Here is a 57671-nt window from a genome sequence, read left to right on the forward strand (position 1 = left end):
TCATCCCAAGTTCGATTTATGTGTGGAAAACGGCTGAGATATCGGCTTATGAAAACGATACTATTGATGATTTATTTTCTAAAATATCCAACTTATTAAAATCGTTTTCTGAATACTCTGAAAAGTACTTATTAACGCTAACGATAGATGATGCTCAAAACCTGGATGAGAATGTAATCAAGGCAATCGATCGAGATGAAATTTTGCAACATTTTTCAAACAAAGATCCCAATGCATTTTTGTACAAGGTTTATACGAAGTTCAATCAGGATTCGCAACTTAAACAAATGGATCGATCGTATTGGGATGACAGTGAACAGGAGATTTTTAATTTAGATGACATCAAAGATCTTGATAATAGATTGTTTACAGAAGCTGTCATTCGTAATCACATGGATAGCCCGGAATTTATCGAGCACATCAAAGAATTAACTGTAAATCAAATCAATAAAAAAAATATCGGAGACTGATCGTGAAATTAGTAAAAGTTAAGATATATGGCTTCGGTAAATGGACCGACGTCGAATGGAATTTTAAAAAAGATTATCAAGTCATCTATGGACAAAATGAGGCTGGTAAAACTACATTGCTGACTTTTATCAAGAGTGTCTTGTTCGGTTTCGCTAATGCTCGCGGTGATGAGAAATATCAGCAATACAAACCCAAGTTAAGCAGTAGTTATGGTGGAGAATTACAATTTGTCGATACAGATGCTACTTTGTGGACGGTCAGACGGCTCGAAGGTAAGAGTGGTGGGGACTTGACGCTATATCGTGGTGATCAGCAGGTTCCAGATCCACTATTGGACAAGATAACTGGCGGTTTTACTAAGAATGATTTTGAAAGTAGTCACGTTCTGAATGACACTAGTATTATGTCGATTTATAGGTTGGACGAGGAACAGCTGGAAACAGAAATAATGGCAGTTGGAGCCGTGGGTAGCAAGGAATGGCTGCAGCATGCTGATGAGCTTGAAAAGGCTAGTGAAGGTATTTACAAGGCACGTGGAAGAAAACAACCACTGATTGAACGGATCGATGAACACGATAAGTTGATAAAGCGTAAATCGGCTCTTGAAAATCAGCAAGTTGCTTATAAACAAACGGAGCAGGAACTCTCTGAAATAGAAATAAAATATCAAACAAACAATCAAGAATTACAAAAAGTCACACAGCAGCGAGATAAATTAGCAAGGTTAGAAAAAAAATGGTCGAGATTTGCTACATATCGAGATTTGAAGCAAGTTGATGTTGATTTGGATCGGATTATTACCCAAGCTGACTGGGATCGAAGCTTGATGTTAAATCAAGAATTGGAAATATTAAAAAAGAATTTGAAACCTACCAACACTAGTCACTTGGAAGCTGATGAAGCAGATTTTTTGGATCATTATCATGCTAATAAAGACGACTTGGATTATTTGAACGCCCAAGAAGACACCATTCGTGATTTACAATTTCAGCAAAAAAATATCAATCAACAGTTGAATGATAATGATGTCAAAATCGATAGTCTCTATGCTTCTCATCCTAGTTTCAATGACAACATGGAACCACTGACAGCGAACGAGTTGATGAATTTGGATTCGAAACAAACTAACACTCCGCGTAATATTAATTGGCCAGTGGTGGGAGTTTCGGTCATATTCTTAGTCTTAGCATCGTTTTTATCAGGAGGCTTGCGTATTGGGGCTGGGTTATTGTTTGTGGCAGGGATTACTTATGTTTGGTATGGACAACAGAAAAATACCGTTTCTAGTCCAGAGAATAATGTTCTACAACAAAAAGGCTATGCTGATATATCAACATCGGAAGTGAGAGCGTTGCAAAATGTAATTGCCCAACTACACGATTTACGGGCCGAACAAGATAATTTAGAAAAAATGTTACAGACTAATCAAAACAATTTGGACAAATGGAAAGAACAACTTAAAAATTATCAGTTGTTAGACAATTCCGTAGATTTAGCTGAGAACATCAAACAGTATTTTTCACGGTTAGAGTCAATCAATCTAAAGTCAGATTTAATCCAAAAAAGTAATTTGGAAACTAAACAGATGCAACAAAGTGACTATGTTAAAGTCGCTCAATTACAAGAACAGCTTAAACAGATTTTGGCGAAGTATTCGTTGGATTCTATGGAACCATTCATGCGAATGCACAGTGAGCAAATGCAGAAACAAGGTGTCATCAATAAATTAGAACAAGATCAAGCAGTGCTTGGCGATGACATTGAGGCGCTGAATAATATTAACAGCGAAACACAGTTACAAGAACAATTGCAAATTATCAGTGGTGAATTAGCCTCTTTATCTCGACAAAGCAAAGAATTGAATCGTCAAATTGGCTCACTAAAAGCACGCAAGGAACAAATTTTTGATGATAGTGAGTATCAAAAACTAATTGATGATATTACTCAGAATGAATCTGATATGATAGAGTTATATGACGAGTGGTTGGCGGACAAATTAGCAAGTAAGTGGATCCATACGATGTTAAATTTAGCGACTGAGAAACGTTATCCGAAGATGTTGAAACGTGCGACACAGTATTTTTCTCTGCTGACAAATGGAAATTATATTGATATTTTATTTAATAATAATAATTTAAAATTAACTCGGAATGATAAAATTAAATTTGACGTTCATGAATTGTCAAAGGCTACAACGGTTCAGTTATATATTTCATTGCGATTGGCATTTATTATTGAGATTTCAGATTTGATCGATCTACCAATACTGATCGATGACTCATTCGTCGATTTTGATCAGACTAGAAAAAATAGTATTTTTAGATTGATTAAGGAAATATCACATAAAAATCAAATTATTTATGTTACCGCTGACTTAAACATAGATTTACCAAAAGATCATATTATTAACTTAGAGGAGGTAAGTGATGAGTAAAAAAATCATTGAGTATAAAAATGGCGAGCCAATGAGTTTGGAAGCTGTTATCAAGAAGTCAGATTTTAGATTAGCTAAGAATGGTAAGAACTTCCTTTCCTTGGTCTTCGAAGACAAGTCAGGACAGATTCCCGGCAAGTATTGGGATGCCAAAGAACTCGACGCCGAAACGTATAAAGTTGGAACAGTAGTACAACTAGACGGTAAGAGGGACGTGTACCAAGGCAAGCCACAAGTCATTATCAATCGTCTGGGAGTATTAGATCCAGCAACAGTTAATATGGCTCAATTCGTTCAGACAGCTCCAATCAAGCGAGTAGATATGGAGAATGAATTTGAAGATATTTTTCTTGAGATAACCAACGGTTCATGGAATAGAATCGTTAGATATTTATTTAAAAAGTATCATGATAGATTTTTTACCAGTGCTGCTGCCAAGAGTAATCATCATGATTTTCAAGGGGGATTAGCTTATCATACTTTGAGCATGATTCACTTAGCTCAAAAAATCTCCGATCAATATCCAGCGATAAATCGTCCACTGTTGATTGCTGGGGCGTGTCTTCATGATTTAGGTAAAACAATCGAGCTATCCGGTGGATTAGATATCGAATATACTTTTGAGGGGAACATGCTAGGTCATATCACGATCGTAGACGAGGAGATCGTCAAAGCGGCAGAAGATATGGATATTAGCTTAGAGTCAGAAGATATGATTTTGCTTAGACACATGGTATTGTCACATCACGGTTTATTAGAATATGGTTCGCCAGAGCGTCCTAAGATTCTAGAAGCCGAAATATTACATGATATCGACGAGATGGATGCGAGCATCAATATGATTACCAAAGCCTTGGATAAGACTGAGAATGGTAAGTTTTCAGAACGTATTTTTGGATTAGATAATCGCTCGTTCTACAAACACAATTAAATTTGGACAAAAAAAGTACCTCGATTATTTAAAAATCGAAGTACTTTTTATTTGGTGCTATTTATTTTTATTTACTTGAAGAACTTGATGATGAAACATATCCTGAAAGGACATCCTTCAAATCGCTATCCTTGATAGATACATCAGCCTTCTTCAATACCTTAGAGATAACCTTTTGCATTACAGTTGAGTCTTGCATCCAGCTAGCGTAAATCTTAGATTTAAGTTCAGCTGTATGATCGCTCATCTTACCCTTAGCAGGTTTCTTATCAAGCTTGATGATACTGTAACCATAGCTAGTCTTAACTGGTTCTGATGTGTAGTCGCCAACTTTTTCAAGTTTGTATGCGGCTGTCTTGAAGTCTGAGTCAACACTTGTACTGTCGTTGTCAAAGGCGTCCATCTTACCACCATTACTCTTTGTAGCAGTATCAGTTGAATACTTCTTAGCAAGTTTGGCAAAATCTTCACCATTTTGAAGTTTTCCAATAACTTCTGTAGCAGTGTCTTTCTTTGCAACTAAGATTTGAGAAACAGTGATCTTAGGTTGATATGATTTCCATTCTTTCTTGAGTTGAGCATCTGTAACTGTCTTGTTCTTCTTCAAAGCAACTTCTGTAAGAAGGTTGGTACGAATATTTTCTTTGAATTGAGCAGTTGTCATACCGTTTTGTGAAAGAATTGAACTGAATGAAGAACCGTATTGGCTCTTGTATTTGTTGTATTCTTTGTTAACTTTCTTCTCAGAAACATCTTTACCATATTGATTATCTAGAGCTTTGGTAATGATCATAGTTTGAAGTGTTTGTTTACCTGATGAAGATTCTTTCATTTTCTTGTAGTATTCTTCTTCGGTAATTCTTCCACCCTTAAGTGTAGCAACTGTCTTGTTACCAGAACAACCAGCAACAACTGTTACCATCAATAGGCCAGCCAAAGCTAGGACCCATTTTGTCAAACGTTTGTTCATCCTTTACACATCCTTATTTAATATGTCTTCAATTGACAAGATTACCATAAATCAAATGAAATAGTTAATTTATTGATGAAAAAATCACAAAAAATTCATAATTTAGTTACTTATGTCTTTAAATTTATCTATGTTTTCTTGCATTTCTGAAATTGAAGATTTTAGATTTTCAACGTCAGGAGTAATATCCTCTGTATAATTTTTCACATCAGATTGAAGACCAGACATTACTCCCGGCACTACGGAGGCATTATCTTTCAGTTCGATTAATGTATCCTTTAAATCTTTTATATTGTTGAATAAGTTGGTACTATTAACTGTAGATGCATTTTTTTGTGATTGGAACAATTCCAAGGCTACACCAGAGACTGCACCAATAATGAATCCGCCAAAAAATTTCATCTTAGTCCTCCAAGTTTTGTTTGATCTTGTCAGCACGTTCTTGCAATTCTTCGTTAGAAGCCTTGCCAGTATTGTCTGCCCAAGTCATTGAGAAGCCATCGTTACTTGAATAACGAGGCACTAGGTGAAAATGTGAGTGCATAACACTTTGGTATGCAATTTCACCGTTATTTTGGCAAATATTCATGCCAATGATGTCAGAATTAGAATCTTTGATCGCACGAGCAATCATCGGAATTTTCTTGAAGACCTTTTGAGCTAGTTCTTCGTCGTATTCAAAAATATTTTGGACATGTTTCTTAGGTACCACTAGAGTGTGACCAGGAGTTACTTGAGAAATATCAAAAAAAGCTTTGATATCGTCGTCCTCGTAAATAGTAGTGTTAGGAATCTCATTTTTGATTATTTTACAAAAAATGCAATCATCCATATAAAAATCTCCTTTCAAAAAACATTAATATTAATTAACATGCTATCATATTCAGGATAGTAAAAACAGAATAATAGGTGGTTTATCCATGACTTTAGAAATAAAAGAATTGACCGGAGGATACGGTCAAGTTTCAGTATTAAAAAAAGAAACCTTCACAGTTAAGGACGGTGAAGTAGTTGGTTTAATCGGCTTAAACGGTGCGGGTAAATCAACAACTATCAAGCATATCATCGGCTTGTTGACACCACGAGGTGGTCAAATATTGATCGATGGAATGAGCCTTCAGGATAACGTTGAAGCGTATCGCAAAAAAATCGCTTATGTTCCTGAAATGCCAATTTTATATCCAGAATTAACTTTGAGAGAACATATAGAGATAACGATCATGGCTTATGGTCTTGACCATGACAAAACCTGGGAACAAGCAAACGCACTGTTAAAGACGTTTAGACTCGATAACAAGTTAGATTGGTTCCCACAAAATTTCTCAAAAGGTATGAAACAAAAAGTAATGATCGTCTGCGCTTTTATGACTGATGCGAGATTATTTATCATTGATGAACCATTTACCGGACTAGACCCATTAGCGGTGAATGATTTACTTAATATCGTTGAGGCGAAGAAACAGTCAGGATGTTCAGTTTTGATGTCTACTCACATTTTGGCAACCGTCCAAGATCATGCTGACAAGTTCGTGCTGTTAAATCATGGACAAGTTCGTGCTGATGGTACCTTAGCTCAGTTGAAAGATAAGTTCGATATGAAAGATGCTAATCTTGATGATATCTACATTAAGATGTCAAATGAGGACTTATAATGAAAGAACTTTGGAAAGAACGATTAAGAAGACATCAACTTAATCAATTTAAATATTTAAGATTAATTTTTAACGATAATTTTGTGTTAGCGTTTATCGTACTAATCGGTGCATTAGGATTTTGGTATTCCAATTTTTTGGGAACAATCAAACACGAGTTGTTGCTGGGTAAACCAGCAGTAATTTTGATATTGTTGCTAGTAACACAAGTTGGTAAGATCGCTACGTTATTGGAAGAACCGGACAGTACCTTTTTATTAGTAAAAGAAAAAGAATTTTATCAATATTTCAAGTCGGCATTGAGTTACAGTATTGCTCTGCCGGTTGTGACGATTGTTATCGTTAATTTCTTATTATCACCATTCGCATTTACTGGTGCCGATATGAGTATTATTGATATTTGTCTGATAGCAGCGGGATTGGTATTGTTCAAGTTAGCGTTCTTGAATGCAGAATTATTCAAGCTCTATGGTCATAATAAAATTTTTGGTATCGATTTCAAATTAGCATTAAATATATTTTTACTGATTTCTTTGATAATTTCTGTATACTGGTTTAGTTCGGTAACTTTGGTATTTGGTCTAATCGCCTTTGTCGGAACGCAAATGAACACAAAAAAAGTGTCTGATGCTGGACAATTACAATGGCAAAACGCAATTGCTGATGAGAATCAAAGAATGTTCAGAGTCAAAAGATTTTATAATTTATTTACAGACGTTCCGGGAGTTAATAGCAAGATCAAACGTCGTAAATGGCTTGATTTTGTATTCAACGGTATTAAACCCATTCAAAAAAATACCTATTTGTACTTATTTGCTCGCGGGTTTGTCAGAAATAACGAATACATTGGACTATTCCTACGTTTGACGATCATTCAGGCAATCATGCTCGCTTTAATTGACAATTTTTATATCTCTTTGATAGTAGAAATGCTATTTATTTATTTAGTCGGTTTCCAATTGAAGCCGTATTTCAAAGAGGTAATGCTCAATATGATGCAGAGACTTTATCCAGTCAGCGTCAAAGATAAAATTAACGACTTTACAAAATTGAGCGTATTTGTATTAGTGATCCAGTGGATCATCAGTGCAATTGCAATTTTTTATAAATTTGGTTTTAATACTAATAGTTTGATTATTATCGTAGCGGGATTTGCGGTATTAGTATTTGTCGGTTATTTTTATATGCCAAGACAATTGAAAAAATATTTTAGATAATGGAGCGTATTAAATTTTATGAGACTTAGAAACAAACCTTGGGCAAAAGACATGATCAATGACAATTTGGATTTGATCGCTGTTCAACCTGAGAACATGGCTGGCAAGTGGCAAGATAGATTTGAAAAAAATCAGCCATTATTTCTAGAATTAGGTTCTGGAAAGGGTGGATTCATTACTGAATTAGCCAAGCAAAATCCTCAAAATAATTATATTGCGATGGAAGTTCAAGAGGGCGCTATTGCCTTGCTATTAAAAAAGCAAGTTGAGAATAAACTTCCCAACTTGCAATTATTGTTAGCTAATGGTGCCAATTTGACTGACTTGTTCGCAGATAGTGAAGTCAGTGGCATGTATTTGAACTTTTCTGATCCATGGCCTAAGACTCGTCACGAGAAGCGTCGCTTAACTTACAAGTCATTCTTAGATCAATATCGGTCTGTTTTAAAGGACGATGGGTATCTTCAGTTCAAGACAGATAATCAAGGATTATTTGAATACTCACTCTTGAGTATGAATAATTTTGGGATGAAATTCGACGAGATCTCACTGGATTTACATAATAATGAAGTCTTGAACGAGAGTAATATCGAAACAGAGTACGAAAAAAAGTTTTCAAAAAAAGGCTTCAGGATTAATTACCTGAGAGCCCATTTTGATTAATTTTGCTGTTATTGTACTTTTTTGATGTTTAGTAGTTCGCCAGTAACTGCATCAGCGATAAAGTGATATTGAGCTACATCGAAGTCGTCCATTGTTGTTACACCACCAACGATGCCCCATGAAGCTTGGCCGTTAACGTTTACGCGTTGATAAAATGGTTCAACCCATGAGCCGATGACTTTGCTGTCTTCGCCAAGAACGGATTTAACTTTGGCAATGATCTTTTCGCTATCTAGGTGATGCTTTACCAAAACTGTAGCAGCTACTCCTGCAGTAATTGCTGTACAAGCAACTAGTACTGAACCGATACCTTTTTTACTCATAATAAAATCACTCCTTGATGTTTGTTTTAATCATATATTAACACTATTATATATTAATTCCCTAACCAAGAACATTTAAATTGACCAGTTGAGTGATAAAAAGTATCTTAATACTGAGAGGGGATATGAATAATGAAAAATTTTGAAGATTATGAAACAAAAGATTGGCATGAAGTTACAAAAGAAGGTAAATTTATCTTGTTTTTCCACGCCGACTGGTGTCCAGATTGCAAGTTTATTGAACCTAAGTTACCTGAATTAGAAAAAGAATACCCAGATTTTGACTGGATCAGCTTTAATCGTGACAATAACATGGAAGTAGCACAAGAATTAGACATTATGGGCATTCCTAGCTTTGTTATTGTTGAAAATGGAAAAGAAATTGGTAGACTAGTAAATAAAGATCGCAAAACTAAAGAAGAAGTTGAGACCTTTGTTAATTCTGTAATAAATAAATAATCGAGTGAGGAAATAATGCTATTAAGTTTTTATAACCCAGATGTCTTAGGTGATGTCTTAATCGTTGAACTAGCAGATGATGCTGGTATTACACAAGCAGTAGACAAAAAAGATAAAGTTGTAAGAATCTATAATGATGAAACTAATGAAGCCATTGGTTTCAATTTTTTTGGACTAGCAAATGAATTAGGATTAGACTCAGTTGGACAAGTTGTACTTGATTCTGATCAAGTTTCATTGTTGAATCAAAAAATTTCTGCAGCCGGTTTTTCTGACAAACTTGAAGTTGATGACAAGCCAAAATTTGTTATCGGTCACGTTGAAGAAATGACAGAACATCCAGACTCAGATCACTTGCACATCACGCAAACAAATGTTGGCTTAGATAAGCCAGTACAAATTGTATGTGGTGCACCTAATATTGATCAAGGACAACTAGTTGTAGTAGCATTACCGGGTGCGGTTATGCCAACAGGTAGTGAGATTTGGCCAGGAGAATTGCGTGGAGTTGACAGTTATGGGATGATTTGCTCAGCTAAAGAGTTGGGAATCCCTAACGCACCTCAAAAACGTGGTATCTTGGTTCTTGATGAAGGTGCAGCTGGACAAGCATTTGATTTTGAAAAAGCAGAAAAAATGTTCAATTAGGAGTAATTATGGAAAAGACAGTTTATCATTTTGTTGGTATAAAAGGTACAGGGATGAGTGCTCTGGCACTTATCTTGAAAGATCTAGGATATGAAGTTCAAGGTTCTGATATTGATAAATATACATTTACTCAAAGAGGACTGGAACAAGCAGGCATTAAGATCATGCCATTCGACGAAAACAATGTTCATGAAGGTTTAACTATCATCAAGGGTAACGCTTTTGATGATGATCAAGTTGAAATCAAAAAAGCTAATGATTTACATTTACCAATTGTCACTTATCCGCAAATGGTCGGTAAACTAGTATCACAATATACTTCGATCGGTATAGCCGGTTCTCATGGTAAGACGAGTACAACAGGACTCTTGGCACATACTTTAAGTGGAATTGCTAAGACATCTTACTTGATCGGTGACGGTACTGGTAAAGGTGAAAAAGATGCAAAATTCTTTGTTTTTGAAGCTGACGAATACCGTCGTCACTTCTTGGACTATTCACCTGATTACTTGATCATTACTAATATTGACTTTGATCATCCAGATTATTTCTTCGGCGGTATCAACGATGTTGTTGATGCTTTTGAGTCAGAATCACGTAAGACTAAGAAGGGTATCTTTATCTGGGGTGAAGACAAGCACGCTAAGTCTATCAAAGCTGACGTTCCAATTTACTATTACGGATTAAATGAGTCTGATGATATTCGTGCGACAAATATCAAGAGAACGGTAAAAGGTTCTTCGTTTGATGTTTCTATCAAAGGCGAAAATATTGGTAATTTTGAAATCCCATTGTATGGTGAACACAACGTCTTGAATTCACTAGCCGTCATCGGTGTAGGTCATATGGAACATCTTGATCACGCATTGATCAATCGTGAACTACAAACTTTCGGTGGTGTTAAGAGACGTTTCAGTGAGAAAACTGTTGCTGATATGGTTATCATCGATGACTATGCTCACCATCCACAAGAAATCAAAGCTACGATTGATGCAGCTAGACAAAAGTATCCTGATCGTGAAGTTGTGGCAGTTTTCCAACCACATACATACACTAGAACATTGGCTCTAATGGATGACTTCGCTAAGTCACTTGATTTGGCTGATGAAGTTTACCTAACTAATATCTTCGGTTCAATTCGTGAAAAACACGGAGATATTACAAGTAAAGACTTAGGTGATAAGATTCATAAGGGTGGACAAGTTCTTACACTTGAGGATATGTCACCATTATTGGACTATCACAATGCTGTTATCATCTTTATGGGTGCTGGAGACGTTCAAAAGTATGAGACTGCTTATGAACAAGTTTTGAGCACTTTAAATCCTAACCAACAATAAGGTTCTTGAATTAGACTTTATAATTGATTTGAGATAAAATTATTAGATAAACTGTAACGGAGATATCGTTGAAATGACGATGTCTCTTTTTTTTGACTTTATAGAAGTGAGGAATTGACGTGGAAAAAGAAGTAAGTACACGTGTAAAATTATCAATATTAGCAGTTGGATTATTATCGTTCGTGAGTGTATTAGTGGAAACATCAATGAACGTTACCTTTCCAACTTTGACTAAAGATTTAAATGTTAACTTAGGAACAGTACAGTGGTTGACGACTGGATACTTGTTACTAACGACAATTATTATGAGTACGACAGCTTATGTATTAAAAAGATTTGACCCTTTAAAAATATTCACTTTTGCCGCTACATTCTGTTTTATCGGATCAATTACCTGTTTATTCGCACCAACCTTTCCGATTTTACTGACAGGTAGATTATTGCAAGCAGTATCAGCTGGATTATCTACACCGTTGATGTTCAATTTGATTTTTGAGGAAGTTCCCGGCTCAAAGATCGGTCTTTACACTGGATTCGCCAGTATCATAATTTCGCTAGCACCGGCACTTGGACCAACATATGGCGGGTTAGTCAGTGGGATTTGGTCATGGCGTGCAATTTTTATGGGAATAATACCCCTGATAATTATCGTCGCCGTTCTCGGATTATTTACTGTTAGGGGATCGGCACGAGGCGTTAAGGGGATAAATTTTGACTACCTGAGTGTACTAGGATTGGCAGTTATTTTTTCAATGATCTTATTCACCTTTGATCAAGCAGGTACACACGGATGGCTGTCCAGTAAATTTTTAATTTGGATCGTAGATACGTTAGTTCTGTTTGCAATGTTTTGTTGGTATAATTCCAAGACTACACGTCAACTGATTGATTTCTCGATTTTAAAAAATTCTGTGCTGAGTTTTAGATTATTTCATTATTTTGGTTTGCAGTTTATTAATATCGGTTTATCGTTCTTGCTTCCGATTTTTGCTCAAACCGTTTTGAAATTAGATTCAAGTCATGCTGGAATCATGCTTTTGCCAGGTTCTTTGTTAGGTGCTGTGGTTGGACCCATTGCGGGATCGTTATATGACAAAAGAGGTTCGACGATTCCAATGATCACAAGTGGAGTATTAGTTACTCTTGGTGCAGGAATGCTTTATGTATTTAGTGATAATTTATCGTTCATATTAATTATTTTATTATATTCATTATTGAGAATGGGCTTCAATTTCGGCTTTGGAACGGCACTGTCTGATGGTAGTATGCAAGTTCATGGTCGTAAAAAATCCGATCAAAATTCATTATTTAGTATGATGCAACAATATGCTGGTTCCTTGGGTACCAATGTGTTGTCTGTGATCATCTCAGCAGTGGCAATTACTAGCGGAACTAATAGTAATGTTGCGAATACCTTGGCAGGTGCCAAAATTGACTTTGCAGTATTGACAATTTTGGCGTCAGCAATATTAATTACAATTATTTATGTAGCAGTTAAACATCCTGATAATAAAAGTCTAGATTGATTCTAGGCTTTTTTGTTGCCACAAACTCAACAACTGTTACAGACGCAGTTAATTTGTTAAAATAATAGTGGTTAACTTCGTTTCAAATGGGAGAAAAAATGACGGAAAATAAAAAGTTACTTTTAATTGATGGAAATAGTGTTTCATTTAGAGCATTCTTTGCCATGCATAATGTTTTAGATAAATTTGTTTCGGGTGATGGTATCCATACTAACGCGCTGTATGCATTCAACAATATGCTGGATATTATTTTGAAGGATGAGAAACCGACTCATGCTCTCGTAGCCTTTGATGCTGGTAAAACTACTTTTAGAACTGAAATGTTTTCAGAGTATAAAGGTACACGTGCTAAAACTCCACCAGAATTGATGGAGCAACTGCCGCTTATTCAGGAACTATTAAATTTACGTGGCATCAAAACTTACGAACTCAAAAATTATGAAGCTGATGACATAATCGGGACGATGTCACGTAACGGACAATCTGAGGGCATGGATGTCACGGTTATCACAGGCGATCGAGATTTGACACAGTTGACGACTGACAAGGTGACTGTTCGAGTTAACGTCAAGGGTGTTACTGAAACGGAAGCCTATACGCCCGAACACGTTAAAGAAAAACTCGGTATTGACCCACAACAGATCATCGACATGAAGGGATTGATGGGAGATACTTCTGATCATTATCCAGGTGTTGAAAAAGTCGGTGAAAAAACAGCTATCAAATTATTAAATGAATATGGATCAATCGAGAACTTATATGACCACGTTGATGAAATGAAAAAAAGCAAACTTAAAGAGCATTTGATCAATGATAAGGATCAGGCATTTTTGAGTAAAAAACTAGCTACTATCAATTGCGAAGCACCAGTTGAGTTAGCTTTAGGAGATCTGGAATACCACGGTGACAATCAAGAACAATTGATCAAATTCTATCAGCGTATGGATTTTAATTCGTTCCTTGAGAGAATGAACGTTGATACTGGTGAATCTAAAGAAGAACTGGCAGACATTAAGTTCTCTGAGTTAAATTCCGAAGCAATTGAGATGATTACTTCAAGCAATAAACCACAAACAGTCATAGTTGAGAGCTTTGGGGATAATTATCATATTTCACCTATTATTGGACTGGCAGTTGCAAGTGAGGGCAGTTACTACGCTACGACTGATGTTTCTATTTTAGAAAATGATAAATTTAAAAATTGGTTAGCAAACCCTGATCAGGAAAAATATGTTTTTGATAACAAAAAAACCATAGCGTTATTGCATCGTTATGGTTGTGATTTCGTAGGCGTAAGCTTTGATATGTTGCTAGTTTCTTATTTGTTAGATACTAACGATAATAAGACTGACATAGGTATAGTCGCACAAAACTACGGACATAATTTACCAACTGAAGAAGAATTCTATGGCAAGGGTGTCAAAAAAGCCGTCCCTGATGATGATCAAATACTACTTAATTTCTTATGCCAAAAGGCAAATGTCATTGGTGAGCTACGCGATAAAATGCTAGTTGAGTTGAAGCAGAATGATCAAGATAGTCTGTACGACGAGATCGAACTGCCATTGTCAAATGTGTTGGCAAGCATGGAAATAAAAGGTGTCAAGGTTGATGCCAGCCGTTTACAGGAGATGCAAAATGATTTTGCCAAACGATTGGGCGATATTGAGCAGCAAATATATCAAGAGGCTGGTGAAGAGTTTAATATTAATTCACCAAAACAATTAGGTGTTATCTTATTTGAAAAACTAAAATTACCTGTTATCAAAAAAACAAAGACGGGCTATTCAACTGCGGTCGATGTCCTTGAAAAATTGAAGAGCGAATCACCAGTAGTACAAAAGATATTGGACTATCGTCAAATATCAAAGATAAACTCTACTTATGCAGTTGGTCTTCAAAAGTTCATTCAACCAGATAATCGAATCCATACGATTTACCAACAGACCTTAACTCAGACTGGTCGCTTGTCATCAATCGAACCTAATTTACAAAACATACCGATCAGAATCGATGAAGGTCGTCAGATCAGAAAAGCCTTTGTACCTCAAGATGACGATTGGGAAATGTTCTCGGCTGATTATTCACAAGTTGAATTGCGGGTCTTGGCACATATTTCTGGCGATGAAAATATGCAGGAAGCATTTAAAGAAGACTATGACATCCATGCTCATACTGCTATGAGAATCTTTGGATTGGATAGTACTGATGAAGTCACACCTGATATGCGACGTAAAGCTAAGGCGACGAATTTCGGTATCGTCTACGGTATTAGTGACTATGGTCTATCACAAAATATCGGTATTACTCGTAAAGAGGCCGCTAGATTTATTGATTCATATTTTGAACAATATCCCGGAGTTAAGAAGTACATGAGTGACATCGTTAAATTTGCTCGTGAAAATGGCTACGTTGAGACGATCATGCACCGCCGTAGATATCTGCCAGATATCCATTCTAAGAACTTTAATATTAGAAACTTCGCCCAACGAACGGCTATGAACACACCGATTCAAGGTAGTGCCGCCGATATTATCAAAGTTGCGATGATCAATATGCAAAAGATGATTGAAAAAGAAAACCTTCAGACTAACTTGTTACTACAAGTACATGATGAGATGATTTTTGAAGCTCCAAAATCAGAAATTCCTATTTTGGAAAAATTAGTTCCTAGCGTCATGGATTCAGCTGTCAAACTTGATGTTCCATTAAAAGTTGGTTCAGCCCATGGTGAAAGTTGGTATGAAGCTAAATAATAAAAATAAATAGAAATGAGTGAATAGTATGCCTGAAATGCCAGAAGTGGAAACTGTTAGACGTGGTTTGATCTCTCAGATCAAAGGCAAAGAGATTGTTAATGTAGAAATCAGATATCAAAATTTAATTACGGGGGATGTTCAACAATTCATTGATATGGTTACTGGTACTAGAATCTCAGATATCGGTCGCCGAGCAAAGTTTTTGTTGATCCATCTTGATAGTGGATTTACGATCATTAGTCACTTGCGTATGGAAGGTAAGTATCGAGTATCAGCCGATCCAGCCATGATTGACAAACATTCTCACGCTATCTTCACCCTAGATGATGGTCAAAAACTTATTTACAATGATGTGCGTAAATTTGGACGCATGCAAATTTGGCGGACAGCCGATCTTTCCACAAATAAATCAATTTCTAAATTAGGTCCAGAACCGTTATCAGCTGATTTTACATTTGACAACGTAAAACCTAGGATTATGCGACATCGTAAGGATATTAAAACGGTTTTGTTAGATCAGTCGGTAATGAGCGGGTTAGGGAATATTTATGTTGATGAAGTTTTGTGGAATGCTAAGATTCATCCCGAAACCCCTGCTAATCACATGAGTGATGAAGACATTGATAATATTATTAAATACTCTAACGAAGAAATGAAAATGGGTATTGAATCCGGCGGTTCGACTGTCAGATCATATCTCGATTCAACTGGCCATGCCGGGCACATGCAAGACTTCTTACACGCGTATGGCAAAGAAGGAACTCCATGCGATCGTTGTGGTACGACAATCGAAAAAATTAAAGTTGGTGGTCGTGGCACGCATTTCTGTCCAACTTGTCAGGTACTCAAATGAGCAAAATCTATGGATTAACAGGTGGCATCGCTGCTGGAAAATCAACGGTTCGGGATTTATTAAGAAAAAATGGATGTATAGTGTACGATGCTGATCAAGTCGCAAGAGATGTCGTTCAGCCAGGGACAGAGGGTTTGGCTAGTATCGTGCGGACATTCGGTGAAGATATTTTGGAGTCAGATGGTACGTTAAATCGAAAAAAATTGGGTTCGATTGTTTTCAGTGATAAAAATCAACTTAAAAAGCTAACTAATATCACTGGACCATTGATTCGCGAGCGTATTATTCATACAATGGAACAAGCTCGTAAATCAAGTGATAAAAAAATTGTTATATTTGAAATTCAATTATTATTCGAATCAAATTATCAAGGTTTTTTTGATGGCGTTATCTGTATATATTTGCCACAAGAAATTCAATTAAAGCGCTTGATGGAACGTGATAGAATTAGTGAAGAAGCTGCTATGAAGAAAATAAAATCACAAATGTCGATGGATGATAAGCGGCAGCAGGCAGATTATGTGATTGATAATTCAGGTAGCATTAATATTTTACAAACGGAAATTTATAACTTGATAAAAAAATTGTAATACGGAAAAGAGGCTGATGATATGATTTGTCCACATTGTCATCATGATTCGTCAAAAGTCGTCGACAGTCGCCCTAGTGATGAAGGTCGTGCTATTAGACGTAGAAGAGAATGCGAGTACTGCGGGACACGTTTTACGACATTTGAAAGAATTGAAAAATCACCATTGTTAGTGATCAAAAAGAATGGCAACCGTGAAGAGTTCAGTCGTGAAAAGCTGTTACGCGGTTTAGTTCGTGCAGCAGAAAAACGTCCAGTGACCATTGACCAAATGAACGAAATCGTCGATAAGGTCGAAAATCAAATTCGTGCGACTGGCGAAAACGAAGTGGGATCACAGACTATTGGCGAGTATGTTATGAAGATACTTGCTGATGTTGATGATGTCAGCTATATTCGTTTTGCCAGTGTTTATCGAGAATTCAAAGATATGAATGGCTTCATGAAGGAAGTTCAAGAGATGATGGCCAATGATGGATCAGAAGATAAATCTGAGAAAGATTAGGGAGTGCTCAATTGGCAAAAGAATTTAATTATGATCCGACAAAATTTACACCTTTGACGGGTTATTGGTGTTTGCCACACGGGCAAATAAATGATTATGATCGTCACGTTTTGACTGATCTTTATTTGCCGTTACTTGGCACACGTGCTTATAGCATTTATTTGTTACTATGGGAAAAAATCCCTAATAAGGAATTGATCAGTGAGCGTCAAAGTCACGCGGAACTCATGAGTTTGTTGGATATTGACCTCAAAACTTTTTACAATGAACGTATCAAGGCAGAAGCACTGGGATTGATCAGAGCCTACGAAAAACATGACGACATTGGTGATTACTGTGTATATCAGTTATTCGAACCTCTGTCGCCGCATGAGTTTTTTAATGATGACTTGATGAGCATTTTTTTATACGAACAAATTGGTGAAAATAACTATCACAAAATGGTACAAAAATATTCTCAATCAAATGATATTTTGAATGATGCTAAGGAAGTCAGCAAAGATTTCTTAGAAGTATTCCAACTCAGCAATGATGACTTGATAAATACGCCGTCTGAAGTTAAATCAGCACAGTCTGAATTTGATGATGTCGAGGAGCAACAACCGACTGTCAAAATATCCGCTAATGAGCAATTGGATTGGGAGTTGATTGTTGAAAGAATTGAACAGTTATTTAAAATTTCGAGAAACGACTTATTAGAGAATCAGGATTTGATCATCAGTTTGCATGCCTTCTATGGCATCGATGAAATGGCAATCATTAATTTGATTGGGCAAACCTGCGATATTGTCAATAACAAAATCGATCCCGTACGCCTAAAAAAAGTCGTCCAAGATAGATTTGAAAAAAATGCTAACATTGCGGTAAAGACTGCGAATAATCAAACTACAACCGATAACAATCAGTCTCCAATCGTGACTAGATTTAATCGTGCTGATGACTTGCTTTTACAACAAGCGAAGTCACTAGCACCGGCTGATTTTTTGGCAGCTGAGAAGAAGAAGAGTGGTGGATTCACAGGTACGGTGGAATCCAGAGCTCTACGTGATATGGCTATGAAAACCTACTTGTCACCGGCGGTATTGAACATCATGGTGGACTATATCTTACAAAACTCACCAACGTTGACGCTACCGTTGATGGAAACCATGGCTAATGATTGGCAGCAAAATAACGTTGAAACTCCAGAACAAGCTTTGCAGAGGTTACATGATTTCAAAACTAAATCTCGCAATCCTAAGCGGAGATATTCGAATAATCGAACTCCACGTAAAACAGAACAAGGTACTGATTGGAGCAAGGTTACCTCCAAGCCGATCAATGATAAGGATGCGCAACAAAAGCAGCAAGAATTACAAGAGAGACTCAGAAAATTGAGAAATAAGGATAATTAATCATGGAAAATTTAGGATCAAAACTAGCTGAATATTTAAATTCAAAAAATCTAACTGATGATTATCGTCGTTTGATGAGTCAAGCCATGAATGATCCTGACGTGCAAAAGTTTCTAAAGGAAAATACTGAACGCATTAGCTCAGAAGCAATAGATGTCAGTGCGGCTAGTATTTATGAGTTTTATAATCATAAAACACATCAAAATGAATTGTCGAAGGGATACTATCCACGACTAGTTGTCAGCAACCACAATATCGAGGTCGTCTACGTTCCTAATGTGAGAACTCAAGATGAGGAACGTAAGTCAAATTATGAATCCAAATTCGTGTTGCTTAATATGCCTAGTGATATTCGTAAGGCAACACTGGATGATTATGATGGTGCTGGTAGGACTCAAGCCTTGTCTGAAGCAATCAATTTCATCGAAAACTATTCTAATGACAAAATATTTACACCGGGATTGTACTTAGCAGGTGATTTTGGAGTAGGTAAAACTTATTTACTTGGGGCAATTGCAAATGAGTTGTTCAAGCAAGATGTCAGAACGACTATTATGCATTTTCCAACGTTTGCTATTGATATGAAAAATGCTATCGGACAAAATAATGTTTTGGAACGAGTTAACAAGATCAAAGGTTCTGAAATCTTGATGTTGGATGATATCGGGGCTGACTCAATGTCCAGTTGGATCAGGGATGAGGTATTGGGAGTTATCTTGCAGTATCGAATGCAGGAAAACATGCCAACATTTTTCTCGTCGAATTTTTCAATGTCTGAGTTGGAAGAACACTTGTCTACAAATCAGCGTGGAGAAGAAGAGCCTGTAAAGGCAAAGCGAATCATGGAGCGGGTAAAATACCTTTCCAAAGAGGTCATAGTAAGCGGACCAAATCGCCGCTTTTCAAAATAGATTTCCTATTTCGCTTGCAAAATCAATTCATAAATGTTTCAATAAGTGCATGAAAGACAACACTTCGGTTCTATTCAGGGAGGGTACGTATACTGAAAGCTTACCCATTACTGGAGCTACCACTTTCACTAACAACTGTATAATTGTCGGTTACTTTATAACCAAAAGAGTGAAAACTGTTTTTGTGCAGTTTTAAAGTGGGTGGAACCGCGTAGAAATGCGTCCCTGAAGTATGTATACATTTTAGTGTGTATATACTTCAGGGACGCATTTTTGTTGCCCAAAAATTAGGAGGAAACCACATGTCAAAAATCAAATTAACATTTCCAGATGATTCTGTTAGAGAGTTTGATGAAGGCACAACTGTCTTAGATGTTGCAAAATCAATTAGTACTTCATTAGGTAAAAAAGCTGTCGCTGGTAAGCTTAATGACACATTAATTGATGTAGAACGTCCAATAAGCCAAGATGGCAAAATTGAAATTATTGCTGGTGAAGATGATGAAGATTCACTTAAGGTTTTGAGAAACACCGCAAGTTTGGTATTCGGTGCTGCTGCCAGTGAATTCAAGAAGGATATTCACTTTGGCGAAAAAGAATCAAATGATGATGGTTTCTTTGTTGATACAGATGACAAAAATGGTCAAATCAGCGTTGATGAACTAGAAGATATCGTTGCTATTATGCACAAAATCGTTAAGAACAATGACAAAGTTGAACGTGTCTTGATGGATAAGTCAGAACTTGTTGAAATGTTCAAAGATGATCCATTCAAGTCATCATTGATCAGTGCAATCGACTCAGTTCAAATCCCAGTATATAAATTAGATGATTTCGTTGACTTCGGTTACGATGCTATTCTACCAAGTATGAAAGATTTGAAACACTTTAATTTGCTATCAGTTGCCGGTGCATATTGGCAAGGTAAGTCAAGTAATCCAATGCTACAAAGAATCTATGGTACAGCCTTCTATAACGAAGCAGACCTTGAAAAAGATGCAAAACGCCGTGCTGAAATCAAAGAGCGTGATCACAGAACAATTGGTCGTGATTTAGATCTATTCTTCGTTGATCCCGAAGTTGGTGCAGGACTACCATACTGGATGCCAAATGGTGCAACAATCCGTCGTGTCATCGAAAGATATATTATTGACAAGGAAGTTGCATGGGGTTACCAACACGTGTATACACCAGTTCTAATGAACTTGAATGCTTATAAGACTTCAGGTCACTGGGAACACTACCGTGAAGACATGTTCCCACCAATGGATATGGGTGATGGCGAAATGCTTGAACTTCGTCCAATGAACTGTCCTTCACATATTCAAATTTATAACCATCACAAACGTTCATATCGTGAATTACCAGTTCGTATCGCTGAATTAGGTATGATGCATAGATATGAAAAATCAGGTGCCTTGAGTGGTTTGCAACGTGTTCGTGAAATGACACTTAACGATGGTCATACATTCGTTGCACTAGATCAAATCCAAGCTGAATTTAAGCGTACACTTCAATTGATGGTTGAAGTATATAAGGACTTTGATATTACTGACTACTCATTCCGTCTAAGTTACAGAGATCCTGCTAATACAGAAAAATACTTCGATGATAATGAAATGTGGGACAAGTCACAATCAATGCTTAAGGGTGCCATGGACGAACTAGGTCTTGACTACTATGAAGCAGAGGGTGAAGCTGCATTCTATGGTCCAAAGTTAGATGTTCAAACCAAGACAGCTTTGGGTAACGAAGAGACATTGTCAACTATCCAATTAGACTTCATGCAACCAGAGAAATTCCAACTAACATATGTTGGTTCAGATGGTGAAGACCACAGACCAGTTATGATTCACCGTGGAATCGTTTCAACAATGGAAAGATTTATTGCATATCTAATTGAAATGTACAAGGGTGCATTCCCAACATGGTTGGCTCCAACACAAGTACGTATTATTCCAGTTAACCAAAAACTTCATGGTTCTTATGCAGAAAATCTACTTAAAGAACTACGTTCTAAAAATATTCGTGCAGAAATAGATACACGTGATGAGAAGATGGGTTACAAGATCCGTGATTCTCAAACAATGAAGATCCCATATACAGCCGTTGTTGGTGACCAAGAAATGGCCGACGCTACTGTTTCAGTTAGAAAATATGGAGAAGAACATTCAGAGTCAGAAAACTTACCAATGTTTGTTGGTGCAGTTGTTGCAGATAACAATAACTTTAGTCGTAGAAACGGCTAATTATAAAAATAGTATTTAAACGTGTTGACAGTTCACGAGTTATCATGTATTATATTTAACTGTTGAGATTAAGCAGAAGCGCCCGCTTCTCACCTAAGCTTTATGGCCTCTAGGTTAATACGATTATGTAGATAATAGTGGGCGTGCGTATGCGCCCACTTTTTTTGTGGGATCAGATTTTTCGGAGGTGACTACTCATAGCAAGAGATCTATTAATAAACGATCAAATCCGTGCTAAAGAAGTACGATTAATTTCAGAAAATGGAGATCAAGTTGGTGTTAAACCAACAGCAGAAGCCCAACGTTTGGCTGATGCAGCTAATATGGACCTTGTCCTAATGTCCCCAGGCGCAAAACCCCCAGTGGCAAGAATCATGGACTATGGTAAATATAAGTTTGAACTTCAAAAGAAGAATCGTGAAGCACGTAAGAAACAAAAAACCGTTAGTTTGAAAGAAGTTCGACTAAGTCCTACCATTGAGGCCAATGACTTCAATACGAAGGTGAACAACGCTCGTAAGTTCTTGGCTAAAGGTGATAAGGTCAAAGTATCTCTTCGTTTTAAGGGTAGAGCAATTACTCATAAAGAGATAGGTAAAGAAGTTTTAGATCGTGTAGCTGAAGAGACTAAGGATGTTGCAACAGTGACAACTAAGCCTAAGATGGACGGTCGTAACATGTTCTTGATGCTTGATCCAATTAGTTCTAAAGACAATAAGAAAAAATAGTGGAGGGGTTTCTAATGCCTAAACAAAAAACACACCGTGCATCAGCAAAGAGATTCAAGAAAACTGCTAATGGTGGTTGGAAGAGAAGCCATGCTTATACAAGTCACCGTTTCCACGGTAAGACAAAGAAGCAACGTCGTCAATTGGCTAAACCAGGAATGGTTAACGCAAGTGATATGAAACGTATCAAACAAATGCTAGCTACATACTAATTATTTATTTGTAATTTAAAGGAGGAGTCATTATGCCACGTGTAAAAGGTGGAACAGTAACTCGTAAACGTCGTAAGAAAATATTAAAATTAGCTAAGGGATATCGTGGTTCAAAACATATCACTTTCAAGGCAGCACATACGCAAGTAATGGTTTCATACCGTTATGCATTCCGTGATCGCCGTCAAAGAAAACGTGATTTCCGTAAGCTATGGATTGCTAGAATTAATGCTGCTGCAAGAATGAACGAAATCAGCTACAGCAAATTAATGCATGGTTTGAAGTTAGCAAACGTTGATATCAACCGTAAGATGTTGGCTCAATTAGCTATTGAAGATCCAAAAGCATTTACAAGTTTAGTAGATACAGCTAAAAAAGCTTTAGCTTAATGATGAAAACGTAATTTGGATATTCCAAATTACGTTTTTTTACTAAGTATAAAAGAGGACTAAAAATGTTTAAACCATATGTTATGCTCAATAGAATTACTGACTTAGACGTTAGTAGTTTGAAAGAAATGAATATTACCACCATAATGACAGATTTGGACAATACACTTTTACCGTGGAATAGCAATAAGTATGAACTAACGTTGCGCAAATGGCTAAACCAAATGAATAGAGCTAATATTGAAGTTTTGATAGTATCAAATAACAGTTACGAGCGTGTTGAGAAGGCAGTGACTGATTTGCCGGTATCAATAGTTGCTCGTGCTGCAAAACCACTACCATTCGCAATTATTCACCATTTAAGGGAAGAAAACATCGCTCCCAAAAATGTGTTATTTGTGGGTGACCAAGTGATGACAGATGTTCTAGCAGGTAACATGGCTGGATTAAAAACGGTGCTTGTAAAGCCAATTGTAAAAACAGATGCTAAGAAAACCCGTGTGAATAGATTTTTTGAGCGTCCTATTTTAAAATTTATACAGAAACATGATTCAAATATGAATTGGAAGGACTCATTAAATGACAGAGATTAATGAAAAGTTGTATTGTATTGGTTGTGGGGCTGAACTTCAAACAGAAGATTCAACCAAACCGGGATTCATCCAAAACTCTACATTGAATAAGTATCTGGAATCAGACGATGACTCCAGAGAACTTCTATGTAAGAGATGCTTCCGTCTACGTAATTATAATGAGATTACCGATGTGAATGTTGATGATGATGACTTCTTAAAATTACTAGATTCAATTGCCCAAAAAGACGGTTTGATCGTAAATGTTATTGATATCTTTGACTATGAGGGTAGTGTTATCCCCGGACTACAAAGATTCGTCGGCGACAAAGATATATTAGTCGTGGGTAATAAAGTTGATCTATTACCAAAATCAGTAAATCAAAATCGATTGTTGAATTGGTTACAACAGAAGAGTAAAGAAAATGGTATCAAATCTGTTGATCAATTAATGGTTTCTGCAGAAAAAGGAACTAATATCGATGCATTGATGAAGATGATCGATAAATATCGTAAGGGTCAAGATGTATACGTAGTAGGTACAACTAATACAGGTAAATCAACTTTGATTAATCGTATCATTGCTCAAAGTTCTGATGTCAAAAACTTAATAACTACTTCTCGTTTTCCCGGTACTACACTTGATAGAATTGATATCCCATTGGACGATGGGCATAATTTAGTAGATACACCAGGTATTATTCATAAATACCAATTAGCACATGTTCTGAATGATAAAGATTTGAAGACTATTACACCTAAGAAACCATTGCGACCTGCCACATTCCAATTGCGCGATGGTCAATCGATTTTTGTTTCAGGATTAGCAAGATTCGACTTCTTGGATGAAAAAACTAATGTTGTTTTTTATGTAAATCAAAATCTATTATTGCATCGTACTAAGACTGTCAATGCCGAAGAATTCTATGAGAAACATGTTGGTAAGGACTTGACTCCACCAACTGAGATCGAAAGTTTCCCAGAATTACAAAAGCACGAATTTACATCGCACAGCAAGTCCGATATCGTCGTTTATGGATTAGGTTGGGTAACTATCCCTGAAAACTGTAAAGTACGTGTATATGTACCAGAAGGCGTCAGTGTTTCAATTCGCGATGCTATTATTTAAGGAGAATATATGATAATTAAAGGAAAAAAGAATAGTTTTTTAAGAGGTAAAGCTCAAACTATCAAACCATTGATTCAAATTGGTAGAGAAGGCCTGAGTGATAATCTTCTTGATCAAATAGAATTACAGGTTAATAAGAATGAATTGATCAAGATATCATTATTACAAAACACGATGGTTGAAGCTCATGACTTGATCGAGGCCCTTGCAGAGTTCGATGATCAAATCGTACCGATTCAAACTATCGGTTCAAAGATCATTATTTACAAGAAAGCCCCAAAAATTAAAAATCGTAAAATTTCTTTGGAATTAGAAAAAATTTAGTATTAGTGAACGTAGTGAAAAATAATGAATACAAAAAGTCAATTATTAACTAAAGTGAAACCACAATTTAATACCAATCGGACTAGAAGACATGTAGGGATTTTGGGTGGCACCTTTAACCCGATCCATATGGGTCATTTGGTGATTGCTGAACAAGTATATGAGCAACTGTGTTTAAATAAAATTTTATTTCTACCGGACAAGATTCCGCCACACAAAAATGTGAAAAAGGAAAAACCTTCAATAAGTAGTGAAGATCGTATCGAGATGCTCAAAATGGCCATTCGTGATAATATGCATTTTGATCTTGATTTAACAGATATCAATCGTGGTGGTGTCAGTTATACATACGAAACTATCAAGTTATTGAAGCAGTATAACCCTGATACTGAGTATTATTTCATCATTGGTGGCGACATGGTCAAAAATCTGCCTGATTGGGATCATATTGATGAGTTGATCAATATGGTACATTTTGTAGGTGTTTGTCGTAAAGGCTTTGAGAAAAAGTCAAAATATCCTATACTTTGGGTAAATACTCCGGAACTGGAAATTAGTTCAAGTATGATTCGTGACCGTATCAAAAAAGGTCAATCGATCAAATATTTGGTTCCAGATGAAGTAGAAGAATATATTAAAGACAAGGGGCTATATCATGACTAATTTTAACTATGATGAAGTAAAATATGGTTTTGATCGTGAATCATTAGTCAATCGAATGCAAGCGCAAATGAGTGACTTTCGGTTCACACATTGTTTACGAGTTGAGCGTGTATCGCGCGGGTTAGCTGCAGAATACGGTGCCGACGTACAAAAGGCTGGCCTAGGTGGATTATTGCATGATTATACTAAGGAGAGACCTGATGAGGAATTTATTCAAGTAATAAAATCCAAAAATTTGGATCCTGATTTATTAAATTATAATAACGCTATCTGGCATGGTATCGTTGGTGCCGAGATCATCAAAGATGAATTAGGTATTTATGATGAGGACGTACTAAATTCTGTCAGACGTCATACAGTTGGTTCTACTAATATGACACAGGTAGATAAGTGTGTCTTTGTTGGTGATTTTATCGAACCTAAACGTGATTTTCCCGGTATTGAGATAGCGCGTGAGTACGCAAAAGAATCATTGGATGCGGCGGTCGCCTACGAACTTAAACATTCAGTAGCACATTTAGTTGATAAGAATAGAAAAATTTATCCAGCTACATTTGATAGCTATAATTATTGGATGGCAAAAGGAGAACTGTAATTGAATTCAAAGGAAATTATGGAAACAGCAGTAAAAGCAGCAGATAGCAAACATGCAAATGATATTCAAGTTTTAAATATTAGTGAAGTAAGCATCATGGCGGATTATTTCGTCATCATGGATGCTAGTTCACAACGTCAAGTTGACGCTATCGTGCAAGAAGTTTTGGACCAAATGGGTAAGAATGGTGTCGATGTAGGACATGTGGAAGGTAAACGTGACTCTAAGTGGATCCTTATCGACTTACATGATGTAGTTGTTCATGTGTTCGTATCTGAAGAACGTGACTTCTATAACCTTGAAAAACTATGGTCAGATGCACCAGAAGTTGATATTTCAGATTTGGTAACTGAATAATGATCTACAATTCTTTTGCACGGGTCTACAATGAATTGATGGATGATGACCTATATAATGATTGGGCTAATTATGTCAAGTTACGTGCAGGTGGTGCCGAGACGCTACTAGATGTAGCGTGTGGTGCTGGTGATTTAACAGTCTTGTTAGCCAATGAATATCAAGTCACTGGTACGGATTTGTCTGAGGAAATGTTAAAAATTGCTCAAGAAAAAGCCGATGATGCTCATGTATCGATTCCATTCGTACAGAGTAATATGATGGATCTATTTGAGCTTGGCAACTATGACCTGATTACTTGTTTTGATGATTCGATCTGCTATCTTAAGGATGAAGATGAATTAGCTATTGCCTTCAATCAGGCATACCAACATTTGAACAGAGGCGGCAAGTATTTATTTGATGCGCACTCACTGTATCAGATGGATGAAGTCTTTCCAGGATATATGTTCAATCATAAAGAAGAAGATTCAGCATTCATGTGGAGTAGCTTTGAAGGCGAATATCCACACAGTATCGAGCATGAATTGACATTTTTTAACTGGGATGACAGTATCAATGGCTATAATGCTAGTACTGAGCTCCATTATGAGAGAACCTATCCGATTACAACATTTGTTGAAATCCTAGAAGATATTGGATTCAAGCATATTAAAGTAAGTGCTGATTTTGGTCGCTCTGAGCCTAAGCAAGATTCTAATCGTTGGTTCTTTGAGGCTGAGAAATAGAGGTTTCTATGGCGAAAATTTATGGATTTGTAGCAGAATTTAATCCATTTCACGATGGTCATAGTCTTTTTATTGAAGAAATCAAAAAAAAATATCACCCTGACGTCTTGATTGCTGTAGTATCTGGCAATTTTGTACAGCGGGGTGATTTTGCCATTGTTGATAAGTGGAATCGCGCTCAAGTAGCAATTAATAGTGGGGTCGATCTAGTCGTTGAATTACCTTTTGCCTACGCTGTTGAGCCAGCGAGTTTGTTTGCCCAAGGGAGTATCGGACTTTTAAATGGACTAGGCGTGAATAATTTGGTATTCGGAACAGAGACGGATTTAGATTTTAAATCCCTTTCAAGAAAATTATTACAATTAGATACTAACTTTGAACAAAACTACAGTAGTAGTTTTGCTCAAAATTTGAATCAAGTATATAAAAATGCTGGTCTGGATGTTATGAATCATCCAAACCAGTTGTTAGGCTTGAACTATGTTCAAGAAATTTTGAAGAATTCATACGATATGCAGGTTCAAGCGATCCTGCGTGAAAGCCATGGGATCAGTGCAACTAAGATTCGTAAGATGATAATCAATAGTGAAAATATAACGACACTAGTACCTGAAAAAATGCAAAAATATATCGCAAACTCTGAAAACGTTCATTGGGATGATTATTTTGGACTATTAAAATATCGGATCCAAAGTAGCTCAATTGATGAACTGCATGAAATCTATCAGATGGTTGAAGGTTTAGAATATAAATTTATAAAAGAAATCGATCACAGCAATACGTTTGATGAATTTTTGATGAATGTAAAATCTAAACGTTATACATTAGCAAGATTGAGAAGATTGGCTCTGTACACATTGTTTAATGTGAAAAAATCCGAAGTAGAAGCAGTGTTTCAAAATCCCTATTTAAGGATTCTAGGCTTTAATACTAATGGTAAACAGTATCTCAATGAATTGAAAAAAAATGCCAGTATGCCGCTGATAACTCGTATCGGTAAAAAAGAGCGAGATATTTTGTCACTTGAGTTAAAAGTTGATAAAATTAGAGGGTTAATTGCGAATGAAGAGCAAAATTTTGGAAGAATACCGATCATAGAGGGGGAAAATTAATGTTAAACTGGGATGTTCAAGACGTACGTAAGTACAAAGACAAACCCTTTGCTTTTAATGAAAAATTAGATTTAGAAAAAGAATTAATGGAACGTTCAACTGATATTATCAAAGTTGAGTCTGTAAACGTTGATGGTCAACTATTCAACGATAATGGTTTGGTTATTTCAGACGTTAAGGTAGAAACAAGTATTACCTTACCATCTACTAGAAGTTTAGAACCAGTTGAAGTACCAATGAAAATTAGAATTAATGAGGCCTACAATATCGACAATATTGATACCGAAGAGATCGATGAGAATACAATTATCATACCAATTGATGAAGAACATCCAACGATTGATGTTTATGAATCCATTTTAGACAATATTTTGTTGAATATTCCGAGTCAAATCCTGACTGCTGATGAAGAGAACGGTGAAAATATGCCATCAGGAAAAAATTGGGAAGTCATCTCTGAAGAGGATTACCAAAGGCAAAAAGAAGAGGATAAGCAGATTAATCCTGAATTTGCAAAATTAAAAAATTTATTTAAAGATAACGATGAAAAGAAGTGATTTTATACACTTCTTTTTTATTTTTTTGTTATGATATTTATGTTATGTAATAAAAGTTGGAGGTAAAAGTATGGCAAAACCACAAATTGGTGTTATTGGTATGGCTGTTATGGGTAAGAACTTAGCCCTAAATATTGAAAGCCGTGGTTATGATGTTGCAATTTTTAACAGAACTGGTTCAAAGACTGAAGCTGTTGTTAAGGAACATCCTGATAAAAAATTATATCCAAGTTATACAATTGAGGATTTCGTAGATTCACTTGAAAAACCTCGTCGTATTCTTATGATGGTGAAGGCCGGAGCTGGTACAGATGCTGTTATCAACGAACTGATTCCTTTGCTTGATAAAGGAGACGTCCTGATTGATGGTGGTAATACATTCTTTGAAGATACTATTGCAAGAAACAAACGTCTTGATGAATCAGGTATTAACTTCATCGGAATGGGTGTATCTGGTGGTGAATTAGGTGCTTTGCAAGGACCTTCATTGATGCCAGGCGGTCAAAAAGAAGCTTATGACTTAGTTGCTCCAATTTTGGAACAAATTTCTGCAAAAGCAGATGAAGATGGTGCCCCATGTGTATCATATATTGGACCCAATGGTGCTGGTCACTATGTAAAGATGGTTCATAATGGTATTGAATATGGTGATATGGAATTGATTTCTGAAAGTTTCAACTTGTTGAAGCATTTGTACAACAATGATTTGAACAAAGTTGCTGACGTATTCAATGACTGGAACAAGGGTGAACTTTCAAGTTATTTAATTGAGATCACTGCTGAAATTTTGACAAGAAAAGACGACGAAGGTACCGATGACTTTATTGTAAATAAAATCATGGATAAAGCTGGTAACAAAGGTACTGGTAAGTGGAGTTCACAAAGTGCGCTTGAGCTTGGTGTTCCTCAATCACTTATCACTGAAGCTGTTTATTCACGTTATATTTCTGCATATAAAGATGAACGTGTTAAGGCAAGCAAGGTCTTGTCAGGTCCTGTATCTAAACCAGATGTAAATGTTGATGAATTAGTTGAAAAGATCCGTAAGGCTTTGTACTTCAGTAAAATCATGAGTTATGCTCAAGGATTTGCCCAAATGAAAGCTGCATCAGATCACTATGACTGGGACTTACAATACGGTGAAATTGCACAAATCTGGCGTGCTGGTTGTATCATCCGTGCTCAATTCCTACAAAAGATCACAGACGCATATGATAAGGATGATAAACTTGATAACTTATTGTTAGATGATTACTTTAAGAATATCGTTGGTCAATATCAAGCTGCTGTTCGTGACGTTGTAAGTTATGCTGTACAAGCAGGAATTCCTATTGCTGGCTTCATGTCAGCTGTAACGTATTACGATCAATATCGTTCAGAAGTATTACCAGCCAACTTAGTACAAGCTCAAAGAGATTACTTCGGAGCACATACGTACGAAAGAACTGATAAGCCAGGAATTTTCCACTATTCTTGGTACGAAGAACAATAATTTTTAAATAAATATAAAAAATTATTTGTATCGTAAGTGTCACAAAAAATAATAAGAGTCCAGTTGTCGATTTTTTTGTTCGATAGCAGGGCTCTTTTTATTTTGGGAAAATGTATTAAAAAACCTGTAATTTCACAGGTATTTTAACAATTAAAGAAAGATTCACTTCGTAAAATATTCTCTAATTTAACAAAGAAATTAGAGAATATCGTATAATTTTTCATATCAAAATAAAAAACTTGTCTTCTTTTAATTTTTGCTATATGTTAAAATCATTAGTGCATTGCCTATAGAGGGCACAATCCACTTAATGTATTAAGTGATAATTAAAAAAATTTAATATACGGGAGAATGGTATGGCTAAGATACTGGTTATTGAAGATGAAGAAAACATGGCCAAATTTGTTCAACTAGAACTTCAGCATGAAAACTATGATGTTAGTGTTGAACGAGATGGTCGAACTGGCCTTGATGCTGCATTGAATGAGGAATGGGATTTGATTTTGCTTGATCTAATGCTTCCAGAGTTGAACGGAATCGAAGTTTGTCGTCGTATTCGTCAAGAGAAGAATACGCCAATTATTATGATGACTGCACGAGATTCAATTATCGATCGTGTATCTGGATTAGATCACGGTGCTGATGATTATATCGTCAAGCCTTTTGCGATTGAGGAATTATTAGCGCGAATTCGGGCATTGTTAAGACGTATCGACTTGGATATCGATGTTACTCGTAACAACGATCAAGTTTTGAAATACAAGAATCTAGTGATCGATAAGACTACTCAAACATTAAAACGTAATGGTGAAGTGATTGACTTGACTAGACGTGAATATGATCTATTGAGTGCTTTGATGGAAAATGTTGGCACAGTCTTGAGTCGTGATGACTTGTTAGAGCGTGTCTGGGGGACCGGCAGCAGCACTGAAACAAATGTTGTCGATGTTTATATCAAGTACTTGAGAAACAAGATCGACCGTGGTGGAGCACCAAGCTATATCTCAACTGTTCGTGGTAAAGGATACGTGATGAGACGATGAGAACCTCGATCAGATTTAAATGGACCGCAATGATTTCTATTATCATCTTGTTAGCATATATTGCGGTTGCTGCGATAGCTATGAATACAGTTGATAGTATTGCTACACCGAGTGTAATCCACGCGTTTAAAGTACGACTCATAATTGCTGGGATCATTGTATTTGTTATAGGGGTGGTAGTCAGTTATTTTGCAGTCACACAAGTGTTAAAGAACATTAAGGTCATCAACAAGACGATCGATGATCTTAACAAGAAGCCTGATTCGGACTCTCGTATCAAGATTCGTAAACGTAATGATGAAATCTATGATCTGACTGTTAATATCAATAAAATGCTCGATCGCATGCAGGCATATACTAATCAACAAAAAGAGTTTGTTGAGGATGTGTCACATGAGTTGAGAACTCCCGTTGCAGTACTTGAAGGACATTTGAGCATGTTACAGCGTTGGGGTAAGGATGATCCTGAGGTCTTGAATGACTCGATCAATTCTTCATTACAAGAATTGAAACGTATGCAATCATTGATTCAGGAAATGCTTGATTTAACTAGAGTTGAACAGATCGACAGTGACTATCTAGATCAGACAACGGAAGTAAAGCCATTGTTTACACAAGTTTACAATGATTTTAAGATGTTACATTCTGATTTTGTCATCAACTTTGATGATGATATTCGTGATGGTAGCGTTGTTAAGATTTACCGGAATCATTTAGAGCAAGTTCTAGTTATTTTATTAGACAATGCTTTCAAATATTCAACAGATCGAAAAGAAATCAGTTTATCTGCATCGACTAATTCGACCTTGCTAGAGATTGCCGTTCAAGATTATGGCTTAGGAATCTCTAAAAATGACCTCAAACGAATTTTCAATCGTTTCTACAGAGTTGACAAGGCACGCTCCAGAAAACGTGGAGGGAACGGTTTAGGACTGTCTATTGCCAAAAGATTGATTGAGATATATCACGGTACGTTAGAAGTTGAAAGTGTCGTTGGATCTGGAACTGTTTTTAGGATCGAATTGCCATTAGCTCAAGCACATAATGACGCTAGTGATGATAGTAAGACTAACTCCAAAAAAAATAAAAATGATGACAAATAAAAAGTACTCCGAATTTCAAAATCGGAGTACTTTTTATTATTTCTTATGTATATTTTGTTTACCCTTATTTAGTTCACGGATATTCTTGTGCAAGTTCTTTGAATCATCATCGTCATCTTCATTGTTGTTAGATGCCGCGCTATTATTAGAACTATTTGAAGAGCTTTGTGAACCTAGAATCTTATTCAGAGATTCTTCAGTTACAACAACAGTAACTGGGTTTTTCTTCAGACGTTCATCTGCTTCACGTTTTATCTTAGGCATGATAATGTAATTTGTAATTACTTGTTGAATTACGATTACGACACCACCAACCAAGAAGTACAATGCTAGAGCTGCTGACGAAACTACTGAAATGAAGAATGTCATCAATGGACTCATCCACAGCATAGTTTGCATTTGCTTTCGTTGTTCTTGAGGGACTATTTGAAGTGACATGAAGCCTTGGACAACGTAGAACAATGTGGCAACAATCGTAATGACCATACTTGAATGACCAAGTGGAATCGACCAGAAAGTAGCACTACCAATTTCTTTTGAATATTGCACGGCTTGATAAATACCGATCAAGACAGGCATTTGAAGAAGTAGTGGTAAACAGCCTAAACCACCTGTTAAACTCAAGTTGTTCTTTTTGTAGACTTCCATCATTAAGGCACTGATTCTTTGTTGTGTTTCAGGATCCTTAGCTTTTTTTTGCTTTTCTTGGATTAATTTCAACTGTGGCTGAACGGCACGCATTTTTTCTTGTTGAGCTGTTGATTTGTATTGTTGATTCAAGGAAAGCGGTAATAGTAGCAATCTAACTACGAAGGAGATGATGACGATACCCCAAGCGTAACCGTTAGTACCACCGATGATTTTAGCAGTAGCTAAAATCATATTTTGGAACGGAGTACCGATCCACTTGTAGATTACACTGTATGGTCCACTAGTCGGTGCATGTAAATTAGCACCGGTTTGTTGAGCACAACCAGTAACTACTAAGGCCAGCACTATCGCAAGTGATAGCACTGAAATATATTTGACAATTTTTTTATTCACTTATAAACCACCCTTTTAGTCATATAAAAGTAATATACGTTAAGTTAATTGACGTTTCAACCAATGACAGTGAATTTTCTATAAGATTTCACGTCATCGGAAAAAGTATAGTCCATTTTATCAACTCTGCCAAAGGGTGAAGGCGAAGCTTTTACTTTACTTAAAAAAATATATAAAATACGTTCATCAGCTTCAGCTTCGATCGATACTGATCCGTCTATTTCGTTTCTGACTGTACCAACGATATCTAATTCGTTAGCGAGTTGAACAACCGAGTAACGAAAACCGACACCTTGAACCAATCCTGAAACATTAATAGAAAGATGTTTCATACATATCACCTCAATCTTTGAATATGTTAACATTATATAATAGAAAATAAGAGGGATGAATTTAATGAAATATATTGAATCGAAAAAAAATGACGAAATCAAACAATTAGCTAAACTATCTTCTACAAAATACATTAAAAAAACTGGCACTTACTTGATTGAGGGCTTTCATTTAGTTCGTGAAGCTGATGCCAATGACCAGAGAATCGTTAAACTACTAGTTACTGAAAAAAATGAAAATGATCGTCTAGTTAAAAAATATCATGATGTTGCAACAGGTATTTCTGAAGATGTTGCTCAATCATTGTCAGATACCAAAACTCCACAAGGAATTTTTGCAGTCATCAAGATTCAAGCTAACGATGAATTAACTGAGATGAAGGGTCAATGGATTATTTTAGATGATGTACAAGATCCCGGTAACGTTGGTACAATAGTACGTACAGCTGATGCAGCTGGTTATGCTGGTGTAGTTACTAGCTTGAATTCTGCAGATTTTTATCAACCTAAGGTACAGAGATCTATGCAAGGAAGCCAATTCCACTTGCCGATCTATCGGATGGATCTAAATAAATCAATCGAGATTGCCAAAAAATCTGGATTGAAAGTTTATGGTTCAGAAGTGAATCATAATGCTATGCCATACAATAAATTAACCAAAACAGATGACTTCGTACTTATCATGGGAAATGAGGCACATGGATTGGATGAGGATGTTTTGTCCGTTACTGACCAAAATATTTATATACCTATTCTTGGAAAAGCCGAATCACTTAATGTTGCAGTTGCAGCCGGAGTTTTGATGTATGGCTTAAAAACTATTTAAGGCTTGCTAAACTTTTCAATTTTTGTATAATCGAAAGTATAAATAAATGTAAAACTTTGACGAAAAATAGTAATTATCGAATTTGTTTCAGAAAAGGTCGTTTGCTGAGAAGGCCTAACAAATAAAATAATGAATTCACTTTCTGAGTTTTAAATGCTTGGTTTACTATATAAAACCCTTGAGTGCATGCTTTTTTAGCGTGAACTAGGGTGGTACCGCGAGTCCTCGTCCCTTTTTTGGAACGAGGACTTTTTTTGTTTAAGAGTTATTTTAGGAGGAACTAGCAGATGTCATTGAATGATAAATTAAAAGATTTGCGTGCGAGTGGTATTGCTGATGCCAAACGTGCTGAAAGAATGCAAGAATTAAATGATCTAAGGGTCAATTTATTAGGTAAGAAGGGACCAATTACTAAAGCACTCCGTGGAATGAAAGATGTTCCAGTTGAAGAACGTCCTGAAATCGGTACGCTGGCAAATAATGTAAAAAAGGATATTCAAATCGCCATTGAAGAAAAAATGGAAGAATTGAATAAAAAAATGGTCGCCAAACAACTAGAGGAAGAAACGATCGATGTTACTTTACCTGCGCAACCCCACAAGTATGGGACTGAGCATATCTTGAATCAAACGATCGAAGACATCGAAGAGTTCTTCATTGGCCTTGGTTATCGAGTGGATTCAGGTCATGAAGTCGAAGAAGATCATTACAATTTTGAGCGTTTAAATATCCCACAAAATCACCCTGCACGTGATATGCAAGATACTTTTTATTTGACAGATGAATTATTGATGCGTACTCAAACATCAGCTCAAGAGGGTCGGGATATGGAGTCACATGACTTTTCTAAGGGACCTTTGAAGGTTATCTCACCCGGCGTCGTATATCGTCGTGATGATGATGATGCAACGCACTCACATCAATTCCATCAAATTGAAGGATTGGTCGTAGATAAGAATATTTCGATGGCAGACTTAAAGGGAACGCTGGAAGCACTATGTCGCCACGTCTTTGGTCCAGAACGTGAAATTCGTTTCCGCCCTAGTTACTTCCCATTTACCGAACCAAGTGTTGAAGTTGACGTGTCATGTTTCAACTGTGGCGGTAAAGGATGCCGAATCTGTAAATATACTGGCTGGATCGAAGTTTTAGGTGCTGGATTAAGTCATCCTAATGTTCTAGAAATGTCAGGTATTGATTCAACCGTTTATAGTGGTTTTGCTTTTGGTCTTGGACCTGAAAGATTCGCTATGTTGAAGTATGGAATCAATGATATTCGTGATTTCTACTTAAATGACGTAAGATTCCTAGAACAATTCAAAGGAGTAAATTAAAATAATGAAAATTTCCGTTAATTGGTTAAAAGAGTTCATCCCCGTTACACATAGTGTTGATGAGATGGCAAATAAAGTCTCATTGACAGGTATTGAATCAAGCCCAGTTCACAATGGTGAGGGATTAGACAAGTTAGTTGTAGGTCATATTACTAGCATTAAGTCGCATCCAGATTCAGACCATTTGAATGTAACTACTGTCGATATTGGTCAAGATGAGGATGTACAGATTGTTTGTGGTGCTCCTAATGTTGCCAATGACCAGTATGTTATCGTTGCTTTGCACAATGCGCGCTTACCTGAAGGCAAGCGTATCAAACGTGGAAAGATACGTGGTCAAGAATCAAATGGGATGATCTGTGGATTAGATGAAATTGGTGTTCCTTCAAAATATGTACCTGCAGCTTACCAGAATGGTATTTATGTATTTTCTGAACCGATCACTCCCGGTACAGACGCACTTGAAGTCCTCGGTTTGAATGATGATATGGTTGATCTTGATATCACACCCAATCGTGCCGATACTCTCGGTATGCGTGGTGCCGCTTGGGAAATCGGTGCAACTTACGATGAAAAGCCTAAGTTCACTGCTCCTAAGATCGATGAAACAAAAGTGGTCGATTCGAATGATTTGACAATTGACGTCGAGAATAAAGAGTTAGTGCCTGACTTTTTAGTTAGAACTATCAAGGATGTCACTGTCGGAGAAAGTCCACTCTGGATGCAACGTCGTTTATGGAATCAAAATATTCAACCGGTGAACAATATTATTGATGCCGCAAATTATGTCATGATCGAATATGGTCAACCTATCCAAGCCTATGACCTTGATAAATTACAAGAAAAAAATATTACGGTTCGTAACGCTCGATCAGGTGAGAAGTTCTCAACTGAGTTGAACAACGAAGATGACGATAAAAATACTAATACTATCTTAAATAAAAATGACCTCGTTGTGGCAGCAGGAGATCAAATCTTAGGATTAGCAGGTGTTGCGGGAAGTATCAGTGCACGTGTTACCAGTGAAACTAAAAATATCGTCCTTGAAAGTGCCGTTTATGATGGTTCTACTGTTCGTAAAGCCGCTCAAAGACATGACTTACGTGGTGATGCCTCGAATAGATTTGAAAAGGGTATTGATAACGGAGCCGTTTCAGAAGCCCTATTACGAGTAACACAACTGGTCGATGAAAATGCACATGCAAGTGAAATTTCTGACGAATTAATTGGAACTGAAACTAAAGCCAAACCTACGATTATTAAGGGAAGAATTTCTCATATTAACCACTTGATGGGTCTTGAACTTTCGGCTGATGAAATTTTGAATATCTTTGATCGACTTGGTTTTGAAACTGAGTTGGATGGTGATGACGTTACGGTCACTATTCCTACAAGACGTTGGGATATGAGTATCGAGGCTGACCTTGTCGAAGAAGTAATTCGTATTTATGGTTACGAAAATCTCAAAGGTACGTTACCATCAGGAATGGAAACATCTGGTGGATATTCTCCAAAACGTGAATTCAGTAATAAGTTACGCAATGTTTTGTTAGGTCAAGGAATGGACGAAGTAACTAACTTCTCATTGATGAACAAGAAAGAGTCTGAAGACTTCAACGTAATCGACACCAATTACACTAAACTATTGCATCCTATGACGGAAGATCATGAATATTTGAGAACCAGTTTGATTCCTGGATTGGTCAATAATGTTGCCTATAACCAAGCCAGAAATAATAATGATCTCAGTATCTTTGAACAAGCTAGAATTTTTGATCGTGCAAATGGCGTCGATCGTCCAGAAGAAATCGAATATATTTCAGGCGCAGTTAGTGGCAATATTCGGATGGATACTTGGAATACTGATTCTAAAAAAGTTGATTTTTATGACGTAAAAGGTATTGTTGAAGAGTTGTTATCATTGACTAATGTTGATACGAACTTTGAATACAAGGCAACGGATAAAATATCGAATTTGCATCCTGGCCAGACAGCTGAAATAATAGCAGATGGACAATCTATTGGTTTTATTGGTAAACTACATCCAGACTACCAAAAAGAACACAATATTGATGAAACATTTGTCTTTGAATTAAACGTCGACAGATTATTTGGATTGGAAAAACGCAATGTGCAAGCTAAGGCTGCTCCGAAGTATCCAAGTATCAGTCGTGACTTAGCTATTTTAGTTGATAAGGACATCGAAAGCGGATCGATCGTGAGTGATATTTTCGCTAACGGTGGTGAGTATCTGACAGAAGTTAATATCTTCGACGTCTATCAAGGTGTGAATATTAAATCTAATCACAAATCATTAGGTTATCATTTAGTGTTCCAGAATCTTGAAGATACGTTAACAGATGACACTGTTGAGAAGGCATTCGATGTTGTCAAGGAAAGTTTGATTCAAAAATTTAATGTTGAAATTAGATAATTGGGTTCAAACTAATGGTATAATTCTAATTAAATTAACTCGGGAGGCTGTGTCTTGAGCCAAAAGGATGAAAAAAAAGAAGCATTAAAACAAGAGTCTGAAGAAAAAATTGAGACTCGTGCTAAGGAGCGTTCAGTCGCTAATCATATTGCTTACTGGATTGTTGGGGTTATCGCCGTACTGGCGGTCGTTGTAGCTATTATCGGTTTTAACTACGTCAATAGCTCTTTGCAGCCGTATGACTCTAGCAGTAAGTCAGATGTTGTTGTTAAGATTCCGATCGGTTCTTCTAGTAAGCAAATTGCTAAAAAACTAGAACAAGATAAGGTTATCAAGAGTGCAACCGTCTTTAATTTTTATATCAAAGCTCAGAATTATACTGATTTCCAAGCTGGTTATTATACATTTAAACAATCAATGCCATTAAGTGACATTGTTAAGCAGTTGCAAAAGGGTGGGAGTTCTGAGCCCACTGGAACGGCAGCGGATACCGTCTTAGTACGTGAAGGTGTAACCATTGACCAAATTGGTGATCAAATTCAAAAGAGTACTAACTTTAAGAAGAAAGACTTCTTGAAGTTGATGAAGGATAAGAGTTATCTCAAATCACTTCAAGATAAATATCCGCAGTTGTTGAACTCAACTATGAAAAAGGAAAACGTCAGATACCATCTAGAAGGATATTTATTCCCTGCAACTTATGGAGTATACAAAGGCTTAACATTAAAAGAATTAGTTAACCAAATGGTTCAAAAAGAAAATGAAGAAATGACGCCTTATTTTGCATCTATAAAAGAAAAGGGGCTCTCTGTCCAAGAGGTTCTAACGCTAGCTTCATTGGTTGAACGTGAAGGTGTGACAAATAAAGACCGTAAGAAGATTGCAGGAGTATTCTTTAATCGACTAGATATTGATATGCCAATTCAATCAGATATTTCGGTAATGTATGCGCTGAACACACATAAGACTAAGCTTAGTAATAAAGATACGAGTGTGAAGTCACCGTATAACTTATATAAGAATGCTGGTTATGGTCCTGGACCATTCAATCAACCTAGTTTACAATCGATTGAGGCAGTCTTAAATCCATCAGATAGAGATCAGAATTACTTGTACTTTGTTGCTGACTTGAAGACTGGAAAAGTTTATTATTCACATACTCTTGATGAGCATGAGGCTAAGAATTCTTCTCTAGGACAATAGCTGAAAATTGTATATAATGGCAAATGTCATCTAATCTAACGGTTAGATGACATTTTGAGATTAATAATAAAGATTATAAAAAAAGCGAGGATTTTAATAATGGCAGAAAAAAGTTACCAAATGACAGCAGAAGGTAAGACAAAGTTAGAAGAAGAACTGGAAGATTTAAAGAAAGTTAAACGTCCAGAAGTTATCAATCGTATTAAAATCGCCAGAGGTTTTGGCGACTTGTCAGAAAACTCTGAATATTCTTCAGCCAAAGATGAACAAAGTATAGTTGAATCACGTATTTCACAAGTTACTGAAATGCTACAATATGCAGATGTTATAGATACAGATGACATTGCACATGATGAGGTTTCTGTTGGTAAAAAAGTAACCGTTCAAGAAGACGGCGAAGATCCTGATGAATACACTATCGTTGGATCGGCTGAATCTGATCCTGACAGTGGCAAGATCTCAAATGATTCACCAATCGCTAAGGCATTGATGGGTAAACATATCGGGGATGTCGTTACGGTTGATACACCAGTTGGAAGTTACGAAATCACAATCAAAGCCGTAGAAGTTGCATAATGCAACCGGTTTCTGCTATGTTTATCTCAGACTTTAAATGAGGTGAACAAGTAATGAAGATTGAATTAACAGAAAAAGCACACAATTGGTTCAAAAATGAGATGGACTTGGTACCCGGTGATGGTGTACATTTCTATGGTAAGGTATACGGAAAGACAATGGTTCATGAGGGATTTTCAATCGCAATGCGTAAGGAAAAACCAGTAAAACCTGAGTCCAGTACAGTCATTGATGGAATCACATATTACATTACTGATGGTGATACATGGTTTTTTGCCCGTTATGATCTATTAGTAGAGTATGATCCTGACATTGATGGACCAAAGTATATTTTTAAATCTAATGAATAATGCTTTATAGTATTTTGAAGGGAAACCTATGAGAAGAGTACTGGATATAATAAAGAAAAGAACAGGTAGTCAAGCTAAGTCTACTATCCCATTTCGACTAAACCTGCTTTTTTTTATTGTCTTTGCATTGTTTGCTCTACTAGTTGCACAGTTGGCATATTTACAGATCGTTTACGGTGGTAAGTTTGAGGCTGAAGTAGATCGCACAGATAAGACAGTAATGACAGGAAGCGTACCGCGTGGGATGATTTATGACTCAAAAGGTCGCTTATTAGTAGGTAACTCGACAGAAAATGCAATTACTTATACAAAGAGTTCTGGAGTCAAAGCCAGCGATATTTATACGATCGTTAATCGATTAACGAAATATGTTTCGATCGAAAAGGAAACATTATCAAATCGTGACATGGCAGATTATATTTTGTCTGCTCCCGGTAAGGAAGCTAAAGTTGCAAAGCAAATGCCTAAGTCAGATCGTGTAGATTCGAATGGAGATTCTTTGTCTAATACTCAAATTTACAATAATGAAATCAAGTACCTTAATAAAATGGGAATTCACCTGAGTGACGAAGAGAAATCAAAGGCTACGTTATTTAAAAAAATGAGCGCGGCATATTCTCTTTCGACGGTATTCTTAAAAGATAAAAACTTAACTTCTAGAGAAATCGCTGAAGTTAGTGAACATCTGACGGAACTACCTGGTATCAGTGTTGGTACTAACTGGAATCGTGAATATCCACAAGGTAAGTCGATTGCAAGTATCATCGGTGGAGTGTCAACTGAGCAACAAGGTATTCCAGACGATGAGCTTAATACGATGTTAGCCTACGGATATTCTCGTAATGACCGTGTTGGTACTAGTTACCTGGAAAAGAGTTATGAAACAATTCTTTCAGGTACGAAGAGTCAGCGTGAAGTTCAGATAGGATCCAACAACCAAATCAAGCAGAGCAAGCTGATTTATAAGGGACAAAAAGGTGGCAATCTTAATTTGACGATTGACTCCAAGTTCCAGAAAAAAGTTCAAAGTGCCTTAGAGACACAGTATAGTTCTGCCCAAGCTGCTGGTATCACGCAATACTCCGATGGTGCCTATGTTGTGATAGAGAATCCTAAGACGGGTGCCATTTTAGCAATGGCTGGTATCAGAAATAACCCTCAGACTGGTAAGACTAGTGAGGATGCCTTAGGCGTTATCAACAGAACTTTCGTTATGGGTTCTGCCGTTAAGGGTGCTACTGTTCTTGGAGCTTTGATGGATGGAGTTATCACACCAACTAATAATGTTTTAGCTGATAATCCAGTTTATTTGCCAGGTAGTGCCGTTAAGAAGTCAGTCTATCCAATTGGTACTTATAGCAGTATGAACGCCGAAAAAGCTCTAGAGGTATCTTCTAATGAGTATATGATGGCATTGGCAATGAAAGAAGCCAACGCTAAATATGTTCCTGAGGTATCAATGGTCATGGATCCTGATATTTTCTCAAAAATGAGAGGCTACTTTAATCAATTTGGTTTAGGTGTTAAAACCGGTATTGACATTTCTGGTGAAACTGCCGGTATTGAAGGTACCATAAAAAATAGTCAAGGTCTGTTGAAGACGGGTTCAGCACTGGATTTGTCCTATGGTAACTACGATTCATACACACTGATTGAAATGGCACAATATATTTCTACGATTGCTAATGGTGGTTATAGATTGAAGCCATATATCGTTCAATCTATTCAAAAAACTAAGAATGATGGTTCAAAGGGTGCACTAGAGTCGGTTACGAGCCCTTCGATCCTAAACAAGGTTGATTTCACTCAGTCTGAATTGAACGTTGTTAGAAAGGGTATGTACGCCGCTGTTCACGGAACAGATGCATGGACGACCGCTACAAGATTGAAGGACTTAAGTCCTTCAGTTGCCGCTAAGACTGGTACTGCCCAATCGTTCTACTATAATCCTGACGATCCTAATAATCAGGATCCACCAGAAACAATTACAACTAGTTTGGTTTCATTTGGACCATACGAAGACCCTAATATTGCTATGGCGATCGTATTTCCAAACCTAACGAGTGAGACGGGTAGTTACCCACAATTACTTGCCAAACAGATTTATACAGATTATTATAAGTTGACTGGTCAAGATTAATCTTAAATTAACACTTTAAAAAAGTTGGTAATAATGGTATATTTGACTAGTTGAATTTTAGTAAGGATTTTATGAAAGGATGTTCCAAACATGAGAGTAAATATAACTATGGAATGTACATCATGCCATGAACGTACATATCTAACAAACAAAAGCAAACGTAACAGCCCTGATCGTCTAGAACTTAAAAAATATTGCCCACGTGAGCGTGTTGTTACATTGCATCGCGAAACAAAATAAACAACAGGTTAAAATTCCTGTTGTTTTTTTTTACTAGGGAGGTAACTTTTGGATAAAGTCAGCTTCAGAAAAAAACAGATCGACATCATGGAGGAATTCATGAAGTCAGATCAAGCACAAAAAGAAATAAACGAAGTTTATCTTAAACTTTTTAATGATAATGGATTTAAATCCGCAAAGAGTATTGGTATCACTTTGAGTATGGGGACTGAAATTCCGACGTTCCCGATTATCAAAGAGTGCTGGGATCTAGGAAAAGAAGTCTATATTCCTAAAACATTCAAAGATTATTCGATGACCTTTGTTCAATATACCAAGGATACGGAACTAGAGACTAGTTCCTTTGGTGTTAGAGAACCTAAGGATTATCAACTTAATGTTATGAATCCCCCCGACTTGATCATTGCGCCGGGATTAGCTTTTTCTGAAGACAAGAAAGCACGATTAGGCTTTGGGGCTGGATATTATGATCGTTATTTATCACAATACCCAACAAAAACCGTTGCACTGGCATTGTCACGTCAGTATTATTTACAGACACAGTGGCCAGTCTATGTTTTGGACAAGCCGATTGACCAAATTATCTCAGTATCAAAGGACGTATAATGAATTATCAACAAGAGAAACCATATGTAACTTGGACGCTATTAATTATTACACTTGGTATTTTTGTCGCAGAGACGATTTCAGGTGGTTCACAAAATATTAATACACTGTTGGTATTCGGTGCTAAAGTCAATGGTCTAGTACAAGAAGGACAATGGTGGCGACTTATCACGCCAATGTTTGTTCACATTGGTGTATTGCATATTATGATGAATGGCTTCACAATTTACTATGTTGGTCAGATTCTAGAGCCGATGGTAGGACATGTTAGGTTTCTTATTATTTACTTCATTAGTGGAATAATGGGAAATCTAGCAAGTTTTGCATTTGGATCAAGCAATGTTATTTCTGCAGGTGCTAGTACTTCCCTGTTTGGGATGTTTGCTGCATTTCTCGCTTTAGCAGTTATCTACAAAGAAAATCGTTTTTTGTCAGAATTAGGCAAGAGCTTCCTTGGATTGATCGTCATCAACTTGATCCTTGATTTAACAATGTCAGGAATCGATATTTGGGGACACGTTGGTGGAGCCATTGGCGGTTTTCTAGTTGGACTTGCACTAGGATTACCTGGGATAAAACGTCCAAAAATGATTATTAGAATACTTGTTCTAGTAGTCGTTGCTGTTATTTCTTATTATATGTATATAAAGGGTATGATAGTTTATGGATGATATGAGTTTTAGAACCCTCTATGACGTACAACAATTACTCAAAAAATTCGGTACTTACGTACACTTAGGTAAGCGGATGTGGGATATTGAATTGATGTCGATTGAGGTGAAACGATTGTACGAAAATGGAATGATTGAAAAAAAAGCATTTATTAACGCTCAAATGGTCTTGAAGGCCGAGCACAGAAAAGAAGAGAAAAAAGAAAAGGACAGATCAAAGTGACAGATAAGAAATTAATCGGTGTTGACCTAGGTGGTACAACAATTAAATTTGCAATTTTAACTACTGAAGGAGATATTCAACAAAAGTGGAGTATTGAAACAAATATTCTATCCGATGGTCAATTAATTATTCCTGATATTATTGATTCTATTAACCATCATATTAAGATGTATGATATGAATGCTGATCAATTCAGTGGTATTGGCTTAGGCTCACCGGGTACGATCAATATTGAAGAAGGTACGATCAAGGGAGCGTTTAACCTTAATTGGACTGATTCTGTTTATCCAGTGCGTGATATTGAAGCGGGTACAGGTATTCCTGTAACAATCGAAAATGACGCTAATGTCGCTGCTCTTGGTGAGAGATGGAAGGGTGCAGGTAACAACGCTAACGATGTTGTTTTTGTTACTCTTGGAACTGGTGTTGGTGGTGGTGTAATCGCTAACGGCCAATTACTTCACGGTGCTAACGGAGCCGCTGGTGAAATTGGACATATCACAGTAGACCCACATGGCTTCATGTGTACATGTGGTAAGAGAGGCTGTCTTGAAACAATCGCTTCCGCAACTGGTATCGTTCATGTTGCTCGTGACCGCGCTTCTGAATATGCTGGAAGTTCAGAATTAAAGGCAATGCTTGATGATGGTCAAGATATCTCAGCTAAGGATGTGTTCGAATTAGCTAAGACAGGCGATGACTTAGCGTTGATCGTTGTCGATTATGTTTGTGATTCATTAGGATTTGCTTTGGCAAATATTGCAAATACATTGAATCCTAGATACATCGTTATTGGTGGCGGAGTTTCTGCTGCTGGCGATTTCTTGTTGAACAAGGTTGAAAAAGCTGTACGTACCAATGAATTTGCTACGATCAAGGATTCAACTGAAGTCAGATTAGCAAGTCTTGGTAATGGTGCAGGTGTCATTGGTGCTGCATCGTTGATCAAAGTTGATTAAAAGTTAGTAAGGGGTTTTATTAATGCAAATTATTAATGCGATTTTGTACATCATTGTAATTGGATTCTTAATCTATTGGGTTGGCTCATGGGCTTATTTTCAATACAAAGGTAGAAAACTGGGCGGTGCAATCAGCGCAGAAGAATTCGAATCAACAATGAGAAAGGCTCAAATCGTTGATTTAAGAGAGAAAAAAAGTTTTGACTCAAAGCATATTTTAGGTGCTCGCAATTTGCCTTATTCTCAATTAAAGTACAATGAAGGTGAATTAAGACCAGACTTACCAGTTTACCTTTATGAAGACCGTAAGGCTGTCAGTGTGCGTGCAGCTGTTAAGATGCAAAAATGGGGCTTTACGAATGTTAAATGGTTGGACGAACGTTTTTCTGATTGGGAAGGAAAGACTAAAAAAACTACTAAACTTTAAAATCTATGAATTTGAGATACTAAAAAGGAGACTGACATTAGCAGTCTCCTTTTTTATAGTCTATGATTGATAAGATTCTTTATTAACCTTGGTGAGCTTGAAGACTCTTACGGTTAGCGCGACGACGATTATCTTCAATACGTTCGTTTTCAGCATCTTCTGGTTCAATAACAGTCTTCTTAAATGCATGAAGTGCACCATAAACTGCAGTTGCCGTAGTAACTGAACCAATCAAGAACCCTTTTACAAAACGAAAGTGTTTTTGTTTTTTTGCCATAATAAATACCTCCTAATCTTTAATTCTCATTATGGCTTATTTCTTGTAAAATATCTATAAAATACGATGTAGAGAGGCGATTTTTTGAAAAAAATTGTTGCAGTGGTAGGACCAACGGCTGTTGGAAAGAGTGCGCTTGGTCTGAAATTAGCACAAAATTTCAACGGTGAGATCATTTCCGGAGATTCTATGCAAATCTATCGTGGATTAGACATAGGGACGGCCAAAGACAGTCCTGATGAATTAGCAGCTGTTAAGCATCATCTGGTCGATATCAGTGACGTAACTGAACGTTATACGGTCAAAGATTTTCAACAAAGGTCTAAAGAAGTAGTTGAGGAACTATCTTCTACTGGCAAAAATCCTTTCATAGTTGGTGGGACCGGCTTTTATCTCAATTCCCTGATTCAGAATCTACACTTAGGTGGGGATGCTGAAGGAAATGATGGATTAAGAACTGATTTACTGAAAGTCGAACGAGAATCTGGAATTGATGGTTTGGTTCAGATATTGCGTGAAGAAGATCCTGAGGTCCTTGATGTAATTGATATTTCTAACGCCAGACGTGTTATACGGGCGATTGAGGTTCATCGTGAGACTGGGAAATCTATCATCGATCAAAATAACGGTAGTCAGTGGGCAGATTTTTATTTGATCGGATTAACCGATGATCGTGCCAAATTATACGATCGTATCAACAAGCGAGTGGATAGAATGGTTGAAATGGGCTTGTTAGACGAAGTGAGGCCGATTTATGACAATCGTGATAAAATACCCCAGGCTAAGAATGGAATAGGCTACAAGGAGTTATTTCCATATTTTGAGGGTACGGCTACACTTGAGTCATGTCTGGATGAAATCAAAAAAAACTCAAGACATTTTGCAAAACGTCAACTCACTTATTTTCGTAATCAAATGGATGTGGATTGGTATAATATTAGTGATGACCCGAATTATCAAACAAAAGTTGAAAATCGGATCAAGGAATTTTTAGGAGGGCATAATGGCTAGATGGAATGAGAATTTCCCAGTTGAATTGAAGGAAGCAATCAAACAAGTTGATAATGAAATTGCGGGTAAACTTGCTGAGATAGATGAGCAAGTATTAGATAATCAGGATAAAGTCTTGAGGGCTTTCAGAGAAGAGAGCATTGACGAGAGCAGTTTGTTGGGAACGACTGGTTATGGGGATGATGATCGTGGCCGTGATCAACTTGAAGCGGTCTATTCTGATGTTTTCAAAACTGAAGCGGCTTTGGTTAGACCGCAATTTTTTTCTGGCACACACACGTTAGCAACGGCATTGTTTGGGATCCTCAGACCTGGGGATAATCTATTGTACGTTACAGGCGAACCATACGACACGATGCAAGAAGTGATCGGTACAGCAGGAAATAAACGAGGTTCGCTGATCGATTATCAAATTGGATTTGATTCGGTTGACATGATCGGTGATAAGGTTGACTTTGAAACCATGAAAAACAAGATTAGAGAGCAAAACCCTAAGGTGGTTGCAATCCAACGTTCACGTGGTTATTCGACTCGTAAGAGCCTAACAGTGGCTGAAATAGCCGAAATAATTAAAGAGGTCCGCTCAGTTTCACCAGAGGTAGTTATTTTTGTTGATAATTGTTATGGTGAGTTCTCAGAGACGATCGAACCAACAGAAGTCGGGGCCGACTTGATGGCAGGATCATTGATCAAGAATGCTGGTGGTGGATTAGCCAAAACTGGTGGTTATATCGTTGGTAAGTCAGATTTAGTCGAGTTAGCAAGTTATCGATTGACTGCCCCTGGTATTGGGGCATCAGAAGGTGCTACGATCGATCGTATGGACGAAATGTATCAAGGATTCTTTTTAGCTCCAAGAGTGACAGGTAACGCTATCAAAGGGGCAATTTTTGAGGCAGCACTATTTGAAAAAATGGGTCTGAATGTTTCACCTAAGTGGAGCGATGATAGGACTGACTTGATACAGACGATTATCTTTAATGATCCAGATAAGATGGTCAAATTTGCTAAATTAGTTCAACAATTTTCGCCTATCGACTCTAATGTGGTTCCAGAGGCTAGTGAGATGTCCGGTTATGAAGATCAAGTAGTGATGGCGGCAGGTACATTCGTTTCAGGCGCAAGTATTGAATTTTCAGCTGATGGACCAATGCGTGATCCGTATATTATTTATATCCAAGGTGGATTAACTTATGAGCATGTAAAAATTGCTATTTCTAATGCTTGTAAAGAATTGTTTTATTAAAATAGTCTTGCCAATTAGAACGTATGTTCGTATAATGATTTATGAGGTGAGATCATGCAAAGTGTAATTCTAAAGAATTTTATAGGTGAGTTTAATAAACGATATGATAAAGATACGTATAGAAGTTTGGTCTTAGTGAATAATAGTTTGTTAGACCAATCTTCAATTGTAATGCGCAGTTTTGATGAGTCTCTAAGCACTACAATTGAAAAACAAATATTTGGGATTTCACCAATGAACTCCCATCTGATCCGTGATTTGGTTAAAGATGCCGAAAAATCCTTGCCAATTGACGGTGATCAGGTGCAATTACGTAGCGTGTAATAAACACAGAAGTCTTCAATTACTTAAATTGGAGGCTTTTTTGCTGGCTTTAACAGATAAATTGTATTTAATAATAAAAAAATAAAACTTTTTAAATTTTGCCATTGCATTTTTTTCAGTCATTCTCTATAATAAAACAAGTGATGTCACAGTGGCTCAGTTGGATAGAGCAACGGTCTTCTAAACCGTAGGTCGTGAGTTCGAATCTCACCTGTGACACTAATAGCATATGTAAACCATATGTATAGTGAATTAATTAATACCCGTAGATGTTGTTAAATCAACATTTACGGGTATTTTTTTCGTAAAAGTGTATGCAAACATATGCACGATATTTTGCATCTATGATAGTAGACATGTGAAATTAGCTTCCTGTTTTTGATTTAGTTAAATTATTTAACACGTTAGTTGTGATTTTTTTACGTCCTTTAGTTTCGTATCGTTAAAAAATTTTCATACACTATATTTCAGAAGTCGAGTTGCTCGACTACAGGGATTAGAAAAACAACTACAATCAATTACTGCCAATTTTGCCGTTAGACAAACAGCTGGACTAAGTCAGGCATTGATAGATCAATACCAAGATACATACATGCATAATATTTATTTAACACAAATAGAAACAGTTAACTTAACTTCTGACTTTGCTAACTTCAATGAAGATGAATTAAGAGTTATTTTATCAAAACCTTGGGCAGAAGACGGTAAAATTTTTTCTGAACGTATTTGGCAGACCTATCAAAAGGACTTGCCTAATACACTGATGGATGTGATGTTGAAGGCCACAGTTTTAGGATATAGCACACAGCGGGTGTCTAATATGTTGCAGGAACGATTCCAGAGAATTCGCCGTAATGATATTCATCGTTTAGTGATTACTGAAATGGCTCAGGCGGCAGAAGAGGCATATGCTACTGCTTATGAAGAATCTGGTATTGAGCAGTATAAATACCTAGCCACGTTGGAATCTAACACTTGCGTAGTCTGTGGTCATATGGATGGTGAAATATTTAACCTTAGTGAACGTAAGCCAGGCACTAATGCTCCGCTACTTCATCCGCGTTGTCGATACACAACAGTTCCATATATTGAAGGTTTATTGAAATCTAAAAGCCGTTGGATGCGGGATCCTGGGACTGGTAAGGGCAGACGTATTGATAATATGTCTTTTGATGATTGGAAAAAGAAATATTCCAATGGTAGTAAATCAGGTGCAGTTAATCATGATTGGGATATTAAGCCAGCCTATGGAGATCATGACAAGTCAGCCTATAAATTGTATGAAGAATTTACTAATCGTAAAAAGTTACCACAAGTTAGAATGGCTTCTAAGAATACTGGCTATTCAGTTAGTGCTATTTCAGAAGTATTTGATCATGTATTTGTTAATAAGCATTATTTTGATAATGGAAAATATCAACAATTTGATCCAGATTATGATATGTCACAATCATGGCAACACTTAATAACAAACGGTAGAAATAGTATTACAAATGCTGATATAATAATGTTGGAACATGAATTGTATGAATCTATTTTAATGAATGATGGTTTGACTTATGAAACAGCCCATAGAGAGACTGATAAAATTTACAACTATCGGAATCAATTAATAAAGGAGGGAAGAGTATATGATTAAACTATGGTTAGACAGTGAAAAGGACGATATAGTGACTTATATTTATCAAGCTGAAGATTCAGATAAAGGCACCATTTTATATAGTAAAAAACGTCAAGCTACCAAAATTGATGATGATATACTAGGAGACGTCCCTAAGATGTATTACAATCACTTACATTCAAGAATTATGAAATTTGGTGAAAATAATAAATTTCCCAAAGAAGATACAATTGCCTGGTATTAATTTATAAATAAAAGCACCCAACAATTAAGTTGAGTGCTATTTTTATACCTAAAATTATGGAGGAATATAGATATGACATTTGGAGAAGCGTTTGAGGAGGTTAAAAAAGGTAAGGCCATGAGATTACCTTATTGGAAAAAGGATGTAGCAATTAGAGCTTGCTATCCAGATTTAAATAGTGAAATGACCGCACCGTACTTGTATGTTGAATCAAGACTTGGGCGTGTGCCTTGGAAAGAAACCGATATTGAACTATTTAGTAAGGAATGGGAAACATTTTAGAAATTATTGACCTAGGCAAGTCGTAAAACTGCTTTTTGTTTTGCCTTGATGGTGGTCGCCCCACGTAAATAAAGCGAGAGAGGATGTTACAAAATGAAACGAGAATTTTTGAAACAGATGAACTTATCAGAAGAACAAATCAACCAAATTATAAGCGAAAATGGCTCTGATATTGAGAATGCTAAGAAGTCTCTTGGTGATGTTGAGTCTATCAAGACGGAGAACGAGTCGTTAAAAACTCAAATGACAGAGCGTGACAAGGATATTAAATCACTTAAAAAGTAGGTGTCAGATAATGAGGATTTATCAAAACAGTTTACTGACTTACAAGATAAATATAAAACTGATACTCAACGACTCAATGATCAACTTGGTCAGACTAAACTCAATTCAGCACTCGATACCGCCTTAACTGGTGCCAAGGTTCGCAATACTAAGGCCATCAAAGGTCCTTTAGATATGAATACCATTAAACTCAATGATAAAGATGAACTGACAGGGCTAAACGATCAGCTAACAACTTTAAAAGAGTCTGATGGTTATCTATTTGATGAAGGCCAAAAAGGCGGTTATGAACCTAAGGGTGGCAATGGTTCAAATGATAAGAACGATGTTCAAACACTAACTAATATATTTAAAGGAGAGTAATAAATAATGGCAACAATTAATTATGCTGATACATATCAACAAGCTATTTGAGTGCTGTTAATATATTAACAACTAATAATGTAGAAATATAATCTAGGTGCCAGCGATAAGGTGGGGATACTTACACGCATGTTATAGGTTCCTTGATTAACATCTATATACGATGAATCATTTTTAACTTCAATACTATTTTTCAATATAATCACTTTTCTAACAATTTATTTTAATTAAAAATTGAGGCAAAAATCTCCTGATCTTAATCAGGTAGATGAATGCTTGATAATTAACGCCGTGAGGCGTTTTTTTGATTCTCGATATACAGCTCTACAACATCTTGCGTGTGACGTGATTTGGTATTACTCATATATTATAATAATAAAATACAAGTAAGGAGGTTAAGCGATATGAGTAAAACGATGGCACAACTTCCGTATCACTATGGTGTTAAAGTGCGGATCTTTCCATCGACTGCACAGAAGCGACTAATCAAACGAAATAGTGACGCTAGCCGATTTATTTATAATGAAATGAACGGTATGAACAAAGAACTGTTCGCCCTTCGTCAAGTCAAAATACCAATTGAAGTCGTTCAAAAACGTATAGAAACATTGGAACAAAGATTGAAGACACCCTCCACTGGAATATCAAACATTCATGGTTGGCTCAACGATAGTGATCTAGACAGTTTGATGAAAGCTAATGCGATCAAGAATTATCGTGATGCTTGGAATCTTTTTTGTAAGGTGCATCGTTCTGGTACACCAGTTTTTCATAAGAAAACTACTGAACAAAAATACCAAACTTCATGCTTGTATTCGACAAAGGTAAAAGTATCCAACATGTTGACGGGTAGTGTCCGATTATTAGATAAAAGTCGGATACACTTGCCTAAAATTGGACGGGTACGTTTTAGTGGTATGCCGACTAAATTGTGGAAAAAAGCTGATATTATTCATATCGGTACAGTCACGATCTCAATGGACTCTAACGAACATTATTATGTTTCACTTCAACTTGCTTCTGAACAACCTTTCGTTACCATTGCAAAAAACTCAGGCAAGTCTTCTATTGGAATCGACTTGAATACTGACAACTTCCTGACTGATTCAAACGGTAAAGTGATAGCTAATCCACGTTACTATCGTTCTATCAAAGGTAAATTAGCTAGGGAGCAACGGAAGTTGTCCAGAAAAGCCACAAGAGCCAAAAAGGAACACCGCAAACTGATCAGCTCTAAGAACTACCAGAAACAACGTAGAGTAGTTGCCGCACTTCATATCAAGATAGCCAATCAACGTAAAAACTTCTTACATCAAACCTCAACGGCACTGGTCAAGAACCACGACTTAGTCGTTGCGGAAGAATTGAGAAGTAAAAACCTATTAAAAAATCACGCTCTAGCGATGAGTATCGCTGATGTCGGTTGGCGGACATTCTTAGATATGCTTGGCTATAAAGCTGACCTTTACGGAAAAAAGTTTGTCACGGTTGATCCTAGGAATACCACACAAACATGTCATGCTTGTGGTTTTATCATGGGTACTGAGACAACTAACAAACTTACCCTAGCTGACCGAGAGTGGATGTGTCCTAACTGTGATACATTTCATGTTCGTGATCATAACGCCGCTCAAAACATCTTAATTAAAGGCTCAGCTTAAAAAAACAACAGTCCATCGGCAACCTGTGGACTAAAAAGGCTTTGGTAATTAGCACGTAAGACCCATTGGGCGATCGCTGTATCTAAGCTAATTGTGGTCGTACCGCTATTGAGTGGTATTCTCACAAACTTCCTACTTTAGTGGGGAGTGGTTGATGAGTATCGATTAAGTGACGATTCTTGGGGCTATTTTGAGGCCACGTATAGCCCGAAACACTGCTGTATAAGTAAACGCATGTCCACCTAGACACTAATCAAGGGCAACATCGGTTATCGGCGTTGCCCTTTTTTTATACTCTATATAATTATTTATTGCTGAACAAAAATGCTTTATTCTCATTTTGTAGTTCAGAAAGTATTTCTTTTTCTTGGACAGACAATTCTATTTTTTCTTGGGGATTGAAAACTAAATTGATCCATTTAATAAATTTCATAGCCATACCTCCAATTTACCAAAAAATTTTAGAAGATATTCAATAGTTGTTTAAACATCTATTGATAATAGGAGTATAACAAATTTAAATAATAATACAAAAATTTAGATTCACTAGGTTGATGAGTTTTCAGTCATAAAAAAATAGACTATAAAAATAGTCTATAGTGAATCATTATTCAATTGTTTCTTTCTCTGACTAATGATATGTTCTAGTTCCTCTAGATCATCTGTGGTAGATTTGTTACGAATGAAACTACGCGCTGACGAGCGCATGGCAATGTAGTTTGCCCGTTCGCGGTTATTCTTGTGCCATTTCTTATTAGCACGTTTCTGTGCATCTGTTAAAACCATATTTCCTTCTCCCTTAAAAAATATACTCAGAAATTATATACATGGACTAAAAAATAAACAAGTTCATACTTTAAATTGAATAAAAAAATAAAAATGATTTAGTGAAAACCTATTCTTGTTCAATAGTTTCTATTAGTCTACAATGTTAGACAATATAAAATTATTTTATAATTCCAAAACAGGGGGTTGATTGTGAATGAAGAAGATAATCGAAACTACAACTGGCATATATCAAGGATTTGAAGAACACAATCATGTGAACTTCCTAGGGATACCATTTGGACATACGCGTAGATTCAAACGTGCTGACCGATACGAAATTGATGATCCTAAAAAAATTAATTTAGCAGTTCGTCCAGGGACACAACCCATGCAAGACAATGCTTTCAAAAATAATGAGATTCATTTTGGTGAAAGCTGTTTGAATTTGGATATTTCCACACCTGATGTTGATGGCAAGTTTCCGATAGTAATCGAATTTTTCGGCGGTAGATTTTTGCACGGTGGCAACGCTGTTAAAAAGTTATCATGGCTGGACGAACAACCATTAGTCCATATCATGCCAAACTATCGTCTAGGGCTTTTTGGATGGGGAAATATATCTGGTGGTGACACTAATGTTGGATTGTCCGATCAGTTAATGAGTATTCAGTGGGTCATCGACAATGCTGTAAAATTTGGTGGCGATGTGAATAATATTATTCTAGTCGGACTATCAGCTGGAGCTAAGTCGGTCGCAGCATTGATGGCATCTAACTCTTCATTGCTAGATAAGGTCAAAAAAGTTATTTTGTTTAGTGGAGCATTCCAAACTATCAGGAATCTAGAAACCTCACAGATGGTCATTGAGAGATTTTGTAAAACTAATAATATTTCCAGCGATAAGGACTTATTGAATTTAACCGACGATGGCTTGTTGACGGTTCAAAAAAACACGATTGGGGATCATATTGCGACTAATTGGTTTGGCCCCATCGTTGATAATGACTTGATTTCTGACAACTGGTTGAGTGTTTTGGCACAACGGGTTCAACGGACTGACTTTCAGTCGTTGATCAGTGCCGGAAGTAATGAGCAGGCTCTGTTGAACAAATATAACTTATCGAAATTAAAAAATAATGTTGTGCCGGACTTGTTTGGGAAAAATGCTGATGTAATACTTAGACAGTTACCGGCTGAGGGTGATCAGAAGGAAGCACTAGTTAAGTTGATCAGCGAAGCAATGTATAGCTTCCCAGCATATCGATCACAAAAATTCTTATCTGAAAATGGTGCGGAAGTTTACGGGAATTACTTCACAGTTCTCGATGGTCGTCATGCCGGGAATATCGAATATTTGAATACACCAACTCAGGACTTGGACATCGAGTATCGTAAAAATAGAGAATATTATCGTCAATTAGTTATTGATTTTATTTTGAGTGATAAACCTTATAATGATCAGATTAAATATGAATGGCCCTTGTTTGATGAAAATCAATTAGTTATGAAATTAGATCCGAATGATTTGAGTAGCACGTCGATGATCAATCATCAGTGGATCAAGAACATGCCGTGGCAAAACTATAAGCTATAATGTTTTTCATACGTGTTAATGAGATTTCTTTAAGTTGCTACAAAAAAATAATATTGCAATGTTAAAAAATTTATTTTACAATAACACCGTTGTGCTTAAAGTTTAAGAACTATCTCATGCTATTTGAGGTTATTTCTTAGGATTTTAGAGGTGGGATGCTTGAAAAGGGAGTATTCGTTTTTTATAACAGTTGCATTTATAATCATCGATTTAATTGTTTCTGTATTAACTCAACTCAACGTGCTTAGCAATACTGTGGGTATTGCTACGGGGATTGTGTTGATCGCTTTATTAATCTTGATAACTAAGATACTTAGAAGACTGGACTGGAAAAAGGGCAACACTGTTTTTTCATTTACAGTCGCTGTCTTTATCTTTTTGATCTTTGGTCCTTTGGTGCTTGCATCATCATTGGCAATTTAAAACTGAATATTGATTAAGGATTGAGAAAGTTTTTTGTCTCAATCCTTTTTTAGTATAATTAAGAAGTATATTTTTATGTGAGGTATCGGGATGTCCAGCACAACATGGAAAAAAGTGATTTTAGGCTCAATATTTGTGATTTTAAGCTTTTTTTATACGTTTTTGTTAATGAATCATGGGAATTCTAATTGGAATTTATTATTTGATGTTGAACGCATCAAAAGTTTAGGTAACATTTTAGTTTCTCCGACTAATTTTGATTACTGGGGTTCCTCTGGTAGCCCGGTTAATTTGTTTATGCCATGGCTAACGTTACTTCCAACTTGGGCCTTGTTTCAATTGGGTGGAGGTACGTTCAATTATTTAGTGATATTCTTCATCATCAATTTAATAACTTTTATTAGTGCATATTATTTCAGCCAAAAATTATTTGATAATACTTTACAGTCATTTTTGTTTTCGGTTATTTATACTTTGTCGTCAATAAGAGCTAGTCTGGTATTTGATAATCAAATTTCTAGTTATTTATTATTGTCAATGTTACCGATCGTCTTTTGTGGCTTATTCAAACTAATCACAGGTGAGTTTAAGTACTGGCCAGTGTTCACTGTTGGAATCATTCTGGTCATATTCACTAAACCATGGATGGCGATAGGATTAAGTGCGATATCAGTCAGCTTGATCTTATTGAGTATTTTTTCAAGGAAGACTCACAGTTGGAAACACTGGGGGATGATTATTTTAACTCTGTTTGAATCAAGTTTACTGATACTTATCTCGACCTTAGGATTTACACTACCGTTGGTAGAGCAAATGCTAGGACAAAATGATTTTTATCAAGATAAGATTGATTCAGCATATGTCAGGATTGGCAACTTTGATTTAACAAATTATTACAGTAGTGATCAAAATAAATATTTGATTATTTCGGCAGTATTTATCATCTTGGCAGTGATTATCTTATTTTTTATCAAGAGTAATCTGATCATCAAACTGTCAATTTTTGGAGTTATCATTTCAGGGTTGCTGTCTACCGATCTTGTGAGTTGGAGCAAATTTGAAGTTGTCGATCTTACACGACTTTCGTACTGCTTTGGGATTATTTGTATTTATTTGTTATTGCAAGTTGTCAGCTACCTCCTGACTGAGATAGTTCGCAATAAGTCTTCGATAGCAAAGCTATTTTTACTTTTGATGGTGATCATTTTAAGTTGTGTGCCACTTTATTTCACTGCTAATGGTATGAAAGGTGGATCACTCAACGTCAATAGTTCTAGTAGTAATCAAGTTCTAGTTCATGCGCCGCAAC

The 57671-nt window shown here is 36.5% G+C and carries 64 protein-coding genes, 1 tRNA gene, 1 pseudogene and 2 other annotated features (2 of these 68 cut by a window edge); of the genes and pseudogenes, 57 read left to right on the forward strand and 9 right to left on the reverse strand.

Annotation, left to right across the window (positions count from 1 at the left end; all coding sequences use genetic code 11):
• The 3 genes in view from AC27FM_RS08570 to AC27FM_RS08580 are tightly spaced (at most 2 nt apart) and all read left to right on the forward strand, a layout consistent with a single transcriptional unit that may run on beyond the window.
• Nucleotides 1-470, forward strand: the end of a protein-coding gene (locus AC27FM_RS08570; RefSeq protein ID WP_487087361.1) for a metallophosphoesterase family protein. It extends 709 nt beyond the left edge of the window; the window shows 470 of its 1179 coding nt (coding positions 710-1179); its start codon lies off the left edge, out of view; it ends in the stop codon at nucleotides 468-470.
• A 2-nt stretch (nucleotides 471-472) separates the two neighbouring features.
• Complete coding sequence (locus tag AC27FM_RS08575) at nucleotides 473-2905, forward strand: ATP-binding protein (protein ID WP_487087362.1); 2433 nt, start codon at nucleotides 473-475, stop codon at nucleotides 2903-2905.
• Nucleotides 2898-3836, forward strand: coding sequence for a 3'-5' exoribonuclease YhaM family protein (locus AC27FM_RS08580; protein WP_487087364.1), 939 nt, complete (start codon nucleotides 2898-2900; stop codon nucleotides 3834-3836). Before AC27FM_RS08575 ends, AC27FM_RS08580 begins: the two co-directional genes overlap by 8 nt.
• A gap of 67 nt (nucleotides 3837-3903) precedes the next feature.
• On the opposite strand, the gene AC27FM_RS08585 is transcribed toward AC27FM_RS08580, so the two are convergent.
• From AC27FM_RS08585 to AC27FM_RS08595, 3 genes are all read right to left on the reverse strand, one after another.
• Complete coding sequence (locus AC27FM_RS08585) at nucleotides 3904-4794, reverse strand: peptidylprolyl isomerase PrsA (RefSeq protein WP_487087617.1); 891 nt, start codon at nucleotides 4792-4794, stop codon at nucleotides 3904-3906.
• A gap of 114 nt (nucleotides 4795-4908) precedes the next feature.
• Nucleotides 4909-5208: a hypothetical protein gene (locus AC27FM_RS08590; protein WP_487087366.1), complete on the reverse strand. Its 300-nt coding sequence runs from the start codon at nucleotides 5206-5208 to the stop codon at nucleotides 4909-4911.
• A 1-nt stretch (nucleotide 5209) separates the two neighbouring features.
• Nucleotides 5210-5638 carry an HIT family protein gene (locus AC27FM_RS08595; RefSeq protein WP_487087368.1) on the reverse strand — a complete coding sequence of 143 codons (429 nt, stop codon included), beginning with the start codon at nucleotides 5636-5638 and terminating at the stop codon, nucleotides 5210-5212.
• A gap of 88 nt (nucleotides 5639-5726) precedes the next feature.
• On the opposite strand from AC27FM_RS08595, the gene AC27FM_RS08600 reads away from it, so the two are divergent.
• The 3 genes from AC27FM_RS08600 to trmB are packed head-to-tail and all read left to right on the forward strand — an operon-like array spanning nucleotide 5727 to nucleotide 8338.
• A complete protein-coding gene (locus AC27FM_RS08600; protein WP_487087370.1) occupies nucleotides 5727-6458 on the forward strand; it encodes an ABC transporter ATP-binding protein in 732 nt (243 codons plus the stop codon).
• On the forward strand, nucleotides 6458-7675 hold the full coding sequence (locus AC27FM_RS08605; RefSeq protein ID WP_487087372.1) for an ABC transporter permease: 1218 nt from the start codon (nucleotides 6458-6460) through the stop codon (nucleotides 7673-7675). The genes AC27FM_RS08600 and AC27FM_RS08605 overlap by 1 nt, the downstream gene beginning before the upstream one ends.
• 18 nt (nucleotides 7676-7693) lie before the next feature.
• Nucleotides 7694-8338, forward strand: a complete 645-nt coding sequence (trmB, locus tag AC27FM_RS08610) for a tRNA (guanosine(46)-N7)-methyltransferase TrmB (protein WP_487087374.1) — start codon at nucleotides 7694-7696, stop codon at nucleotides 8336-8338.
• An 8-nt stretch (nucleotides 8339-8346) separates the two neighbouring features.
• Here the strand turns inward: trmB and AC27FM_RS08615 are convergent, their stop codons facing one another.
• Entirely contained in the window at nucleotides 8347-8661 is a 315-nt protein-coding gene (locus tag AC27FM_RS08615; RefSeq protein ID WP_487087376.1) for a hypothetical protein, read from the reverse strand.
• Nucleotides 8662-8793: 132 nt separating this feature from the next.
• Here AC27FM_RS08615 and AC27FM_RS08620 point away from each other — a divergent pair, with 132 nt between their 5' ends.
• The 26 genes from AC27FM_RS08620 (at nucleotide 8794) to AC27FM_RS08745 (ending at nucleotide 32898) form a co-directional block, all read left to right on the forward strand.
• Nucleotides 8794-9120 (forward strand): thioredoxin family protein, encoded by a 327-nt coding sequence (locus tag AC27FM_RS08620; protein ID WP_487087378.1) that lies wholly within the window; start codon nucleotides 8794-8796, stop codon nucleotides 9118-9120.
• 15 nt (nucleotides 9121-9135) lie between these two features.
• A complete protein-coding gene (ytpR, locus tag AC27FM_RS08625; protein WP_487087380.1) occupies nucleotides 9136-9768 on the forward strand; it encodes a YtpR family tRNA-binding protein in 633 nt (210 codons plus the stop codon).
• Nucleotides 9769-9776: 8 nt separating this feature from the next.
• Nucleotides 9777-11108, forward strand: coding sequence for a UDP-N-acetylmuramate--L-alanine ligase (gene murC, locus AC27FM_RS08630; RefSeq protein ID WP_487087382.1), 1332 nt, complete (start codon nucleotides 9777-9779; stop codon nucleotides 11106-11108).
• A 113-nt stretch (nucleotides 11109-11221) separates the two neighbouring features.
• Nucleotides 11222-12634, forward strand: a complete 1413-nt coding sequence (locus AC27FM_RS08635; RefSeq protein WP_487087619.1) for an MFS transporter — start codon at nucleotides 11222-11224, stop codon at nucleotides 12632-12634.
• A gap of 98 nt (nucleotides 12635-12732) precedes the next feature.
• On the forward strand, nucleotides 12733-15390 hold the full coding sequence (gene polA / locus AC27FM_RS08640; RefSeq protein ID WP_487087384.1) for a DNA polymerase I: 2658 nt from the start codon (nucleotides 12733-12735) through the stop codon (nucleotides 15388-15390).
• 28 nt (nucleotides 15391-15418) lie between these two features.
• Nucleotides 15419-16246, forward strand: coding sequence for a DNA-formamidopyrimidine glycosylase (gene mutM / locus AC27FM_RS08645; protein ID WP_487087386.1), 828 nt, complete (start codon nucleotides 15419-15421; stop codon nucleotides 16244-16246).
• Nucleotides 16243-16836, forward strand: a complete 594-nt coding sequence (gene coaE, locus AC27FM_RS08650) for a dephospho-CoA kinase (RefSeq protein ID WP_487087388.1) — start codon at nucleotides 16243-16245, stop codon at nucleotides 16834-16836. The genes mutM and coaE overlap by 4 nt, the downstream gene beginning before the upstream one ends.
• A gap of 21 nt (nucleotides 16837-16857) precedes the next feature.
• Complete coding sequence (gene nrdR, locus AC27FM_RS08655) at nucleotides 16858-17340, forward strand: transcriptional regulator NrdR (RefSeq protein WP_487087390.1); 483 nt, start codon at nucleotides 16858-16860, stop codon at nucleotides 17338-17340.
• Nucleotides 17341-17351: 11 nt separating this feature from the next.
• Entirely contained in the window at nucleotides 17352-18734 is a 1383-nt protein-coding gene (locus AC27FM_RS08660; RefSeq protein WP_487087392.1) for a DnaD domain protein, read from the forward strand.
• A gap of 2 nt (nucleotides 18735-18736) precedes the next feature.
• Nucleotides 18737-19645 (forward strand): primosomal protein DnaI, encoded by a 909-nt coding sequence (dnaI, locus tag AC27FM_RS08665; RefSeq protein ID WP_487087394.1) that lies wholly within the window; start codon nucleotides 18737-18739, stop codon nucleotides 19643-19645.
• A gap of 302 nt (nucleotides 19646-19947) precedes the next feature.
• A complete protein-coding gene (gene thrS, locus AC27FM_RS08670; protein ID WP_487087396.1) occupies nucleotides 19948-21894 on the forward strand; it encodes a threonine--tRNA ligase in 1947 nt (648 codons plus the stop codon).
• A 64-nt stretch (nucleotides 21895-21958) separates the two neighbouring features.
• Nucleotides 21959-22067 (forward strand) — a sequence feature (ribosomal protein L20 leader region).
• Between the two features lie 24 nt (nucleotides 22068-22091).
• Nucleotides 22092-22622 (forward strand): translation initiation factor IF-3, encoded by a 531-nt coding sequence (gene infC, locus AC27FM_RS08675; RefSeq protein WP_487087621.1) that lies wholly within the window; start codon nucleotides 22092-22094, stop codon nucleotides 22620-22622.
• A 14-nt stretch (nucleotides 22623-22636) separates the two neighbouring features.
• Nucleotides 22637-22834: a 50S ribosomal protein L35 gene (gene rpmI, locus AC27FM_RS08680; RefSeq protein WP_025024860.1), complete on the forward strand. Its 198-nt coding sequence runs from the start codon at nucleotides 22637-22639 to the stop codon at nucleotides 22832-22834.
• A 32-nt stretch (nucleotides 22835-22866) separates the two neighbouring features.
• Nucleotides 22867-23223, forward strand: coding sequence for a 50S ribosomal protein L20 (gene rplT / locus AC27FM_RS08685; protein ID WP_487087398.1), 357 nt, complete (start codon nucleotides 22867-22869; stop codon nucleotides 23221-23223).
• 65 nt (nucleotides 23224-23288) lie between these two features.
• On the forward strand, nucleotides 23289-23816 hold the full coding sequence (locus AC27FM_RS08690; RefSeq protein WP_487087400.1) for a YqeG family HAD IIIA-type phosphatase: 528 nt from the start codon (nucleotides 23289-23291) through the stop codon (nucleotides 23814-23816).
• Nucleotides 23803-24924 (forward strand): ribosome biogenesis GTPase YqeH, encoded by a 1122-nt coding sequence (yqeH, locus tag AC27FM_RS08695; protein ID WP_487087402.1) that lies wholly within the window; start codon nucleotides 23803-23805, stop codon nucleotides 24922-24924. The genes AC27FM_RS08690 and yqeH overlap by 14 nt, the downstream gene beginning before the upstream one ends.
• 9 nt (nucleotides 24925-24933) lie before the next feature.
• Nucleotides 24934-25248, forward strand: coding sequence for a YhbY family RNA-binding protein (locus AC27FM_RS08700; protein WP_487087403.1), 315 nt, complete (start codon nucleotides 24934-24936; stop codon nucleotides 25246-25248).
• Between the two features lie 24 nt (nucleotides 25249-25272).
• The gene (locus AC27FM_RS08705) at nucleotides 25273-25911 is read left to right on the forward strand and encodes a nicotinate-nucleotide adenylyltransferase (RefSeq protein ID WP_487087404.1); all 639 of its coding nucleotides are present in this window, start codon (nucleotides 25273-25275) and stop codon (nucleotides 25909-25911) included.
• A complete protein-coding gene (gene yqeK / locus AC27FM_RS08710) occupies nucleotides 25904-26506 on the forward strand; it encodes a bis(5'-nucleosyl)-tetraphosphatase (symmetrical) YqeK (protein ID WP_487087405.1) in 603 nt (200 codons plus the stop codon). The genes AC27FM_RS08705 and yqeK overlap by 8 nt, the downstream gene beginning before the upstream one ends.
• The gene (gene rsfS, locus AC27FM_RS08715; RefSeq protein ID WP_487087407.1) at nucleotides 26507-26863 is read left to right on the forward strand and encodes a ribosome silencing factor; all 357 of its coding nucleotides are present in this window, start codon (nucleotides 26507-26509) and stop codon (nucleotides 26861-26863) included. It begins immediately after the preceding gene.
• Nucleotides 26863-27591: a class I SAM-dependent methyltransferase gene (locus AC27FM_RS08720; protein WP_487087409.1), complete on the forward strand. Its 729-nt coding sequence runs from the start codon at nucleotides 26863-26865 to the stop codon at nucleotides 27589-27591. The genes rsfS and AC27FM_RS08720 overlap by 1 nt, the downstream gene beginning before the upstream one ends.
• 8 nt (nucleotides 27592-27599) lie before the next feature.
• The gene (locus AC27FM_RS08725) at nucleotides 27600-28703 is read left to right on the forward strand and encodes a nucleotidyltransferase (RefSeq protein ID WP_487087411.1); all 1104 of its coding nucleotides are present in this window, start codon (nucleotides 27600-27602) and stop codon (nucleotides 28701-28703) included.
• On the forward strand, nucleotides 28703-29260 hold the full coding sequence (locus AC27FM_RS08730) for a YceD family protein (protein ID WP_487087413.1): 558 nt from the start codon (nucleotides 28703-28705) through the stop codon (nucleotides 29258-29260). The genes AC27FM_RS08725 and AC27FM_RS08730 overlap by 1 nt, the downstream gene beginning before the upstream one ends.
• 70 nt (nucleotides 29261-29330) lie before the next feature.
• Entirely contained in the window at nucleotides 29331-30752 is a 1422-nt protein-coding gene (gndA, locus tag AC27FM_RS08735; RefSeq protein ID WP_487087415.1) for an NADP-dependent phosphogluconate dehydrogenase, read from the forward strand.
• Nucleotides 30753-31108: 356 nt separating this feature from the next.
• Nucleotides 31109-31795, forward strand: a complete 687-nt coding sequence (locus tag AC27FM_RS08740) for a response regulator transcription factor (RefSeq protein ID WP_487087416.1) — start codon at nucleotides 31109-31111, stop codon at nucleotides 31793-31795.
• Nucleotides 31796-31824: 29 nt separating this feature from the next.
• Nucleotides 31825-32898, forward strand: coding sequence for a sensor histidine kinase (locus AC27FM_RS08745; RefSeq protein WP_487087418.1), 1074 nt, complete (start codon nucleotides 31825-31827; stop codon nucleotides 32896-32898).
• 36 nt (nucleotides 32899-32934) lie between these two features.
• Here the strand turns inward: AC27FM_RS08745 and yidC are convergent, their stop codons facing one another.
• Together yidC and AC27FM_RS08755 are read right to left on the reverse strand one after the other, a co-directional pair.
• Nucleotides 32935-33942, reverse strand: coding sequence for a membrane protein insertase YidC (gene yidC / locus AC27FM_RS08750; RefSeq protein WP_487087420.1), 1008 nt, complete (start codon nucleotides 33940-33942; stop codon nucleotides 32935-32937).
• A 56-nt stretch (nucleotides 33943-33998) separates the two neighbouring features.
• Complete coding sequence (locus tag AC27FM_RS08755; RefSeq protein WP_487087422.1) at nucleotides 33999-34274, reverse strand: acylphosphatase; 276 nt, start codon at nucleotides 34272-34274, stop codon at nucleotides 33999-34001.
• A gap of 64 nt (nucleotides 34275-34338) precedes the next feature.
• Between AC27FM_RS08755 and AC27FM_RS08760 the strand changes: the two genes are divergently transcribed.
• The 13 genes from AC27FM_RS08760 (at nucleotide 34339) to AC27FM_RS08820 (ending at nucleotide 46263) form a co-directional block, all read left to right on the forward strand.
• Nucleotides 34339-35100 carry a TrmH family RNA methyltransferase gene (locus tag AC27FM_RS08760; RefSeq protein ID WP_487087424.1) on the forward strand — a complete coding sequence of 254 codons (762 nt, stop codon included), beginning with the start codon at nucleotides 34339-34341 and terminating at the stop codon, nucleotides 35098-35100.
• A 47-nt stretch (nucleotides 35101-35147) separates the two neighbouring features.
• Nucleotides 35148-35336: a binding site (T-box leader), on the forward strand.
• Between the two features lie 51 nt (nucleotides 35337-35387).
• Nucleotides 35388-36434: a phenylalanine--tRNA ligase subunit alpha gene (gene pheS / locus AC27FM_RS08765; protein WP_487087426.1), complete on the forward strand. Its 1047-nt coding sequence runs from the start codon at nucleotides 35388-35390 to the stop codon at nucleotides 36432-36434.
• A 4-nt stretch (nucleotides 36435-36438) separates the two neighbouring features.
• Entirely contained in the window at nucleotides 36439-38868 is a 2430-nt protein-coding gene (gene pheT, locus AC27FM_RS08770; RefSeq protein ID WP_487087428.1) for a phenylalanine--tRNA ligase subunit beta, read from the forward strand.
• A 54-nt stretch (nucleotides 38869-38922) separates the two neighbouring features.
• On the forward strand, nucleotides 38923-40071 hold the full coding sequence (gene mltG, locus AC27FM_RS08775) for an endolytic transglycosylase MltG (protein ID WP_487087430.1): 1149 nt from the start codon (nucleotides 38923-38925) through the stop codon (nucleotides 40069-40071).
• Nucleotides 40072-40170: 99 nt separating this feature from the next.
• Nucleotides 40171-40647 (forward strand): transcription elongation factor GreA, encoded by a 477-nt coding sequence (greA, locus tag AC27FM_RS08780; protein ID WP_487087432.1) that lies wholly within the window; start codon nucleotides 40171-40173, stop codon nucleotides 40645-40647.
• Nucleotides 40648-40700: 53 nt separating this feature from the next.
• Nucleotides 40701-40997, forward strand: a complete 297-nt coding sequence (locus AC27FM_RS08785) for a HesB/YadR/YfhF family protein (RefSeq protein ID WP_487087434.1) — start codon at nucleotides 40701-40703, stop codon at nucleotides 40995-40997.
• Nucleotides 40998-41037: 40 nt separating this feature from the next.
• Nucleotides 41038-43137, forward strand: a complete 2100-nt coding sequence (locus AC27FM_RS08790; RefSeq protein WP_487087623.1) for a peptidoglycan D,D-transpeptidase FtsI family protein — start codon at nucleotides 41038-41040, stop codon at nucleotides 43135-43137.
• 90 nt (nucleotides 43138-43227) lie between these two features.
• Nucleotides 43228-43377: a 50S ribosomal protein L33 gene (gene rpmG / locus AC27FM_RS08795; RefSeq protein WP_076616028.1), complete on the forward strand. Its 150-nt coding sequence runs from the start codon at nucleotides 43228-43230 to the stop codon at nucleotides 43375-43377.
• A gap of 48 nt (nucleotides 43378-43425) precedes the next feature.
• On the forward strand, nucleotides 43426-43983 hold the full coding sequence (locus AC27FM_RS08800; protein ID WP_487087437.1) for a 5-formyltetrahydrofolate cyclo-ligase: 558 nt from the start codon (nucleotides 43426-43428) through the stop codon (nucleotides 43981-43983).
• Entirely contained in the window at nucleotides 43983-44654 is a 672-nt protein-coding gene (locus tag AC27FM_RS08805) for a rhomboid family intramembrane serine protease (RefSeq protein ID WP_487087439.1), read from the forward strand. The genes AC27FM_RS08800 and AC27FM_RS08805 overlap by 1 nt, the downstream gene beginning before the upstream one ends.
• Nucleotides 44647-44877, forward strand: a complete 231-nt coding sequence (locus tag AC27FM_RS08810; RefSeq protein WP_487087440.1) for a YqgQ family protein — start codon at nucleotides 44647-44649, stop codon at nucleotides 44875-44877. Before AC27FM_RS08805 ends, AC27FM_RS08810 begins: the two co-directional genes overlap by 8 nt.
• The gene (locus AC27FM_RS08815) at nucleotides 44874-45836 is read left to right on the forward strand and encodes an ROK family glucokinase (RefSeq protein WP_487087443.1); all 963 of its coding nucleotides are present in this window, start codon (nucleotides 44874-44876) and stop codon (nucleotides 45834-45836) included. Before AC27FM_RS08810 ends, AC27FM_RS08815 begins: the two co-directional genes overlap by 4 nt.
• Before the next feature lie 22 nt (nucleotides 45837-45858).
• Nucleotides 45859-46263 (forward strand): rhodanese-like domain-containing protein, encoded by a 405-nt coding sequence (locus AC27FM_RS08820; protein ID WP_487087444.1) that lies wholly within the window; start codon nucleotides 45859-45861, stop codon nucleotides 46261-46263.
• An 82-nt stretch (nucleotides 46264-46345) separates the two neighbouring features.
• Here AC27FM_RS08820 and AC27FM_RS08825 read toward each other — a convergent pair whose 3' ends face one another.
• Complete coding sequence (locus AC27FM_RS08825) at nucleotides 46346-46540, reverse strand: DUF3042 family protein (protein WP_487087446.1); 195 nt, start codon at nucleotides 46538-46540, stop codon at nucleotides 46346-46348.
• Between the two features lie 84 nt (nucleotides 46541-46624).
• On the opposite strand from AC27FM_RS08825, the gene miaA reads away from it, so the two are divergent.
• The 9 genes and pseudogenes from miaA (at nucleotide 46625) to AC27FM_RS08870 (ending at nucleotide 53577) form a co-directional block, all read left to right on the forward strand.
• Nucleotides 46625-47551, forward strand: coding sequence for a tRNA (adenosine(37)-N6)-dimethylallyltransferase MiaA (gene miaA, locus AC27FM_RS08830; RefSeq protein WP_487087447.1), 927 nt, complete (start codon nucleotides 46625-46627; stop codon nucleotides 47549-47551).
• Nucleotides 47544-48797: a methionine gamma-lyase family protein gene (locus AC27FM_RS08835; protein WP_487087449.1), complete on the forward strand. Its 1254-nt coding sequence runs from the start codon at nucleotides 47544-47546 to the stop codon at nucleotides 48795-48797. Before miaA ends, AC27FM_RS08835 begins: the two co-directional genes overlap by 8 nt.
• 54 nt (nucleotides 48798-48851) lie before the next feature.
• On the forward strand, nucleotides 48852-49121 hold the full coding sequence (locus AC27FM_RS08840) for a hypothetical protein (RefSeq protein ID WP_487087450.1): 270 nt from the start codon (nucleotides 48852-48854) through the stop codon (nucleotides 49119-49121).
• A 145-nt stretch (nucleotides 49122-49266) separates the two neighbouring features.
• A tRNA-Arg gene (locus AC27FM_RS08845) sits at nucleotides 49267-49340 on the forward strand.
• 346 nt (nucleotides 49341-49686) lie between these two features.
• Complete coding sequence (locus tag AC27FM_RS08850; protein WP_487087451.1) at nucleotides 49687-50760, forward strand: minor capsid protein; 1074 nt, start codon at nucleotides 49687-49689, stop codon at nucleotides 50758-50760.
• Nucleotides 50753-50986 (forward strand): hypothetical protein, encoded by a 234-nt coding sequence (locus AC27FM_RS08855; RefSeq protein WP_487087453.1) that lies wholly within the window; start codon nucleotides 50753-50755, stop codon nucleotides 50984-50986. The genes AC27FM_RS08850 and AC27FM_RS08855 overlap by 8 nt, the downstream gene beginning before the upstream one ends.
• Before the next feature lie 72 nt (nucleotides 50987-51058).
• Nucleotides 51059-51268, forward strand: coding sequence for a Thoeris anti-defense Tad2 family protein (locus AC27FM_RS08860; protein WP_487087455.1), 210 nt, complete (start codon nucleotides 51059-51061; stop codon nucleotides 51266-51268).
• 117 nt (nucleotides 51269-51385) lie between these two features.
• Nucleotides 51386-51916 (forward strand): annotated as a pseudogene (locus AC27FM_RS08865) (phage scaffolding protein).
• 404 nt (nucleotides 51917-52320) lie between these two features.
• Entirely contained in the window at nucleotides 52321-53577 is a 1257-nt protein-coding gene (locus AC27FM_RS08870) for an RNA-guided endonuclease InsQ/TnpB family protein (protein ID WP_487087457.1), read from the forward strand.
• 304 nt (nucleotides 53578-53881) lie between these two features.
• Here the strand turns inward: AC27FM_RS08870 and AC27FM_RS08875 are convergent, their stop codons facing one another.
• Complete coding sequence (locus tag AC27FM_RS08875; RefSeq protein WP_487087459.1) at nucleotides 53882-54010, reverse strand: hypothetical protein; 129 nt, start codon at nucleotides 54008-54010, stop codon at nucleotides 53882-53884.
• A gap of 161 nt (nucleotides 54011-54171) precedes the next feature.
• On the reverse strand, nucleotides 54172-54363 hold the full coding sequence (locus AC27FM_RS08880) for a hypothetical protein (RefSeq protein WP_487087461.1): 192 nt from the start codon (nucleotides 54361-54363) through the stop codon (nucleotides 54172-54174).
• 196 nt (nucleotides 54364-54559) lie between these two features.
• Between AC27FM_RS08880 and AC27FM_RS08885 the strand changes: the two genes are divergently transcribed.
• The 3 genes from AC27FM_RS08885 to AC27FM_RS08895 all read left to right on the forward strand — a co-directional run.
• Nucleotides 54560-55939 (forward strand): carboxylesterase family protein, encoded by a 1380-nt coding sequence (locus AC27FM_RS08885; RefSeq protein ID WP_487087463.1) that lies wholly within the window; start codon nucleotides 54560-54562, stop codon nucleotides 55937-55939.
• A gap of 159 nt (nucleotides 55940-56098) precedes the next feature.
• A complete protein-coding gene (locus AC27FM_RS08890; protein WP_487087464.1) occupies nucleotides 56099-56362 on the forward strand; it encodes a hypothetical protein in 264 nt (87 codons plus the stop codon).
• Nucleotides 56363-56452: 90 nt separating this feature from the next.
• A protein-coding gene (locus AC27FM_RS08895) for a hypothetical protein (RefSeq protein ID WP_487087466.1) crosses the window boundary here: on the forward strand, nucleotides 56453-57671 show its 5' portion. 377 nt of this gene lie beyond the right edge of the window; the window shows 1219 of its 1596 coding nt (coding positions 1-1219); it begins with the start codon at nucleotides 56453-56455; its stop codon lies off the right edge, out of view.

Source organism: Companilactobacillus sp. y65-5, from assembly GCF_057541095.1.

Excerpts from the sequence above, each read along its gene's own strand:
- AC27FM_RS08580 (WP_487087364.1), top strand. The coding sequence starts at position 2,898 with ATGAGTAAAAAAATCATTGAGTATAAAAATGGCGAGCCAATGAGTTTG.
- AC27FM_RS08590 (WP_487087366.1), bottom strand. The coding sequence starts at position 5,208 with ATGAAATTTTTTGGCGGATTCATTATTGGTGCAGTCTCTGGTGTAGCC.
- AC27FM_RS08595 (WP_487087368.1), bottom strand. The coding sequence starts at position 5,638 with ATGGATGATTGCATTTTTTGTAAAATAATCAAAAATGAGATTCCTAAC.
- AC27FM_RS08600 (WP_487087370.1), top strand. The coding sequence starts at position 5,727 with ATGACTTTAGAAATAAAAGAATTGACCGGAGGATACGGTCAAGTTTCA.
- AC27FM_RS08605 (WP_487087372.1), top strand. The coding sequence starts at position 6,458 with ATGAAAGAACTTTGGAAAGAACGATTAAGAAGACATCAACTTAATCAA.
- trmB (WP_487087374.1), top strand. The coding sequence starts at position 7,694 with ATGAGACTTAGAAACAAACCTTGGGCAAAAGACATGATCAATGACAAT.
- AC27FM_RS08615 (WP_487087376.1), bottom strand. The coding sequence starts at position 8,661 with ATGAGTAAAAAAGGTATCGGTTCAGTACTAGTTGCTTGTACAGCAATT.
- AC27FM_RS08620 (WP_487087378.1), top strand. The coding sequence starts at position 8,794 with ATGAAAAATTTTGAAGATTATGAAACAAAAGATTGGCATGAAGTTACA.
- ytpR (WP_487087380.1), top strand. The coding sequence starts at position 9,136 with ATGCTATTAAGTTTTTATAACCCAGATGTCTTAGGTGATGTCTTAATC.
- murC (WP_487087382.1), top strand. The coding sequence starts at position 9,777 with ATGGAAAAGACAGTTTATCATTTTGTTGGTATAAAAGGTACAGGGATG.
- polA (WP_487087384.1), top strand. The coding sequence starts at position 12,733 with ATGACGGAAAATAAAAAGTTACTTTTAATTGATGGAAATAGTGTTTCA.
- mutM (WP_487087386.1), top strand. The coding sequence starts at position 15,419 with ATGCCTGAAATGCCAGAAGTGGAAACTGTTAGACGTGGTTTGATCTCT.
- coaE (WP_487087388.1), top strand. The coding sequence starts at position 16,243 with ATGAGCAAAATCTATGGATTAACAGGTGGCATCGCTGCTGGAAAATCA.
- nrdR (WP_487087390.1), top strand. The coding sequence starts at position 16,858 with ATGATTTGTCCACATTGTCATCATGATTCGTCAAAAGTCGTCGACAGT.
- dnaI (WP_487087394.1), top strand. The coding sequence starts at position 18,737 with ATGGAAAATTTAGGATCAAAACTAGCTGAATATTTAAATTCAAAAAAT.
- thrS (WP_487087396.1), top strand. The coding sequence starts at position 19,948 with ATGTCAAAAATCAAATTAACATTTCCAGATGATTCTGTTAGAGAGTTT.
- rpmI (WP_025024860.1), top strand. The coding sequence starts at position 22,637 with ATGCCTAAACAAAAAACACACCGTGCATCAGCAAAGAGATTCAAGAAA.
- rplT (WP_487087398.1), top strand. The coding sequence starts at position 22,867 with ATGCCACGTGTAAAAGGTGGAACAGTAACTCGTAAACGTCGTAAGAAA.
- AC27FM_RS08690 (WP_487087400.1), top strand. The coding sequence starts at position 23,289 with ATGTTTAAACCATATGTTATGCTCAATAGAATTACTGACTTAGACGTT.
- yqeH (WP_487087402.1), top strand. The coding sequence starts at position 23,803 with ATGACAGAGATTAATGAAAAGTTGTATTGTATTGGTTGTGGGGCTGAA.
- AC27FM_RS08700 (WP_487087403.1), top strand. The coding sequence starts at position 24,934 with ATGATAATTAAAGGAAAAAAGAATAGTTTTTTAAGAGGTAAAGCTCAA.
- AC27FM_RS08705 (WP_487087404.1), top strand. The coding sequence starts at position 25,273 with ATGAATACAAAAAGTCAATTATTAACTAAAGTGAAACCACAATTTAAT.
- yqeK (WP_487087405.1), top strand. The coding sequence starts at position 25,904 with ATGACTAATTTTAACTATGATGAAGTAAAATATGGTTTTGATCGTGAA.
- AC27FM_RS08720 (WP_487087409.1), top strand. The coding sequence starts at position 26,863 with ATGATCTACAATTCTTTTGCACGGGTCTACAATGAATTGATGGATGAT.
- AC27FM_RS08725 (WP_487087411.1), top strand. The coding sequence starts at position 27,600 with ATGGCGAAAATTTATGGATTTGTAGCAGAATTTAATCCATTTCACGAT.
- AC27FM_RS08730 (WP_487087413.1), top strand. The coding sequence starts at position 28,703 with ATGTTAAACTGGGATGTTCAAGACGTACGTAAGTACAAAGACAAACCC.
- gndA (WP_487087415.1), top strand. The coding sequence starts at position 29,331 with ATGGCAAAACCACAAATTGGTGTTATTGGTATGGCTGTTATGGGTAAG.
- AC27FM_RS08740 (WP_487087416.1), top strand. The coding sequence starts at position 31,109 with ATGGCTAAGATACTGGTTATTGAAGATGAAGAAAACATGGCCAAATTT.
- AC27FM_RS08745 (WP_487087418.1), top strand. The coding sequence starts at position 31,825 with ATGATTTCTATTATCATCTTGTTAGCATATATTGCGGTTGCTGCGATA.
- AC27FM_RS08755 (WP_487087422.1), bottom strand. The coding sequence starts at position 34,274 with ATGAAACATCTTTCTATTAATGTTTCAGGATTGGTTCAAGGTGTCGGT.
- AC27FM_RS08760 (WP_487087424.1), top strand. The coding sequence starts at position 34,339 with ATGAAATATATTGAATCGAAAAAAAATGACGAAATCAAACAATTAGCT.
- pheS (WP_487087426.1), top strand. The coding sequence starts at position 35,388 with ATGTCATTGAATGATAAATTAAAAGATTTGCGTGCGAGTGGTATTGCT.
- pheT (WP_487087428.1), top strand. The coding sequence starts at position 36,439 with ATGAAAATTTCCGTTAATTGGTTAAAAGAGTTCATCCCCGTTACACAT.
- greA (WP_487087432.1), top strand. The coding sequence starts at position 40,171 with ATGGCAGAAAAAAGTTACCAAATGACAGCAGAAGGTAAGACAAAGTTA.
- AC27FM_RS08785 (WP_487087434.1), top strand. The coding sequence starts at position 40,701 with ATGAAGATTGAATTAACAGAAAAAGCACACAATTGGTTCAAAAATGAG.
- rpmG (WP_076616028.1), top strand. The coding sequence starts at position 43,228 with ATGAGAGTAAATATAACTATGGAATGTACATCATGCCATGAACGTACA.
- AC27FM_RS08805 (WP_487087439.1), top strand. The coding sequence starts at position 43,983 with ATGAATTATCAACAAGAGAAACCATATGTAACTTGGACGCTATTAATT.
- AC27FM_RS08810 (WP_487087440.1), top strand. The coding sequence starts at position 44,647 with ATGGATGATATGAGTTTTAGAACCCTCTATGACGTACAACAATTACTC.
- AC27FM_RS08820 (WP_487087444.1), top strand. The coding sequence starts at position 45,859 with ATGCAAATTATTAATGCGATTTTGTACATCATTGTAATTGGATTCTTA.
- AC27FM_RS08825 (WP_487087446.1), bottom strand. The coding sequence starts at position 46,540 with ATGGCAAAAAAACAAAAACACTTTCGTTTTGTAAAAGGGTTCTTGATT.
- AC27FM_RS08835 (WP_487087449.1), top strand. The coding sequence starts at position 47,544 with ATGGCTAGATGGAATGAGAATTTCCCAGTTGAATTGAAGGAAGCAATC.
- AC27FM_RS08840 (WP_487087450.1), top strand. The coding sequence starts at position 48,852 with ATGCAAAGTGTAATTCTAAAGAATTTTATAGGTGAGTTTAATAAACGA.
- AC27FM_RS08855 (WP_487087453.1), top strand. The coding sequence starts at position 50,753 with ATGATTAAACTATGGTTAGACAGTGAAAAGGACGATATAGTGACTTAT.
- AC27FM_RS08860 (WP_487087455.1), top strand. The coding sequence starts at position 51,059 with ATGACATTTGGAGAAGCGTTTGAGGAGGTTAAAAAAGGTAAGGCCATG.
- AC27FM_RS08870 (WP_487087457.1), top strand. The coding sequence starts at position 52,321 with ATGAGTAAAACGATGGCACAACTTCCGTATCACTATGGTGTTAAAGTG.
- AC27FM_RS08875 (WP_487087459.1), bottom strand. The coding sequence starts at position 54,010 with ATGAAATTTATTAAATGGATCAATTTAGTTTTCAATCCCCAAGAAAAA.
- AC27FM_RS08880 (WP_487087461.1), bottom strand. The coding sequence starts at position 54,363 with ATGGTTTTAACAGATGCACAGAAACGTGCTAATAAGAAATGGCACAAG.
- AC27FM_RS08885 (WP_487087463.1), top strand. The coding sequence starts at position 54,560 with ATGAAGAAGATAATCGAAACTACAACTGGCATATATCAAGGATTTGAA.